Annotated in this window: 45 protein-coding genes (2 of these 45 cut by a window edge); 25 read left to right on the forward strand and 20 right to left on the reverse strand. The window is 72.9% G+C overall.

Translation table 11 applies throughout. The features are described from left to right. The 4 genes from Asera_RS16595 to Asera_RS16610 all read left to right on the forward strand — a co-directional run. Positions 1-151, forward strand: the 3' portion of a protein-coding gene (locus Asera_RS16595; protein ID WP_030448977.1) for a hypothetical protein. 68 nt of this gene lie to the left of the window's left edge; the window shows 151 of its 219 coding nt (coding positions 69-219); the start codon falls outside the window, past its left edge; its stop codon occupies positions 149-151. A gap of 72 nt (positions 152-223) precedes the next feature. Continuing rightward, entirely contained in the window at positions 224-1213 is a 990-nt protein-coding gene (locus Asera_RS16600; protein WP_030448978.1) for a threonine aldolase family protein, read from the forward strand. A gap of 135 nt (positions 1214-1348) precedes the next feature. Further along, on the forward strand, positions 1349-2272 hold the full coding sequence (locus tag Asera_RS16605; RefSeq protein WP_051802859.1) for an arylamine N-acetyltransferase family protein: 924 nt from the start codon (positions 1349-1351) through the stop codon (positions 2270-2272). Next, positions 2265-3122, forward strand: coding sequence for an oxidoreductase (locus Asera_RS16610; protein ID WP_030448980.1), 858 nt, complete (start codon positions 2265-2267; stop codon positions 3120-3122). The genes Asera_RS16605 and Asera_RS16610 overlap by 8 nt, the downstream gene beginning before the upstream one ends. A 78-nt stretch (positions 3123-3200) precedes the next feature. On the opposite strand, the gene Asera_RS16615 is transcribed toward Asera_RS16610, so the two are convergent. Next, a complete protein-coding gene (locus Asera_RS16615; RefSeq protein WP_030448981.1) occupies positions 3201-3848 on the reverse strand; it encodes an NAD(P)-dependent oxidoreductase in 648 nt (215 codons plus the stop codon). 89 nt (positions 3849-3937) lie between these two features. On the opposite strand from Asera_RS16615, the gene Asera_RS16620 reads away from it, so the two are divergent. Next, the gene (locus Asera_RS16620) at positions 3938-4336 is read left to right on the forward strand and encodes a winged helix-turn-helix transcriptional regulator (RefSeq protein ID WP_030448982.1); all 399 of its coding nucleotides are present in this window, start codon (positions 3938-3940) and stop codon (positions 4334-4336) included. 13 nt (positions 4337-4349) lie between these two features. Here the strand turns inward: Asera_RS16620 and Asera_RS16625 are convergent, their stop codons facing one another. The 3 genes from Asera_RS16625 to Asera_RS16635 form a co-directional block, all read right to left on the reverse strand. Continuing rightward, entirely contained in the window at positions 4350-5213 is an 864-nt protein-coding gene (locus Asera_RS16625) for a deoxyribonuclease IV (protein ID WP_051802861.1), read from the reverse strand. An 82-nt stretch (positions 5214-5295) separates the two neighbouring features. Next, the gene (pknB, locus tag Asera_RS16630) at positions 5296-7155 is read right to left on the reverse strand and encodes a Stk1 family PASTA domain-containing Ser/Thr kinase (protein ID WP_030448984.1); all 1860 of its coding nucleotides are present in this window, start codon (positions 7153-7155) and stop codon (positions 5296-5298) included. Between the two features lie 204 nt (positions 7156-7359). Further along, the gene (locus tag Asera_RS16635; protein ID WP_030448985.1) at positions 7360-8142 is read right to left on the reverse strand and encodes a class I SAM-dependent methyltransferase; all 783 of its coding nucleotides are present in this window, start codon (positions 8140-8142) and stop codon (positions 7360-7362) included. A 292-nt stretch (positions 8143-8434) separates the two neighbouring features. Between Asera_RS16635 and Asera_RS16640 the strand changes: the two genes are divergently transcribed. Next, positions 8435-8845, forward strand: a complete 411-nt coding sequence (locus Asera_RS16640) for a hypothetical protein (RefSeq protein ID WP_157035118.1) — start codon at positions 8435-8437, stop codon at positions 8843-8845. Positions 8846-9258: 413 nt separating this feature from the next. Then, a complete protein-coding gene (locus Asera_RS16645; protein ID WP_244843911.1) occupies positions 9259-9606 on the forward strand; it encodes an Rv2175c family DNA-binding protein in 348 nt (115 codons plus the stop codon). A 98-nt stretch (positions 9607-9704) separates the two neighbouring features. On the opposite strand, the gene mptB is transcribed toward Asera_RS16645, so the two are convergent. The 5 genes from mptB to Asera_RS16670 form a co-directional block, all read right to left on the reverse strand. Continuing rightward, positions 9705-11228, reverse strand: coding sequence for a polyprenol phosphomannose-dependent alpha 1,6 mannosyltransferase MptB (gene mptB / locus Asera_RS16650; protein ID WP_051802862.1), 1524 nt, complete (start codon positions 11226-11228; stop codon positions 9705-9707). An 829-nt stretch (positions 11229-12057) separates the two neighbouring features. Then, positions 12058-14613 (reverse strand): carbohydrate-binding protein, encoded by a 2556-nt coding sequence (locus Asera_RS16655; RefSeq protein ID WP_051802046.1) that lies wholly within the window; start codon positions 14611-14613, stop codon positions 12058-12060. Between the two features lie 286 nt (positions 14614-14899). After that, positions 14900-15943, reverse strand: coding sequence for a LacI family DNA-binding transcriptional regulator (locus Asera_RS16660; protein ID WP_030445539.1), 1044 nt, complete (start codon positions 15941-15943; stop codon positions 14900-14902). A 292-nt stretch (positions 15944-16235) separates the two neighbouring features. Continuing rightward, a complete protein-coding gene (locus tag Asera_RS16665) occupies positions 16236-16976 on the reverse strand; it encodes a tyrosine-protein phosphatase (RefSeq protein WP_030445540.1) in 741 nt (246 codons plus the stop codon). A gap of 147 nt (positions 16977-17123) precedes the next feature. Beyond that, a complete protein-coding gene (locus Asera_RS16670) occupies positions 17124-18344 on the reverse strand; it encodes a DUF349 domain-containing protein (RefSeq protein WP_030445541.1) in 1221 nt (406 codons plus the stop codon). Between the two features lie 255 nt (positions 18345-18599). Here Asera_RS16670 and Asera_RS33125 point away from each other — a divergent pair, with 255 nt between their 5' ends. The 4 genes from Asera_RS33125 (at position 18600) to Asera_RS16685 (ending at position 24946) form a co-directional block, all read left to right on the forward strand. Then, on the forward strand, positions 18600-19304 hold the full coding sequence (locus tag Asera_RS33125) for a class III extradiol ring-cleavage dioxygenase family protein (RefSeq protein WP_030445542.1): 705 nt from the start codon (positions 18600-18602) through the stop codon (positions 19302-19304). Next, positions 19193-20233: a tRNA (adenosine(37)-N6)-dimethylallyltransferase MiaA gene (gene miaA, locus Asera_RS16675; RefSeq protein ID WP_425305981.1), complete on the forward strand. Its 1041-nt coding sequence runs from the start codon at positions 19193-19195 to the stop codon at positions 20231-20233. The genes Asera_RS33125 and miaA overlap by 112 nt, the downstream gene beginning before the upstream one ends. 236 nt (positions 20234-20469) lie before the next feature. After that, positions 20470-23793 (forward strand): lectin, encoded by a 3324-nt coding sequence (locus tag Asera_RS16680; RefSeq protein WP_084131170.1) that lies wholly within the window; start codon positions 20470-20472, stop codon positions 23791-23793. Positions 23794-23965: 172 nt separating this feature from the next. Then, positions 23966-24946, forward strand: a complete 981-nt coding sequence (locus Asera_RS16685) for an asparaginase (RefSeq protein WP_157034741.1) — start codon at positions 23966-23968, stop codon at positions 24944-24946. Between the two features lie 98 nt (positions 24947-25044). On the opposite strand, the gene Asera_RS16690 is transcribed toward Asera_RS16685, so the two are convergent. Together Asera_RS16690 and Asera_RS16695 are read right to left on the reverse strand one after the other, a co-directional pair. Then, the gene (locus Asera_RS16690) at positions 25045-26274 is read right to left on the reverse strand and encodes a DUF6875 domain-containing protein (RefSeq protein ID WP_212804613.1); all 1230 of its coding nucleotides are present in this window, start codon (positions 26272-26274) and stop codon (positions 25045-25047) included. Beyond that, positions 26256-27632, reverse strand: coding sequence for a pyridoxal phosphate-dependent decarboxylase family protein (locus Asera_RS16695; RefSeq protein WP_051802050.1), 1377 nt, complete (start codon positions 27630-27632; stop codon positions 26256-26258). The genes Asera_RS16690 and Asera_RS16695 overlap by 19 nt, the downstream gene beginning before the upstream one ends. A 183-nt stretch (positions 27633-27815) precedes the next feature. Here Asera_RS16695 and dapF point away from each other — a divergent pair, with 183 nt between their 5' ends. After that, on the forward strand, positions 27816-28673 hold the full coding sequence (dapF, locus tag Asera_RS16700; protein ID WP_030445547.1) for a diaminopimelate epimerase: 858 nt from the start codon (positions 27816-27818) through the stop codon (positions 28671-28673). A gap of 138 nt (positions 28674-28811) precedes the next feature. Here the strand turns inward: dapF and Asera_RS16705 are convergent, their stop codons facing one another. Continuing rightward, the gene (locus Asera_RS16705) at positions 28812-29423 is read right to left on the reverse strand and encodes a TetR/AcrR family transcriptional regulator (RefSeq protein WP_030445548.1); all 612 of its coding nucleotides are present in this window, start codon (positions 29421-29423) and stop codon (positions 28812-28814) included. A gap of 99 nt (positions 29424-29522) precedes the next feature. Between Asera_RS16705 and Asera_RS16710 the strand changes: the two genes are divergently transcribed. After that, entirely contained in the window at positions 29523-30551 is a 1029-nt protein-coding gene (locus Asera_RS16710) for a glycoside hydrolase family 113 protein (RefSeq protein ID WP_030445549.1), read from the forward strand. A gap of 132 nt (positions 30552-30683) precedes the next feature. On the opposite strand, the gene Asera_RS16715 is transcribed toward Asera_RS16710, so the two are convergent. Continuing rightward, positions 30684-32123, reverse strand: coding sequence for an NAD-dependent malic enzyme (locus tag Asera_RS16715; protein WP_030445550.1), 1440 nt, complete (start codon positions 32121-32123; stop codon positions 30684-30686). A 306-nt stretch (positions 32124-32429) separates the two neighbouring features. Between Asera_RS16715 and hflX the strand changes: the two genes are divergently transcribed. Together hflX and Asera_RS16725 are read left to right on the forward strand one after the other, a co-directional pair. After that, positions 32430-34061, forward strand: a complete 1632-nt coding sequence (gene hflX / locus Asera_RS16720; protein ID WP_084131175.1) for a GTPase HflX — start codon at positions 32430-32432, stop codon at positions 34059-34061. 216 nt (positions 34062-34277) lie between these two features. Further along, positions 34278-36347 (forward strand): hypothetical protein, encoded by a 2070-nt coding sequence (locus tag Asera_RS16725; RefSeq protein WP_157034745.1) that lies wholly within the window; start codon positions 34278-34280, stop codon positions 36345-36347. 77 nt (positions 36348-36424) lie between these two features. Here Asera_RS16725 and lexA read toward each other — a convergent pair whose 3' ends face one another. Continuing rightward, positions 36425-37240, reverse strand: a complete 816-nt coding sequence (gene lexA / locus Asera_RS16730; RefSeq protein ID WP_030445553.1) for a transcriptional repressor LexA — start codon at positions 37238-37240, stop codon at positions 36425-36427. Between the two features lie 706 nt (positions 37241-37946). Here lexA and Asera_RS16735 point away from each other — a divergent pair. From Asera_RS16735 to Asera_RS16745, 3 genes are all read left to right on the forward strand, one after another. Beyond that, positions 37947-38222, forward strand: a complete 276-nt coding sequence (locus Asera_RS16735; RefSeq protein ID WP_051802053.1) for a LysM peptidoglycan-binding domain-containing protein — start codon at positions 37947-37949, stop codon at positions 38220-38222. Positions 38223-38509: 287 nt separating this feature from the next. Beyond that, complete coding sequence (gene nrdR, locus Asera_RS16740; RefSeq protein WP_051802136.1) at positions 38510-39082, forward strand: transcriptional regulator NrdR; 573 nt, start codon at positions 38510-38512, stop codon at positions 39080-39082. Between the two features lie 288 nt (positions 39083-39370). Continuing rightward, positions 39371-42238: a vitamin B12-dependent ribonucleotide reductase gene (locus Asera_RS16745; protein ID WP_030445556.1), complete on the forward strand. Its 2868-nt coding sequence runs from the start codon at positions 39371-39373 to the stop codon at positions 42236-42238. Between the two features lie 110 nt (positions 42239-42348). On the opposite strand, the gene Asera_RS16750 is transcribed toward Asera_RS16745, so the two are convergent. Next, on the reverse strand, positions 42349-42711 hold the full coding sequence (locus tag Asera_RS16750) for a YybH family protein (RefSeq protein WP_030445557.1): 363 nt from the start codon (positions 42709-42711) through the stop codon (positions 42349-42351). 45 nt (positions 42712-42756) lie between these two features. Then, entirely contained in the window at positions 42757-43113 is a 357-nt protein-coding gene (locus Asera_RS16755) for a MerR family transcriptional regulator (RefSeq protein ID WP_030445558.1), read from the reverse strand. Positions 43114-43188: 75 nt separating this feature from the next. Between Asera_RS16755 and Asera_RS16760 the strand changes: the two genes are divergently transcribed. The 3 genes from Asera_RS16760 (at position 43189) to pgi (ending at position 46568) form a co-directional block, all read left to right on the forward strand. Further along, the gene (locus Asera_RS16760; RefSeq protein WP_051802054.1) at positions 43189-43671 is read left to right on the forward strand and encodes an amidohydrolase family protein; all 483 of its coding nucleotides are present in this window, start codon (positions 43189-43191) and stop codon (positions 43669-43671) included. Between the two features lie 206 nt (positions 43672-43877). Beyond that, positions 43878-44810, forward strand: a complete 933-nt coding sequence (locus Asera_RS16765) for a GNAT family N-acetyltransferase (protein WP_030445560.1) — start codon at positions 43878-43880, stop codon at positions 44808-44810. 135 nt (positions 44811-44945) lie between these two features. Next, entirely contained in the window at positions 44946-46568 is a 1623-nt protein-coding gene (gene pgi / locus Asera_RS16770; RefSeq protein ID WP_030445561.1) for a glucose-6-phosphate isomerase, read from the forward strand. A 558-nt stretch (positions 46569-47126) separates the two neighbouring features. On the opposite strand, the gene Asera_RS16775 is transcribed toward pgi, so the two are convergent. Beyond that, a complete protein-coding gene (locus Asera_RS16775) occupies positions 47127-48920 on the reverse strand; it encodes a bifunctional metallophosphatase/5'-nucleotidase (RefSeq protein WP_030445562.1) in 1794 nt (597 codons plus the stop codon). 59 nt (positions 48921-48979) lie between these two features. Continuing rightward, complete coding sequence (locus tag Asera_RS16780) at positions 48980-49729, reverse strand: hypothetical protein (RefSeq protein ID WP_030445563.1); 750 nt, start codon at positions 49727-49729, stop codon at positions 48980-48982. Positions 49730-49905: 176 nt separating this feature from the next. Between Asera_RS16780 and Asera_RS16785 the strand changes: the two genes are divergently transcribed. The 3 genes from Asera_RS16785 to Asera_RS16795 are packed head-to-tail and all read left to right on the forward strand — an operon-like array spanning position 49906 to position 52935. Continuing rightward, complete coding sequence (locus tag Asera_RS16785) at positions 49906-50562, forward strand: response regulator transcription factor (RefSeq protein WP_030445564.1); 657 nt, start codon at positions 49906-49908, stop codon at positions 50560-50562. Positions 50563-50590: 28 nt separating this feature from the next. After that, positions 50591-51982 (forward strand): sensor histidine kinase, encoded by a 1392-nt coding sequence (locus Asera_RS16790; RefSeq protein ID WP_030445565.1) that lies wholly within the window; start codon positions 50591-50593, stop codon positions 51980-51982. Then, a complete protein-coding gene (locus Asera_RS16795) occupies positions 51979-52935 on the forward strand; it encodes a TAXI family TRAP transporter solute-binding subunit (protein ID WP_084131181.1) in 957 nt (318 codons plus the stop codon). Before Asera_RS16790 ends, Asera_RS16795 begins: the two co-directional genes overlap by 4 nt. Before the next feature lie 21 nt (positions 52936-52956). Here the strand turns inward: Asera_RS16795 and Asera_RS16800 are convergent, their stop codons facing one another. Both Asera_RS16800 and Asera_RS16805 read right to left on the reverse strand, forming a co-directional pair. After that, complete coding sequence (locus tag Asera_RS16800) at positions 52957-53562, reverse strand: phage tail tip lysozyme (RefSeq protein ID WP_051802056.1); 606 nt, start codon at positions 53560-53562, stop codon at positions 52957-52959. A gap of 299 nt (positions 53563-53861) precedes the next feature. After that, positions 53862-54491, reverse strand: coding sequence for a class I SAM-dependent methyltransferase (locus Asera_RS16805; RefSeq protein ID WP_030445568.1), 630 nt, complete (start codon positions 54489-54491; stop codon positions 53862-53864). A gap of 98 nt (positions 54492-54589) precedes the next feature. Between Asera_RS16805 and hrpA the strand changes: the two genes are divergently transcribed. After that, on the forward strand, positions 54590-57671 hold the 5' portion of the coding sequence (gene hrpA, locus Asera_RS16810; protein ID WP_244843913.1) for an ATP-dependent RNA helicase HrpA. The gene runs 1046 nt beyond the window's last position; only the first 3082 of its 4128 coding nucleotides appear in the window; its start codon is at positions 54590-54592; the stop codon falls past the right edge of the window.

Below are 57671 nucleotides of genomic sequence, written 5' to 3' on the forward strand. Positions count from 1 at the left end.
GCTGGCGATCTGGCACCTGGCGTTCCGGTTCCTCGGCGGCTTCCTGCAGCAGTACACACACGTGCCGTGGCTCGGGTCCGTCGTGATCATCGTCGCCGCGTTCGTCCTGGTTCGGCTGGCGATGCGCTGGTATCGCAACCGGCGCCGCTGACCGGTCCCACCAGGTTGTATCGGCATGGCCCGGACCTGTCGACGCACGGCCGGCAGTGGCAGGATCGCTGCTGTGATCGATCTGCGCAGTGACACGGTGACCCGGCCGACGCCGGGGATGCGGGAAGCGATGGCGAACGCCGAGGTCGGCGACGACGTGTACGGCGAGGATCCGACCGTGAACGCGCTGGAGCGCGAGGTCGCGGAGGCGTTCGGGCACGAGGCGGCGCTGTGGACGCCGACCGGTTCGATGGCCAACCAGATCGGCCTGCAGCTGCTCGTGTCGCCGGGCCAGGAACTGCTGTGCGACGTGCAGGCGCACGTCGCGCGGTACGAGATGGGCGCCGCTGCGGCGTTCGGTGGGATCACCACCCGCACCTGGCCGGAGCTGTCCGTGCCGGACATCGAGGCGCTCGTCTCCCCGCCCGGCGGGTACAGCGTGCCGACGGTGGCGCTGGCGGTGGAGAACACCCACAACATGCGCGGCGGTACGGTGCTGCCGCTCGCGCAGCTGCGGGCGATGCGCGACCTGGCCGACCGGTACGAGCTGGGGCTGCACTGCGACGGGGCGCGGATCTGGCACGCGCACGTGGCCGACGGGGTCGGGTTCGCCGAGTACGGCCGGCTGTTCGACACCCTGTCGGTGTGCCTGTCCAAGGGGCTCGGCGCGCCGGCCGGGTCGCTGCTGCTGTCCACGGCCGACAACATCGCCCGGGCCCGACTGATCCGCAAGCGGCTGGGTGGCGGCATGCGGCAGGTCGGCATCCTCGCCGCCGCCGGCCGGTACGCGCTGGCGCACCACGTCGACCGGCTGGCGGAGGACCACGCGAAGGCGGCCCGGTTGGCCGAGGCGCTTGCGCCGTACGTGCCGGGGGAGGTCCGGACCAACATCGTGGTGCTGCAGGTGCCGAACGGGCCGGAGCTGGCCGCCGCCGCGGAGAAGCAGGGCGTCCGGTTCGGCGCGATCGGCCCGACCGCGGCCCGGCTGGTGACCCACTACGACGTGACCGACGACGACATCACCCGCACCATCGAGGTGCTCACCGCCCTGCTGTCCGGCTGAGGCAGCACCGGTCGCGGGCCGCACCGCCCGGAGCCGAGGTCACGCCGCACCGTGACCGGCCGGCTACGGGGGTGCGCGGTACCGCGACCCGCAGCCGGACCGTTCCCTGCTGGCAGAGCCCCGGGAGGGCCCGACATGGACGCACGCCCCGGTACGAGCAGCGCCGACTTCGCCGGCTACCTGGCCCGGCTCGGGTTCGGCGGCACCGCGCTGCCGCCGACCTACGAGACCCTGGCCGCGCTGCATCGCGCGCACGTCGAACGCATCGCGTACGAGTGCATCGACCACCACGTGCCCCGGGCCACGCCGCTGGCGGCGAGCGAGTCGGTCGCCCGGCTCACCGCCGGCCGCGGCGGGTACTGCTTCCACCTCAACGGCGCCTTCTCCGAGCTGCTGCGCCACCTGGGGTTCGCGGTCACCCGGCACCGGGCGGCGGTCCGGCACGCCGCCGACGGGCCGGTCGAGCGCGACCACCATCTCGCCCTCACCGTCGTCGCCGACGGCATGCCCTACCTCGCCGACGTCGGGCTCGGCGACGGCATCCACGACCCGCTGCCGCTGCGCCCCGGCAGCTACACCCAGGGGCCGTACACCTACACGGTCGGCCGGACGGGCGCCGGCTGGCGGTTCACCCACGACCCGCGCGGCTCGTTCCGGATGTTCGAGTTCGACGACGCGCCGGCCCGGCTGCCCGACGACTTCGCCGCCGTCCACGAGTGGTTCGCCACCTCGCCGGAGTCCGGCTTCGTGCGTACCCTCACCGTCCAGCGGCGGGACGCGGCCGGCACCGACGTGCTGCGCGGCTGCGTGCTTCGCCGTACCGACGCGACCGGCGAGACCAGCCACGAGATCGACACCGCAGAGGAGTGGTACGCCACGATGACCGGCCTGTTCGGGCTGGATCTCGGCGACCTCGACGCGGCCACCCGCGAGCGGCTCTGGACGAAGACCCGTACCGCGCACCTGGCCTGGCGGGCGTCCCGCGAAGCCCCGGACGGCGTCCGGTCCTCCGGCACGGGACCGGCCGGGGCAGTCCGTAGGGTTGGTGACCATGAGTGACCAGCAGTGGATGATGGGCGGCGACCTCGCGGTCGGCCGCATCGGCTACGGGGCGATGAAGCTGACCGGGTGGCCGCGCGGGGACCGGCCCGACCGGGACACGGCGCTGGCGGTCCTGCGGCGAGCGGTCGAGCTGGGCGTCAACCACATCGACACGTCGAACTACTACACCCGGGACGGCGTCGCCGCCAACGAGCTGATCCGGACCGCGCTGCATCCGTACCCGGACGATCTGGTGATCGTGACGAAGGTCGGCGCGCTCGTGGAGGGGCCGGACATCGGGCTGCCGCCGGCCGAGCAGCGCGGCCTGACGCCGGACGGGCTGCGCCGCGGCGTCGAGGCCAACCTGCGCTCGCTCGGGGTCGACCGGCTGGACGTGGTGAACCTGCGGCTGGGTGACCGCGGGCACCCCGACATCCCGCTCGGCAAGCCGCTGGAGACGCTGCTCGCGCTGCGCGACGAGGGCCTGATCCGGCACCTCGGCGTCTCGAACGTGACCCCCGATCAGGTCGCCGAGGCCCGCGCGATCGCCCCCATCGCGTGCGTGCAGAACATGTACAACGTGGCGGTGCGGGACGACGACCCGCTCGTCGACGCCTGCGCCGAGGCCGGCATCGCCTACGTCCCGTTCTTCCCCGTCGGCGGCTTCCGCCCCGTCACCGCCGAACGCATGGACGCCCTCGCCGCCCGGCACGGCGCCACCATGCCGCAGGTGGCGCTGGCCTGGCTGCTGGCCCGGTCGCCCAACGTGCTGCCGATTCCCGGTACCGGTTCGCTCGCGCACCTCGCCGAGAACGTCGCGGCCGGTGAGCTGCGGCTGACCCAGGAGGACCTCGCCGAGCTGGCCTGACCGGACCCCGGACGACCACCGGTGCCGGACCGCGCCGCGGTGGCGCGCAACGGTTCCGGTGCGGTCGGTGGCCACCGGTCAGTGGGCGAGATTGACCTGGGCCCGGTGGTGGTCTCCCTTCTCGATCAGGTCGACGAACCCGAGGGCGTAGTCCGCGGCGGAGATCGCGCCGCCGTCCTCCGGCGCGACCGCGACGTCGTCGCCGAGCCGGTAGGTGCCGAGCCGCTCGCCGGGCGCGTGCGCGCCGAACCCGCGCGGTGGGCTGACGAAGACCCAGTCGAGTGTCGCGGGCGTGGCCGGCAGGTCCTCGATGACGAACGCCGCTCCGCCGCGGATCTCGTCGTGGAGCTCTGCGGGGATGTCGCTGAGGTCGGTGACGAAGCGGTCCGCCCCCGGAGCGGGGCGCAGCGAGGAGTAGCCACCGACGACGAACAGGGGTACGCCGGCGGCGTCGGCCAACCGTGCGATGGTGCGGTGCACCTCGCGCCAGGTGTCGGCCCGTGAGCCGCGTGGGGCGACCGCGGCCACGACGACGTCCGCGCCCTCGACGGGCGTCGAGAGCGTTGCCGGGTCGGTGACATCGCCGTGGACGTACGTCACGTTCGGGATCGGCGCGGTGGGGCGCGAGCGGCTCACGGCGATGACCTGGTGACCGCGAGCGGCGGCCTCCGCGACGATGGCCGAGCCGGCGTAACCGGTACCGCCGATGACGGTGATGCGAGACACGAGGTGCCCTCCCTGTCGGACGGGTGGCGTCGGACGACGCCCTGCCATTACCGTAGGAGTGCAGCTCTCCAATGGGAAGAAGGCACCTTGTGGTAACCACATCGGGCGGGTCGGTGTTCTACGGCAGCCCCTACCGCGCGGACTGCCCGACCCGCCGCATCCTCGATCGCATCGGCGACCGCTGGACGGTCCTGATCGTCGGCGCGCTCTGGGACGGCGACGTCCGGTTCTCGGAGCTGCGCCGGCGCGTCGAAGGCATCTCGCAGAAGATGCTGACCCAGACGCTGCGCGCGCTGGAACGGGACGGGCTCCTCGTGCGCCGCACCGTCCACCCCGAGGTTCCGGTCCGCGTCGAGTACGCGCTCACCGAGGCGGGCCGCACCCTGCGGGAGCCGCTGCGCGCGCTGGAGGAATGGTCGATAGTGCACCTGACCGACGTGTCGGCGTCGCAGGACGCCTACGACCGCGCGGACCGCCGGGACGGGTGACGCTCGGCGTCGACTACCGGCGTCGAGGCCGCGGCTGCTGGCCAGCCCGGCGCACGAGCGCCCGGAGGCGTTCCAGGTTGGCGGCGTCGGGGCCCTTGCCGGCGAGTCCCGGCACCTCCAGCAGCCCGGGCAGGTCGGCGAACGCCGGGTGGTTGACGAACTGCGCGAACCCGGCCGCGCCGATGTACCCGTCGCCGATGTTCTGGTGTCGGTCGACCCGCGAGCCCAGGTCGGTCTTGGAGTCGTTGAGGTGCAGCACCCGCAGTCGGGGCAGCCCGATCGCGGCGTCGAACTCGGCGGCGAGCGCGTCCAGCCCGGCCCGGGTACGGATCTCGTGGCCGGCGGCGAGCAGGTGCGCGGTGTCCAGACAGACGCCGACCCGGTCGTCGCCGAGCCGGTGCACGATCGCGCCCAGCTCGGTGATCGAGCCGATCGTGTCGCCCTGCCCGGCCGAGTTCTCCGGCAGCAGCAGGGTGTGCCGGCTGGCGGCGAGGCCGGCGGAAAGCCCGTCGCAGAGCCGGTCCAGCACGCTGGCGAAGCCGGTTTTCTTGTGCGAACCGAGATGCGTCACGACGCCGGTGACGCCCAACTCGTCGGCGACCCGCATGGTGTCGGCCAGCGCGGCGATCGACCGTTGCCGCAGCGTGTCGTCGGCGGTGCCGTAGTTCACCAGGTACATGCAGTGCACGAACGGCTCGACGCCGGTCTCGGCGCAGCCCTTGCGGAACCCCTCGATCGCCTCGTCGCTCGGCGGTACGAACCGCCAGCCGCGCGGGTTGCCCACGAAGATCTGCACGCACTCGGCGCCGATCTCCGCCGCCCGGTACGGCACCGTCGCGAGCGCGCCGCCGGTCGTGACGTGCGCCCCGAACCGCATCAGCGCCCTCGCTGCGACGTCTCGCCGGTCCACCCCGATTGCCGGCTGGCACCACGCAAGAACCTCGGAACGGCCGGGCGCATCAGATCACCCACAGGGTGATGGTGCTGCCCTTCGGCTCCTGGGAGCCGCCGCCCGGGGTCTGCTTGCGCACCGTCGCGCCGTCGGTGGGGATGCCCAGCCCGCGCACCTCGAACCCGGCGTCGGACAGCTTCTTCTTCGCCTCGCCGTACTTCATCCCGGTCACGTCCGGCACCTCGACCTTGGGCGGGCCGGAGCTGACCACGATGGTGACGGTGGCGCCGAGTTCGACGCCGGTACCGGCCTTCGGACGCTGGCTGATCACGTCACCCGCCTCGACGCTCTCGCTCTCCTTCTGCACCACCTTGACGTCCAGGTGCATGTCGGACAGCTCGCCCTCGGCGTCGTCGGCGCTCTGCCCGGTCAGGTCCGGTACGGTCGCCGGCGCGGCGCCCTTGCTGACGGTCAGCGTCACCGACGCCCCCGGCCGTACCACCGTGCCGGGCTCGGGCCGCACCGAGATCACGTCGCCGATGTCGACCGAGGACGAGTACGCCTGCTTGCGGTGCACGGTCAGGTGCCAGCCGCCGAGCTGGCGGGACGCGTCGCCGGCGTCGGTGCCGGCCAGCCGCGGGATCGTGTGCCGCTCCGGCCCCTTGGACAGCACCACGGTGATGGTGCCGCCGGCCAGCACCCGGCCGCCCGGCTGCGGGTCCTGGCTGAGCACCAGCCCGCGGCGGGTCGTCTCGGAGAACCGTGCCGGCGCCCAGCGCAGGTGGAAACCCTTCTGCTGGGCGCGGTGTTCGGCGGTCTGCTTGCCGACGGCGAGCAGTGACGGCGCCTGGGTGTACCGGCCGGCGCCGAGCCACCAGCCGCCGACCCCGGCGACCAGCCCGAGCACCACCACGACGCTCGCGGCGACCAGCGCGCCGCGCCGGATCCGCGGGCGGCGCGGCTGCCACGCCTCGACCGGCTGCGACTCGCGGTCCGGTCGGCGTGCGGTCGGCAGCAGCACGGTGTGGTGCGCGACGGTACGCACGCCGGCCTCGATGTCGCCGCGCGCGGCCCGCAGCCGGGACAGCAGCGCACCGGCATCGGCCGGCCGCTGTTCCGGGTCGCGCCGGGTGGCCCGGCCGACGATCTCGTCCAGCGCCGGCGGCAGGCCGGGCAGCACGCTCGACGGGGCCGGTACGTCCTGCTCGACGTGCTGGTAGGCGACCGCGGTCGGGTCGTCGCCGCGGAATGGGACCGACCCGGTGACCAGCTCGAACAGCACGATGCCGGCGGAGTACACATCGGAGCGGGTGTCCGCCTGGCCGGTGCGCACCAGCTCGGGCGGCACGTAGGCGACCGTGGCCATCAGCTGGCCGCTGGTGTCGTCGCTGGTCTGCTCCACCGCGCGGGCCAGGCCGAAGTCGGCGACCTTGACCACCGGCTCGTGCAGCGGGCCGTCGTTCGGCCCGTCCGGCTCGCCGATCAGGATGTTCTCCGGCTTGACGTCGCGGTGCACCAGCCCGGCCCGGTGCGCGGCGGCGAGCGCCGCGAGCATCGGCTCGGCCACCTCGATCGCCTCGGTCGGCGAGAGCCGGCCGCGGGCGGTGAGCACGTCGCGCAGGGTGCGTCCCGGCACGTACTCCATCACCAGGTACGGCAGGCCGTCGTGCTGGCCGGAGTCGAACACCGCGACCACGTTGGGGTGGGTGAGCCCGGCGACCGTCTTCGCCTCGCGGTCGAACCGGGACCGGAACGCGTCGTTGCCGGCGAACTTCGGGTGGATGATCTTGATGGCGACGATGCGTTCCAGGCGGGTGTCGATCGCCTGGTAAACGGTGGCCATGCCGCCGCGGGCGATCCGGCGTCGAATCCGGTACCGCCCGTCCAGCAGCACGCCCACCAGCGGGTCGGCCGTCGTCGCGTCCATCGCCCGCGAGTCTACGAGCGAGTTGCCGCGCGACCACCGGCGGACACGGCGGAGGTGACCGTTTCGTGCCCATCGCTGGCCGTGCGGCCGACCCGTGCGGTGGCCGGGCGTCCGGTCTGCCCCCGACCTGGTGACCCCGATGTGGCGACCCGCACAGCCCGCCGCCGGCCACCGAGCGAAGCCGTACGGCTACGGTACGGTCGGTCAGCGACAGACGAGGATGCCGACGTGGGTACCGAAGCGGTACGCGCCGGTCGCCGCGATCGTGCCGGCCACCAGCTCGTGCGCCGCCGCGAGCACCTCGTCGACCGGCAGCCCGCGGCCGGTGATGGACCGCTGTGAGTCCAGGAATGCCAGTACCGGCGCCGGTTCCGGTACCGACACCTCGCCGGCCAGGTCGATCCGGCGCACCTCGGTGAACACCGACTCGGCCAGCCGCTGCGCCCGGTCGAGGTCGCAGTGCTCGGTGACATCCGGGATCTCGTGGTCGGCGCCGGTCGCTCGCGCCGCCGCGGCCCGCCACAGCGCGGTGATCTCGGCCTTGTCGTCGGCCGCGTTCGTGGTGATCAGCACCGTGCCGTCGGCCGCCCGTACCCGGGCCAGTTCGGCCACCGCGGCGGCCGGATCGGGTACGTGGTAAAGCATGTGCGCGCAGATCACGCCGGCGGCGACGCCGTCGGCCAGCGGCAGCCGGGTCGCGTCGGCGACCGCCGCGGGCGCGCCGACCGTACCGGCCATCCCGGCGGACAGATCCAGCGCCAGCACGTCGAGCTCGGGCCGCTCGGCCCGCAGCCGGCCGGTGTACTTGCCGTTGCCGCAGCCCACGTCGACGACCAGGCCGCGCCGGGCCGGCAACTCCGCGAGTACCGCGGCGGCCAGGTCCAGCGGCGGCCGGCGGTACCGGTAGATCGAGGCGCGGGCGGCCAGGTTGCGACCGTCCGGGTACGACTCGGTGACGAGGATGCGCCGATCGGTCAGCTGCGTCATGGTCCCGACCCTACGGCCGCTCCGGATCGTTGTGGTACGGCCGCGAGTGCTGATGTTCCGCCCGGCCGTTCGACGCCGGGACCCGGCCGCCGGGGCCGACGCCGGAGACCTGGCCGCCGGGGCCGGCGCCGGGTCCCGGCGCGCGACGGCCGCGGCGCCCGGACGGTGCGCGATGGCCATGGCGGGTGGTGGCGGGCGATGGCCGCGGCGGGTGGTGACGCGCGACGGCCGCGGCACCCCATGGCGCCGCGGCCGTCGTGGTTGCCGCTACTGCTCCGTGGTACTCCACTGCGTGGTATTCGACGCGCTCGGCGCGACGGTCTCGGTCGTCGGCACGCTCGGCGAGGCGCTGCCCGCCTTCGACTCGCTGGGCGAGACGCTCTCGCTCACCGGGTCGCTCGCGCTCGGGGTCGGCGAGGGCGTCGGGGAGTTCTTCGTCGGAGTCGGCGACGGCTTGTGTGTCGTCGGACCGGGGCCCGGCGTGGGCCGGCGGGTCGGCGGCCTGTGCGACGGCGTCCTCGACGGTGTGGTGCGACCGGTGCCGGTCGGCGCCGGCGCGCCGGTGGTGCCGCTCGGCGACGCCGACGGCGACTTGGACCGGGCGCTGGGGGATTCGCTGGTCGGGGCCGGGCTCAGCGTGTCGGCGACGGAGCCCGGCGTGGCGCTGGACTCCGCTGCCGGCGGCCGGCTCGGTGGTGCGTGATGGTTGTCGGCGACTGCGAACGCGGTACCGACGCCGCCGGCCGCGACCAGCGCGGTCAGGCCGGTGACCGCCATGACGCGACGGGAACCGGACTCGCCGAACAGTACCTGGACGAAGTCGTATCGGACCGAACGCAGCGCGCCGGACGCCTCGCGGCGTGCTGCCTGCCAGAAGCTCACCTGTGTCCCTTCGTCAGCGCGGAACCCGCAGGGGTGGCGGTGGGGGTGGCCGCGCAACGTCTGCCGCGGCCGCGCTCGGCCGCGTCGATGGTCAGGATCCGGGGGGTGCTCCGGTGGGGCCAGCCGGCCGCGCCGGAATTGTACCGGTACGACGGATGCCTGACGCGCCCGGCAAGACGATAGCCGTCGGTGGGGTGCGCGGGAAATCCCGTCCGACCGTGGCAGTCTGTGCGGGTGACCGATACACCGAACGAACCGGCCTCCTGGCTGCCCCTGCCCGACGTCGCCGAGCGGCTCGACATGCCCGTGAACCGGGTGCGGCAGCTGATCCGGGAGGGCAGGCTGCTCGCGCTGCGGCGCGAGGGCGTGCTGAAGACGCCGGTCGACCTGATCGACTCGCCCATGGTGCTCAAACACCTCCCGGGGGTGCTCACCCTGCTGCACGACGCGGGGTACAACGACGAGGAGGCCTTCCGGTGGCTGTACACCCCGGATGATTCCCTCCCTGGTGCACCCGCGGAAGCGCTGCGTGACAATCGCGCGACCGAGGTGAAGCGCCGCGCCCAGGCCCTCGGTTTCTGACGCTGACCTGCCGCGTCGCCGCCGCGCGTCGGCCCGACCGTGGGCCGGCGTTGCGCGATCGCCTGCTCACTTCTTGCACATGGCGTGGGTGAAAATGTTCATACCGCCGTCACCCGCCGGCGCCGGCGCACCGCGAGCCAGGTCAGCCCGACCACGATCGCCACATCCAGCGGCGCGCCGAGCCACGCGGTGACCCGGGCCAGGTTGTACCCGTCGGGCAGCACCAGCACCGTCATCAGCACGGTGACCGCCACCATCCCGGCCACCACCCGCCGGTCGCGCACCGCCGCGGCGAGGATCACGACCGGCCACAGCAGGTACCACGGGTGCACCGTCGGCGAGGCCGCGAGCAGCGCCGCGAACGCCCAGCCGGTACGGGCCAGCGCGGTCCGGGTGTCCGCACCCCGCCGGATCGGCCACCACAGCGCGACGAGCACGATCGGCAGCAGGACGAACAGGGCGAGGTCCCGGCTGACGGTCAGCACGCCGCCGGCACCGGGCAGCCCGAGCACCCGCAGCGGGAACCCCAGCGCCATGCCGACGCCGGTGGACAGCGAGGTCCACTGCACGCTCGCCTCGGCGCCGAACGCCGCCGACGCCCAGCCGAACCCGAGCCCCGCCGCCGCGGTCGTCGCACCGAACGCCACGACCGCCCCGGCGACCACCGACACCGCCGCGCGCGCCAGCCGTACCCGCCCGGTCAGCGCCGGCAGCACCAGCAACACCGCGAACGGCACCGCAAGCAGCGCGGTCACCTTCACCGCGGCGGCCAACCCCAGCGCCACCCCCGCCAGCACCGCGCGTTTCGAGACCCGTGGCGCGCGGGATCCCGAACCACCCACGACGGGCCGGCGCTGCGCCGCCAGGGCCAGGCCGGTCACCAGCAGCCCGAGCATCAGCGCGTCGCTGTGCGCGCCGGACACCAGATGGATCGCGACCAGCGGGCTCGCCAACCCCAGCCAGCAGGCAGCACCCGGGTCGACCCCGGCGAGCCGGGCCAGTCGCGGTAGGTACACCGCAAGCAGCAGCACACCGAGCAGCGCGACGATCCGCAGTACCCCGAGGGCGATCGTCAGGTGGCCGCCGGAGACGACCGCGGCGAGCCGGGCGATCAGCAGCGCCAGCGGCCCGTACGGCGCGGGGCTGTCCCGCCAGGACGGTGACATCTCGGCCAGCCAGCGCGACGGCAGTGCCGCCGGCCCCGAGTGGTACGGGTCGAGCCCGTGCGCGTACAGCTCACCCTGCGCGGCGTAGGCGTACACGTCCCGGCTGGCCAGCGGCGGCGCCAGCAGCAGCGGCACCGCCCACGACAGCGTCGTGACCACCACCCAGCGCGCGCTCAACAGCCCGGCGCGGGCCGGCCGGCGCAGTATCAGCCAGCCGATCAGCAGTCCGGCCAGCCCGACGATCCAGCACGCCGTCCCGATCGCGTACCGCGGCTGCGCCAGCAGGTGCGCCGACGGCAACCGCCCGTACGGCACCCCGCCCTCGACCGCGCCGACCGTGTACCCGGCCACCGCGAGCAGCACCGCCCCGGCAAGCCCGATCACCCGTCCCCGGACCGCCTCGGTGCCCCACCACCCCGGCCGATCGGCGCGCGTCGCCGGCTCACCCTGCACCACCCGCCCATGCTCGCACGACCACCACCCGCCCACCGGGCTGCCGCCCGGCTCCCGCCCTCCTTGCCCGCGGCGCCGCTGGGTGCTGGCGGCGTAAAGCCCACCCCTGTCCGGCGCTGCGCTTCCGGCGTGCTGGGGTGAAGGCTCCCTCTGCCGCGGCGCGCTCGGCGTGTGGGTGTAAAGGCCACCTCTGTTCGCGCTTTGACCCCGCGTGGGGGAATGCGAGGAGAGGGCTTCGCCCCCTCCTCGCGCTCCTTCCCCGCCAAGGGGATTCCCCTTGGCCATCCCCTTGGCAGGCCCGGTGACGATGCCCATCGACGCCGAGTGCGTGTCGAAGAAGACCGGGGCCCGGCCCGGCATGTCCATCACGGCAACGCCCGCCTCGCAACGCGTCGCGTCGCTTCGTGTCCCGGCGGCCCACAGACGGGTGGGGGGTTTGGTTTGTCGTGGCGGGCTCGGCGGCGATGGGTAGGCCGCACCGACACCCCGTCGTTCCGAAACGGGCCAGGCGGGGTCAGGATCTCGTCTCTGGTTTTCCGGTGGGGGATTGTCAAGGGGCGACTGCCCCTTGACGGGGAGGGGTGTGGGGAGGGGCGAAGCCCGCTCCCCACGGTTCCCCCACGAGGGGTGAAAAGAGGAAACAGAGGTGGCCTTTACACCGCCAGCACGAGCGCGCCGGCGCGAACAGGGTTTACACCGCCAACAAAAGCGAGCGCAGCGGCGAGGAGGCGGGGCGACAGCGCCAGCACAAGCGAGCGGGGGAACGGGGGTGGGGGTTCACACCCCCACCCCCGAGCGCACGCCAGCCGAGCACCGGCGCTTCGGGTGTACCTCAGCGCAGAGAGGTACCCGCCTGGACTTCGTGCGTCAGGGTCACCGTCACGTGGCGGGTACCGGCGAGCAACGTCACCGTACCGGCGGCGTCGGCGTGTCCGGCGCTGACCGCGGCGACGTTGCCCGCGAACGCCGGCAACTGGAACAGCACCCGCGATGTCCCGGCACCGGTGACGGTGAGCGTCACCGTCCGGCCGTGCCCCCCGATGGTCACGGCGACCCGTCCGCCGTTCAGCGTCGGTACGTTCGACACCCGGATCGGCTTGCCCAGCCACGAGTTCGGTACCCCGCGGCCGACGAGCAGGTCACCGTCGACGCGCTGGGCGACGAGCGAGTCCAGCAGCGCCTTGTTGGCGGTGGAGATGCCCCAGGCGTGCGGCGCGGATCCGTTGCCGTGCGCGGGATGCGAGCCGACCCAGGGCTGCTCCGGGTTCGGCGCGGACGCCGACTCCCACCACGAGTACGGGCCGGACTGGGTGTGCGCGATCATCATCTGGTAGGCGCGGATCGACTCGTCCCGGTACGCGTCGCCGCGCAGCCCGGCCGCCCCGTACCCGGCGTTGTACGCCGAGGCGTAGAGCGCGCCGGGGTAGCCGCCGAAGTCGTGCGCCGGCAGGCTGTCGCCGATCCGGCCGAAGCCGTAGGCGTAGGTCGAGTCGATCGCGGTGAGCGCCGGGCCCTCCTGGCGGGCACCGAGCAGGTACCCGTCCCAGGCCCACCGGCCGAACAGGAACGGCGCGGCCCAGTTCGCGTCGGTGGCGACCGTGCACCGGTTGGCGGTGTTGGATTCGACCATCGAGCAGGGCAGGTAGTCCAGGTCGTTGTCGGCCATGGTCTTCGCCAGGGTGGCGTTGGTCGCGGCGAGCAGCGAGTCGTACTGCTGGTCGGCCCAGTCGACCTCGGCCTGCTCACCGAGCCGCTGCGCCAGGTACCGGTACGACGCCAGCCCCATCAGTGCCGAGTAGTCGTCGATCGTCCAGTACCCGTTGGAGTCGATGTCGTTGGTCATCTTCATGATGCCGCCAGGACCGGTACGGTCGGCCGCGATCTGGTGCGCGGTGTCGGCGATCGACGGTTGGCTCCGCCCGGCCGGCCCCTCGGTGTCGAAGTGCGCCCGCACCGTGTCGAGGTCACCGGTCTTGGCCAGGTAGACCGCCCACGGCCAGGAGTACTTCCAGACCCCGTCGACGTACTGCGGCTGGCCGCCGATCAGGTCGCGCAGGCGCAGCAGCAGGTCGGTCGCCTGGCTCGTGTCGCCGAGGCTGAACTGGGTGGCGAGGATGCCGATGCTGTCGTGGCTGTACTCCTCGTCGTACCCGTTCTCGCCGGTGTTGAGGCGCAGCCCGTCCTTGGCGATCAGCGTGTACACGTAGCCCGACCGGTACGCGTCGACCAGGGTGCGGTCCGGCAGCATGTCCAGGTGGGCCAGGCTCGCCAGCCGGCCGTCCCAGTACGACTTCATGTGGTCGAAGTGCCGGTCGTACCCGCCGGCGGCGGTGAGCTGCGCGGCCGACGGCCACGCCACGTCGGCGCCGAACCGGTCCGCGCCCACCACGTAGTCGTGCGTCACCGTGGCTCCGGGCCGTACCGTGTTCGCGTGGTGGTCCAGGGCGAGCAGCCCGTCGGTCGGCGCCGGGTCCACGGTCAGCGTCGAGCGCGTCGGGTTGTGCACCGCGACCCGGCTGTACACGGCGACGTAGTCGTGCCCGCCGATGGTCAACTTGTCGGCGAAGTCGGTGACGGTGACCTTCGCGCCGTCCGCGGTGTCGAACGCGGTCGCCAGCGCGGGCAGGTAACCGTCCACGTTGGACCAGGTCAGCCGGCTCGGTGCGGCGGCGACGCCGAACCCCTCGGCGGTGTTCTTGCCGTCCCGCAGGAAGAACGAGCCGTTCTGGCAGACCACCACGCCGTCGGTGTCGCCCTCCCAGCCGATCAGGCCGGCGTCGGTGTAGCTGCCGCCGCGCGCGGTGCACTGCTCCGGGGGCGTCGGCACCGGCGCGCCCGGCGCGGACAGTGCCAGGTAGTCCAGGTTGACCATGCAGGAGTCGGTCTCGCCGCAGCGCAGCGCGACGGTACCGGAGTTCGCCGGCAGCGACACGGTGGCCTGCGCGGTCGCCCAGCTGTCCCAGCTGGCGGTGGGCGGCAGGGTGAGGGTGCCCAGCCGGGTGTCGTCGGCGTAGACGCCGATCGTGCGGGCGGCGGAGCTGCCGTCGCCCGGGTCGGCGTTGGCGTACCGGACCGTCGCGACGTAGTCGCCGGCGTTCGCTCCGGTCACCGACCAGCGGGTGTCGGCACCGACGACCGGGTGCGCCTGGCTCCCGTACCCGTCGACGAACCCGCTGCCGGTGTAGCCGCTGTGGTTGGTGTTGGCGTGCGCGCCGCCGGACAGCTGCGCCGTCTCGGCCTGGCAGACGGTACCGACGGAGCACGCCGGCGCCGCGGCGGCCGGTGCGGTCCCGGCCGCGACGAGCGCGGCGGCGAGCAGGACGCCGGCGGTACCGGCGCCGAACAGGCGGAGCCGCCGGCGCCGGCGGCCGATTTCGGGGAAGGGCATTCGTCCTCCATGGCTTGACGACTTCGCCATACTTAAGGGCTTAAGCAGTCACCATGTCAACCCCGCCCTCCCGCAACCCGGACCACCACCCGCGTTGATCAAGGCATCCCCGCGTTGATCAAGGCATCCCCGCGTTGATCAAGGGATCCGCGCGCCGGTCAAGGGATCCCCGTTGATCAAGGGATCCGTCCGTTGATCAAGGGATCCGTACACATTGCGCCAGGACTCCGTGCACCGATCCCTTGATCAACTTCGCCGGGCCTTGATCAACTTCGCTGGCCCTTGATCAACGGGGTGGGGGCGGGGCGGTGGTGCCGCGGACGACAAGCTCGGCGGGGACCGGCGGCGGCGTGGCCGGGTCCTCGCCGGCCAGCACCTCGAGCAGCAGGTCGGCGCAGGAGCGGCCGAGCCGTACGTAGTCGACCCGCACCGTGGTCAGCGGCGGGGTCAGGTACGCGGCGAGCCGCACGTCGTCGAAGCCGACCACCGATACGTCGCGGGGTACCGCGAGGCCGGCGGCCCGGATCGCGCCGAGCCCGGCGATCGCCATCAGGTCCGAGGTGTACACGATCGCCGTCGGGCGGGGGTGGGCGGCGAGCACCGCCCGGGTGGCCCGGATGCCGCCGCGCTCGGTCGCCTCCTCGTACGCCACCGGGCCGGGCTCCTCGCCGGCCCCGGCCAGCGCCGCTCGCCAGGCCGAGTACCGGTCGGCGACGTGCCGCAGCCGCGGCGGGCCGCCGACGAACGCCACCCGCCGGTGCCCCAGCCCGACCAGGTGCCGTACCGCGTGCCGCACGCCGGCCGGATGATCGGAGTCGAGGGTGCGAAACCCGGTCGGGCCGGCGGCGAGCCGGTCCACCACGACCGCCGGCATGCCCACCTCGGCCAGGAACGCCAGCCGCGGGTCGTCGGTCCGGACGTCGCCGACGATCACCCCGTCCACCTGGTGCTGCTGCCACATCCGCCGGTACGCGAGCAGCTCCGCCTGCGGCTCGGCACCCACCGCCCGCAGCAGCAGCGCGAAGTCGCGCCGGGACAGCGCCTGCTCCAGCCCGGTGACGAAGGAGGCGAAGAAGCCGTTGCCGGTCAGCAGGTGGGTGGCCGCCACCACCAGCCCGACCGCCTGCGAGCTCTGCCGCATCAGTGCCCGCGCCGCGCCGCTCGGCTCCCAGCCGAGTTCTGCGGCGGCCTGCCGGATCCGCTCCCGGGTGCTCGCGCTGACCCCCGGCCGGTCGTTCATCGCATAGGACACCGCGCCGGTGGACACCCCGGCCAGCCGGGCCACGTCGGCGATGGTCGGCGCCCGCCGCTCGCCTGTCGCCCCTCCCACCCCGTCACCGTAGCCCGCGCCGCGCCGGCCCGCGGAGCCGCGCCGACGTTGCGGGTCGGCCGGCGCGGCCCCGGACGATCGGCGCGAGCCGGTCGGTCGTACCGGCGGCGTCGGGGTGGTCGGGTCGGTCGGTTCGGGGCGAGTGGCCGGGCGTGCAGCTGCTCGTGGTCGGCTGGGGCGAGCCCGGCGGCGTAGGGGTGTCCGGGTCGGTCGGTTCGGGGCGAGTGGCCGGGCGTGCAGCTGCTCGTGGTCGGCTGGGGCGAGCCCGGCGGCGTCGGGGTGGTCGGGTCGGTCAGTTCGGGGCGAGTAGCCGGGCGCGGAGCAGCTCGCGGTCGGCCGGGCCGAACCCGGCGGCGTCCACGTAGCCGGCGATCGAGCCGTACCGGGAGCGCAGCCCGGCGAGGAACGTCAGCATGGTCTCGGCCGGGGCCGGATCGCCCGACGACGGCAGGTACCGCGGGGAGTCCGGCGCGACGCTCGCCCGCCAAGCCAGGTAGCGCTGCTCGGAGAACCGGCTCGCCGCGTAGTCGCCGGCGATGGTGTCGTCGTCGACCCCGAGCAGCGAGAGCACCACCGCGGCCACCACGCCGGTGCGGTCCTTGCCGGCCATGCAGTGGAACACGGTGCCGCCGGCGGTGTCCTCGGCGATCAGTCGCAGCACCCGTGCCATGGCGCCGCCGACCGCCTCGTCGGCGATCTCCGCGTACCGCTGGGCGAGGTAGCCGGCGAGCTCGCCCGGCGCCACCTCGGCCGCCGTCCAGGCCAGCGTCTGCAGGCAGACGTTGTGGTAATCCAGCCCTGGCGACTCGGGGATCCGGCCGTAGTTGGCGACCTCGTCGGCGCGGCGCAGGTCGACCACCCGGCGCACGTCGAGCGCGGCGAACCGGCCGAGGTCGGCCTCGACCAGCCGGTGCAGCCCGTCGGAACGGTAGAGCACCCCGGTGCGCACCCGCCGGCCGTCGGCGGCCGGGTAGCCGCCGAGATCGCGGAAGTTGAACACGGTCGTGAACGGCACGTATCGATCCCGATCCATGCCGTATAACGTACCGTCCGGGTCGGACAGTCCCGTTCGACCCGGACGCTGACCTGCGACGACGTCGGCGACTGCTCGCCCGCCGAGCACCCGCCAGGCACCCGGCGGCGCGCGGATGCGGTGCGCGCGCTGGCGCGCCCGCCGCGATCAGCCGGTGTGCTCGGCCAGCTCCAGGAACCGGCGCTTGCCCTCCAGGGACTCCTCGGCCTGCTTGATCCGCCGGGCGTCGCCGGCCGCCTTCGCCCGCTCCAGCCGCTCCTCCGCCTCGGCGACCTGCTCGCGCATCTGCACCAGCAGCGGGTTCTGCTCGATCGGGGTACGGCGCCAGGCGGTGTCCATCGCGGCGCGCACCTTCTCGTCCACCGCGCGCAGCCGGCGCTCCAGCCCGGACACCGCGTCCCGCGGTACCCGGCCGATCTCGTGCCAGCGGCCCTGGATGTCGCGCAGCTTCTGCTGGGCGGCCTTCGGGTCGGCGTCCACGTCGAGCGCCTCGGCCTCGGCGAGCAGCGCGCGCTTGGCGGTCAGGTGCTCCTGCTGCTCGGCGTCGCGGGCGTTGAACACCTCGCTGCGCCGGGAGAAGAACGCGTCCTGGGCGCCGCGGAACCGCTCCCACAGCCGCTGCTCGGCCTCCTTGGAGGCGCGACCGGCGGCCTTCCAGTCGGCCATCAGCTGCTTGAGCCGGGCCGCGGTCGGGCCCCAGTCGTCCGAGCCGGAGAGCGACTCGGCCTCGGCGACGAGCTTCTCCTTGACCGTCTGCACCTCCTTGCGGCCGGCGTCGAGGCTCGCGAAGTGGGTACCGCGGCGGCGGGCGAACGCGTCCCGGGCCGCGGCGTACCGCTTCCACAGCTCGCCGTCGGTCTTGCGGTCGACGCCGTGGATCGTCTTCCACTCCTCGACGATCTCCTTGAGCCGGTCGCCGGCCACCTTCCACTGGGTGGACTCGGTGGCGAGCTGCTCGGCCTCGGCGACCAGCTGCTGCTTGCGCTCGACGGCGGCGGCCTTGGCCGCCTCGCGGGCGACCTTGGCTTCCTCGCTCTTCTTCTGCGCGATCACGGACAGCTCGTCCAGCCGGCCGGCGAGCATGTCCAGGTCGCCCACCACGTGCGCGGTGGACAGCTCGTTGCGCAGCCGCCGGATGGTCGCCACCGAGTGCGCCGCGTCGGCCTTGCCGGAGGACAGCCGGTTCGCCAGCAGCTCGACCTCGGTCACCAGATCGGCGAACCGGCGGGCGAACAGGGCGAGTCCCTCCTCGGGTGTGCCGGCCTGCCAGGAACCGACCGGCCGTTCGCCGGCGGCCGTCTTGACATAGACCGTGCCGTTCGCGTCGACCCGACCGAATGTCGTCCAGTCGCGCCCGTCACCGCTCATCGAATCCACCCTCAGATCCTTCCGGTCCCGGCACCGTGTCGTCCCGGGCCGCCTGCCGCATGTACCGGCTCAACAGTCTCGTGTGTCTCGGAGCATTGTCACAGGTGTGTCCAGCCCTGCGGGAACGGGTCGACGCCGAACCGTGACCCTGGCGAGTGTTACAGCCCGATCCGCCGTCCGGATGCTCCCGGACTCCGGGACGTCGCAGCGGCCTCCGCCGGGAGGGGCCGGCGGTGTCGCCGCTACCGTTGGTGCGTGATCGTTTCCGTCGCGGCCTGCCCGCAGCCGCCGCTGCTGCTGCCCGAGCTGGCGACCGGAGCCGCGGCCGACCTCGCCCCGGTACGGGCGGCCTGCGCCACCGCGGTCCGCGAGCTGGTGCGAGCGCCGGTCGAGCAGGTGCTCGTGGTGGGGGCCGGCGACCGGGCGGACAGCTGGGGCCCGAACGACCACGGCAGCTTCGCCGGGTACGGGCGCGACGTGCCGGTCGGGTTCGGCGGCGACGGCAGCGGCCGGACGTTCGGTGACCTGTCGCTGCTGGTGGCGGCCTGGCTGCTGGCCGACGTGGCGGTGCCACGGCTGGCGGTGACGGTGCCGGCGGGGGCCTCCACGGACGAGTGCCTGGCCACCGGCCGCCGGATCGCCGCCGACAGCGGCAACCGGCCGATCGGTCTGCTGGTGATGGGCGACGCGGCGGCCCGGCGGGCGTTGGCGGAGCCGGGCGCGGTGGACGCCGAGGCGGACGGGTTCGACGCGGCGGCCGAGCAGGCGCTCGCGGCCGGTGACCCGGATGCCTTGCGGGCGCTGGATCCGGCTCGCGCGTGGGCGCTGTCGGCGGTCGGCCGGGCGCCCTGGCAGGTGCTGGCCGGCGCGGTGGCCGGGCGGCGCTGGTCGGCCCGGATGCACTACGCGGGTACCCCGGCCGAGGTGACCTACCTGGTCGCGACCTGGCGGCCGCGGTGACCGACCCGTCCGCCACCTCCCCGGTGGTGGCGGTGGTGGGGCCGACCGCGGTGGGCAAGTCGGCGCTGGGCATCGCGCTGGCCCGGGAGCTGTCCGGCGAGGTGGTCAACGCCGACTCGATGCAGCTGTACGCGGGGATGGACATCGGTACCGCGAAGGTGACGGCGGCGGAGGCGGCCGGGGTGCCGCATCACCTGCTGGACGTCTGGCCGGTGACCGAACCGGCCAGCGTGGCGGCGTACCAGCGGCTGGCGCGGGCGGCGATCGACCGGTTGCGCTCCGCCGGGCGGACCGCGGTGCTGGTCGGCGGCTCCGGGCTGTACGTGCAGGCGGTGTTGGACGCGATGGAGTTCCCCGGTACCGATCCGGCGCTGCGGGCCGAGCTGGAGCAGGAGCTGGCTCAGCACGGCCCGGACCCGCTGTACCGGCGGCTGCGGGAGCGGGATCCGGAGGCGGCGGCGCGGATCCTGCCCGGCAACGGGCGGCGGATCGTGCGCGCGCTGGAGGTGATCGCGCTGACCGGCGGCCCGTTCGTGGCGGCGCTGCCGGCCGAGGCGACCCCGGTGTACGACGCGGTACGGATCGGGCTGGACCTGCCGACCGAGGTGCTGGACGAACGGGTCGAGCGCCGGGTGGACCGGATGTGGGCGGCCGGCCTGGTCGACGAGGTCCGCGCGCTCGCGGCACGGGGGCTGGCCGACGGGCGTACCGCCAGCCGGGCGCTCGGCTACCAGCAGGTGCTGCGGTACCTGGCGGGGGAGTGCACCGAGGCCGCGGCGCGCGACGAGACGGTCCGGGCGACTCGGCGGTTCGTGCGCCGGCAGCGATCCTGGTTCCGCCGGGACCGCCGGATCCACTGGCTGGCCGCGGACCGGCCGGACCTGACCGAGGCGGCGATCGAACTGGTGCGAGCCGCCGCATTCGGGTGACAAGCGCCGCAACGGGAGCGTGCCGGGCGTTCCCGTCAGAGACTCCAAGTCGGACAGATCTTGATACCAGGTACACCAGGGGCCTAGCATCCGGTTTCAGTCGGGTGACGCATTCCCGCCTGACAACGATGTCATCGGCACCACCCGGGCCGCACCCCAGCTCTGCCGCGCCCCGGGCCTGTTCCTCGGACCCCTCCGGTCGCGGGTCAGCTCGCGGCCACCGGAAAGGACGGGCAATGACACATCCACCCCGCCGTCGCGCGGCACGCGCCGCGACGACGATCGTCGCGGTACTCGCCGCGGCGGTACCGTTCGCCGGCCAGGCGTTCGCCGCACCGCGGCCGGCCACCGACCCGGCGTCGCTGGTCAACCCGCTGATCGGTACCTCCGGCGCGGTCGACACGTTCCCCGGCGCGGACGCGCCGTTCGGCATGCTGCAGTGGAGCCCGGACACCAGCCCGCACCGCACGCCGGGCGGTGGCTACGAGTACAACGACTCCACGCTGACCGGGTTCAGCCTCACGCACATCTCCGGGCCGGGCTGCGGCGCGCTCGGCGACGTACCGATCCTGCCGACCGTCGGCGGCATCGGCGCGAAGCCGGGCTCGGCCACCGACACGTACTCGCACCTCAACGAGAAGGCCGACGCCGGTTACTACACGGTGACCCAGGGCGCCGGGGTCACCACGTCGCTGACCGCCCGGACCCGGTCGGGCATCGGCACCTTCGACTTCCCCCGTACCAGCAAGGCGAACCTGCTGCTGAAGGTGGCGGGCTCGGCCAGCACGGTCGACGCCACCTCGGCGACGGTGGTCAGCGACCACGAGGTCACCGGGTCGGTCACCTCCGGCCACTTCTGCGGCCAGTCCACGGACCTGGAGAACGACTACACGCTGCACTTCGACATCCAGTTCGACCGCCCGTTCGCCGGCTACGGAACCTGGGACGCCGACGGCACCACGGCCGGGGACGCGACGCTGCGCCAGCACGCCACCAAGAAGGCGCCGGCCACGCCGGCGCCGCCGGCGGCGGCCGCCGCGACCGGCAAGGCGGCGAAGCCGTTCCACGGCAACGCCAAGCCGTCGGTCAGCTCGCTGCACGAGGCGCCGACCGTACACGCGAAGCAGCCGGCGGCGAAGACCACCGGCCCCGGCGGCGTGTACCTGACGTTCGACGCGTCCGCCGACCAGCGGGTCACCGCGAAGGTGGGCATCTCGTTCACCAGCGACGCCAACGCGAAGAAGAACCTGGCCAGCGAGATCCACGGCTGGAACTTCGACAAGGTGCGCGACCAGACGCACGCCGACTGGAACGCGCTGCTGAACCGGATCGCCGTCAGCGGCGGCTCGGCCGCCCAGCAGCAGCAGTTCTACACCGCGCTCTACCACGTGCTGCTGCACCCGAACGTGTTCTCCGACGTCGACGGCGAGTACCTCGGGATGGACGGCACGGTGCACACGGCGGCGCGCGGGCACGCGCAGTACGCCAACTACTCCGGCTGGGACATCTACCGCTCGCAGGTGCAGCTCGCCTCGATCGTGGCACCGCGGCAGACCAGCGACTCGATCCGGTCGATGCTCAACGACTACGACCAGTCCGGCATGCTGCCGAAGTGGTCGCTCGCGAACGGCGAGAGCTACGTGATGGTCGGTGACCCGGCCGACGCGATCATCGCCGACGCGTACGCGTTCGGGGCCCGCGACTTCGACCACCGGCACGCGCTGTCCGCGATGGTCGACGAGGCCACCAACCCCAGCAACATCCGGCCCGGCCAGGCGACCCTGGACCAGTACGGCTACCTGCCGTACGACCTGACGTACGGCTGCTGCAACTTCTACGGTCCGGTGTCCACCCAGCTGGAGTACGACAGCGCCGACTACGCGATCGCCGCGTACGCGAAGGCGCTGGGCGACGACGACACCTACACGACGTTCGCCACCCGGTCGCAGAACTGGCAGCACACCTTCAACGCCGGCTCCGGATACGTGCAGGCACGCCAGTCCAACGGCGAGTGGGTGCCGGGCTTCTCGCCGGGCACCGGTACCGGCATGGTCGAGGGCACGGCCGCGCAGTACACGCCGATGGTGCCGCACAACCTGAACGCGCTGATCCTGGCCAAGGGTGGCGCCGCCGGCTACGAGAAGTACCTGGACAGCCTGTTCACCTCGATCGACCACCCCGGCCCGACCAACGCCGACCTGTCCAACGAGCCCAGCATCGAGATCCCCTGGGAGTACGACTACGTCGGTGCACCGTGGAAGACCCAGCGGGTGGTCCGCGAGGCGCAGCGCACGCTGTACTTCGACGCGCCCGTCGGCCAGTTCGGCAACGACGACCTCGGCGCGATGAGCTCCTGGTACGTGTTCAGCGAGCTCGGCATGTACCCGGAGACGCCCGGTACCGACGTGCTCGCGCTCGGCAGCCCGGTGTTCCCGAAGGCCGTGGTGTCGCTGCCCAGTGGCAGGAAGCTGACCATCAGCGCACCGAACGCCTCGGTCGAGAACGCGTACGTGAACGGGCTGACGCTCGGCGGCAGGTCGGTCGACAAGCCGTGGCTGCGCTACGGCGACCTGGCGAACGGTGGCACCCTGAACTACGACCTGTCCGCCGTGGCGAACAAGGCCTGGGGTGCCGATCCGGCCGACGCGCCGCCGTCGGACGGCACCGGCCAGCAGGCCACGTTCACCGCGGTGAGCCCGTCCGACGGCACGGTGATCGAGCCCGGCGGTACCGGCCAGCTGCAGGTCAAGGTCACCAACGTGTCCGACCAGCCGATCTCCGTCTCGTGGACCGGCAAGGGCGACGACGGGGTCAGCATCGCGCCGACCTCCGGCAGCCTGGACGTCGCCGCGCGGTCCACGGCGAGCGCGCCGGTCACCGTGACCGCCGGGCAGACCGAGGGCCGGTACACGGTGTCGTTCGACCTGAAGACCGCCGACGGCACTGAGCTGGATCCGGCATCCGCGCACCTGGCGGTGGCCAAGAAGGGTGAGCTGTGGCCGTACTACACCAACGCCGGCATCTCCGACGACGGCAAGCCCAGCTCCGCCAGCCTGGACACCAGCGGCTACGCGTACTCCGCGCAGGCGCTCGCCGCCGACGGCCTGAAGGCCGGCGAGCCGGTCACGGTGAACGGGATCAGCTACACCTGGCCGGATGCCGGTTCCGGCGAGCTGGACAACATCGAGGCGGCCGGCCAGACCATCCCGCTGGTGGCGCCGTCCGGGGCGGCCAAGCTGGGCATCATCGGCTCGGCGACCAACGCCGGCGAGGACGGTGCGGTCGGCGACCTGGTCGTGCACTACACCGACGGCAGCACGCAGCAGCTGACGCTCGGGTTCAGCGACTGGACGCTCGGTGCCGGGGGTTTCGACCCGCTGCCCGGCGACACCACGGTCGCGTCGATGCCGTACCGCAACTCCACCTCCGGTGGGAAGGAGAACGTCGGCACGTACGTGTTCGCCACGTCCGGTGACCTGACCGCCGGCAAGACCGTCGCGAGCGTCACCCTGCCCAACCCGTCCGCGACGATGCACATCTTCTCGATCGGACTCGCCTGAGTCCCGCCCCGTGTTGATCATGGGATTGTGTAGTTGATCATGGGGTTGTGTGGAGGAGACATCGATTTCCTCTTACTCAACCCCATGATCAACTTCGCGGCGGCGGTCCGGAGCCGCGGCGCTCGGCCGGGTTGGGTAGCGTCGCCGCAGTCGAGCACTTCGGGGGGTTGCGGTGCGGATCGTGCTGTACACGGTGGGCGGCACCATCGCGATGGCCGGCAGCGGCGGTGCCGGGGTCGTGGCCCGCCTGGGTGGCGCCGAGCTGACCGCCGCGGTACCGGGGCTCGCCGGGGTCGACGCCGAGCTGGTGGTGCGCGACACCGAGCCGGTGCCCAGCGCCGACCTGACCTTCCGCCGGATCGCCGAGCTGGTCGCCGCCGCCGACGCCGCGGTACGCGACGGCGCCGCCGGCGTGGTCGTCACCCAGGGCACCGACACCCTCGAGGAGACCGCGTACCTGGCCGACCTGCTCTGGCAGCGGGACGAGCCGCTGGTGTTCACCGGCGCCATGCGCAACCCGACGATCGCCGGCCCGGACGGCCCGGCCAACCTGCTCGCCGCGGTACGCGTGGCCGCCGCCGAGGTCGCCCGCGGCCTCGGCGCGCTCGCGGTACTCGACGACGAGATCCACGCCGCGCGCTTCGTCCGCAAGGCACACGCCACCGCGACCGGCGCCTTCGTCTCGCCGGACACCGGCCCGCTCGGCCACGTGATCGAGGGCCGGGTACGCGTGCTCGCCCGGCCGGCCCGGCTGCCGGCGCTGGCCGTCGAGCCCGCCGCGTTCGACCGGGTGCGGGTGGCGCTGCACACCGCGACGCTGGACGACGACGGTGCGCTGCTGCCGCACCTCGCGGACCGCTACCAGGGACTGGTCGTCGCCGGGTACGGCGTGGGCCACGTGCCGGGTGCGCTGGCGCCGGTGTTCGGCGGCCTCGCCGAGACCATCCCGGTCGTGCTCACCTCGCGTACCGGCGGCGGATCGGTCCTCGCCCACACGTACGGCGCGATCGGATCGGAGACCGACCTGGCCCGGCGCGGGCTGATCGGCGGCGGGCTGCTCTCCCCGTACCGGGCCCGGGTGCTGCTGCGGTGCCTGCTCGCCGCCGGCGCCGAGCGTACCGGCGTCGAGGCGGCGTTCGCCGCCCACCGCTGAGCCACCACCAGAGGCCGGACCGCGCTGGCACGGGCCATCGCGCAGCAGCACCGGCAGCCGCGCCACGGAATCGGTCCGACAAACGGCCGGTCGCGGCGTCAGCCCGCCGGCGGGCTGTGCACCGCGCGGGCACTCAGCTGGTCGCGCACCCGAGCCGGGATCTGCGGCGCGAACCGGGCCAGGTAGGCGGTCAGATGCTGCTCGGAGCGGAGCATGAACGGCAGGTCGCCCGCCATCATCCGGCGGATCGCGATCAGCGGTACCGGCGAGCGCAGCGGCCGGAAGCTGCGCCGCCACAGTCCCGGTTCCGGGCAGCGCGGATGGAACTGGCCGACCATCAGCCCGGCCGAGACGAACCGCTGCTTGACCGAGCGCTGCAGCTCGTCGAGCGGGCCCGAGTCCGCGTGGTCGAAGTCGGGCAGCACGACGAGCACCGCGACCAGCTCCGCGTCCCGGTCCGGTACCGCGGCGGCCAGTTCCTGGAACCGTTCCCGGTAGCGGTCGAGCAGCCCGCCCACCTGGCCGGCGTCGGCCGCGCCGGGCACGACCGACAGCCGGAACAGGTCCCGGCGCAGCGACGGGCCCGCGTACGGGCAGACCGGGCCGCTGCGACCCAGCTCGGCGTGCCCGGTGGTCAGGAACCGCCGGCTCCAGGCCAGCACGGTACGCAGCCGCTCGTCGTCGGAGCGCCCGGCGTCGATGTCGGCCGCCGACCACAACGGTGGATCAGTCGAGGGCACGGGCATCCCGCCACATCGGCTGCAGCGCCGGGCTGTCGGGCATCCGGATCTCGTCGCCGAACTCGGTGAACCCGTGCCGGTGGGCCACCGCGAGCCCCGCCGGCGAGCTCGCTTCCAGGTAGCCGCCGACCCCGGCGGCGTCGCACTGCCGCAGCACGGAGGCGAACAGCGCCCCCGCCACACCGTGGCCCCGCGCCGCCGGGTCCAGCCCCCGAAGGTGAAGTAGTGGTGCGGCCGGTCCGGCCGTCGCTCGGCCTGAGCCTGGGCCACCGCCCCGAACCGGGCGGCGTCCTCGCCCACGGCCTCGATCAGCGCGCCGACCAGCTCCGGCGGCTCGGTGGCGTCCGCCGGCAGCGACAGCAACACCCCGGTACGGGCGGCGTTGGTGTAGGCACCGCCGCTGGCGACCGCGGCGGAGTACAGGATCCCGAAGAACCGGGGGAGGACCGCGTCGCGCCGGTCGGTGTCCGGGAACACCCACTCCGCTATCGGGTCGGTCCGGAACACCCGGGCCAGCAGGTCGACCAGCACCCCCTCGTCCGCGGCCAGGGCAGGTACGGCGGTGTCGGTCACGCTGGTGTCGGGCATCGGGTGCTCCTCTCGCCGGCCAGCCGCTCGATGCGCTCGTGCAGCCCGGCCAGCTCCGTCTCGGCTTCGGGTTTGATCAGGACGCTGCGCAGCACCCGGGCGTCCGGCCGGTCCCGGACCAGGTCCGGATGGCGTCGCCGGAACGCGTCCGCGTCGGCGCGCAGCACGCTCAGGTACACCGGGTCGTCCGGGTCGGTCATGCCCTCCCGCAGCATCCGCTCGGTCGCACTGTCCACTTCGGACAGTGTCGGCCGCGCCGCCAGGTAGGTCACGATGTCGAGGTCCGGCCGCTGGTAGAGCCGCAGCCGGGACGAGCCCTCGATCCGCTCCGCCCAGCCGGTCGCGGCGCGCCGGCTGGCCGCGAGGACCCGGCCCAGCCCGTCGCGGGTGGGCGGTAGTACCCGGAACGTCAGCCACAGGGCCGCCGCGGCGGCCCCGGCCCGGGAGCACTCCAGGCTGATCTCGCCCAGGTGCAGGTCGGCCGGGGTGAAGTAGGTGTAGCTCGAATCGTGCCGGAAGTGGCGGGCCACCGTGGGGTCGGTGAACAGCACGGCGCCGCACCCGTACGGCTGCAGGCCGTGCTTGTGCGGATCCACCACCACCGAGTCGCACCGCCGGATCGCCTGCCAGGGCTCGGCGGGGATGCCCTCGGCGCCGGCGAGCAGCGCGAAGAACCCGCCGTACGCGGCATCGACGTGCACCCGGGCCCGGTGCCGCCGGGCGATCTCGACCACCTCGTGGATCGGGTCGACCGCACCGGTGCCGGTGGTACCGGCGGTCACCACGACGGTGCCGATCCGCTCGTCGCGCAGGACCGCGCGCAACGCCGCCAGGTCCATCCGGCCGGCCGCGTCGACGGCGACCGGGTGGCCGGGCATCCGCAGGACCTCGCACATCCGCGCGTGGCTGAAGTGACTGTCCACGCTGTACGCCACGCCCAGGTCCGGGTGGCTCTGCCGTGCCACGTACAGCGCCTCCAGGTTGGCCATCGTGCCGCCGCCGGTCAGGTGACCCAGATGCGTGGTGAGGCCGAACATCCCGGCGAGTTGCGCGACGACCTCGACCTCCATGTCGCAGGTGGCCGGGCCGCCCTCACGGGCGTGGTTGTTCGGGTTGCGCAGCATCGCCGCCAGGTAGCCGACGACCGCGGCCGGGTGCGGCGGTTTGACCATCTGTCCGGCGTACCGGGGGTGGAAGAACGGGTAGTTGTCCGCCAACCGCGCGGCGAACTCCTCGAACGCCGCGGCGAACGCCGGGTCGCCGATCTCGGTGGCCGGATGCGGCGAGTACGACCCGAAGCGGGCGGACCATTCCTCGTTCGCGGCCACGGCTCGAGACAGCCAGTGCGCAAGCTCCACCCGTCCTCCCGAACGCTCCGCCGATCCGTGGCCACGCAAGTCTGGCAGCGCGCTGACCGGCTGGCACCGAAAGAAAACCCGAAGTCTTGTCCGTGGCGGTCCATCCGGAATGCGCCACCGGATCCCGGGACGCGGTCGTGGCCGGCGCCGGCGCGGCCACGGTGCCGTGTCAGAGTGGGTGGCATGAGTACGACGCTCGCCGGCGCGGCGTTCGCCAAGGGCCACGGCACCGAGAACGACTTCGTGATCCTTCCCGACCCGGACGGCGCGCTGCCGCTGACCGCGGAGCGGGTCGCCGCGCTGTGCGACCGGCGCGCCGGCATCGGCGCGGACGGCGTGCTGCGGGTGGTGCGCAGCGCCAAGCACCCGGATGCGGCCGCCCAGGCCGATGCGGCCGAGTGGTTCATGGACTACTGGAACGCCGACGGCTCCATCGCCGAGATGTGCGGCAACGGCATCCGGGTCTTCCTGCGCTACCTGACCGAGGCGGGGCTCGCCGCCGGCTCGGCCGGCACCGCTGGCGCCGAGATCACCATCGCCACCCGGTCCGGCCTGCGTACCGGCCGGATGGGGGAGACGATCGCGGTGCAGATGGGCACCCCGGCACTGCTCGGCACCACCGGCGCGCAGCTCGGTGGCGTCGGCTACCCGGGCGTCGCCGCCGATGCCGGCAACCCGCACCTGGTCTGCCCGGTACCGGCCGGGGAGCTCGCCGGGCTGGACCTGACCGCGCCGCCCGGGATCGATCCGGTGGTGTTCCCGCACGGCGCCAACGTCGAGTTCGTCACCGAGGTGCCCGAGCCGGTCCCGGGTGCCGACCGGCACGTCGCGATGCGCGTGTACGAGCGGGGTGCGGGCGAGACGCGCTCCTGCGGTTCCGGCGTGTGCGCGGTCGCCGCGGTCGTGCTGGGCGAGGCCGGCGAGACCGCCGGCACCGTCGCGGTCGACGTACTCGGTGGGCGCCTGACCGCCACCGTGGACGGCGACTCGCTGATCCTCGCCGGCCCCGCCGTCATCGTCGCCACCGGCACCCTCGCCTGACCGTACGGATTCCGTTCGCAGCCTGATGGTGCCGGGCTGCGGGCGGCCAGCGGCGCGTGCGACCGTTCGCCCGGCTGGCTTCGTGCCTCGGCGGGAACCGTTCGCTCACGGGGCCGGCGATCAACGGCGGGGCCGCGGTCAACGGCGTTCGTCGGCGGCGTCGAGGGCGGGGGCGAGCGGCGCGAGTGCGGTGCGCAGGTGGTCGGCGAGCGAGTCACGGACCACGACGAGGCCGCTGCCGGTGGGTCGTACCCAGCGGTCGAGCGCGATGCGGACCGCGGCGGCGACGCTCGCGGCCAGTACCCGGGCGGTGTCCGGGTCGCCGAGCCGCTCGGTGAGCACGTCGGACAGCGGTGCCTCGATCGCGGTCGCCGCGTCGAGGTACGCCTGCCGCAGTGCCGGCCGGGTGGTGATCATCAGCAGCGCGTCGCGGGTGTCCTCGCTCGGCTCGGTGTACTCGGTGGCGATCGCGTCGGCGATCGCCTCGGCCAGCGGTGCCGCCGGCCGACCGGCCACCGCCGCGGCGACCCGGGCCTCCCGGTCGGCGGTGACCGCGGCGACGATCGCCTGCTCCCGGCTGGCGAAGTAGTTGTTGTACGTGCGCGGCGCCACGCCGGCGGCCTCGGCGATGTCGTCGACCCGGACGTTCTCCGGCCCGTGTGCCATGGCCAGCCGCAGCGCGGCGACCCGCAGCGCCTCGCGGGTGGCCTGCTTCTTCTGCTCGCGCAGCCCGGCGCGCCTCGTCGTCACGGCAGCATCCTCGCACAGATCATACGTGCGCGCAAAATTGCGTGCACGCATGTTTTGTGATTGGGTTCGGGCCGGTCGACGAACAAGAAGGAGACGACCATGCGTACCAAGGGCATCTGCTACGACACCGGCTTCCTCGACCCTCACGACCAGACCACGTCCCGCGAGCCGTTCGACCCGGACCTGGTCCGGCGCGAGTTGACGATCATCCGTGACGACCTGCACTGCACCGCGGTCCAGGTGGTCGGCGGCGACCCCGACCGGCTCGACCTCGCCGCCCGCTGCGCCGCCGGACTCGGCCTCGCGGTCTGGTTCTCGCCGTACCCGCTGGAGCAGCCGCCCGACCGGATCCGGTCGCTGCTGCTGGACTGCGCCGATCGGGCCGAGCGGCTGCGCGCAACCGGTGCCGAGGTCGTGTTCGTCGCCGGGGTCGAGCTGACCATGATGAACCGCGGCTTCCTCGACGGCGACACCGTCGCGGAGCGCCTCGGGTACCTGTTCGCCGACCCGGCCGCCCGCCCGGCCCGCATCGCCCGGGTACAGGTGCGGCTCGGTGAGTTCCTCCGCGACCTGGTGCCGGCGATCCGGGCCGCGTTCCACGGCCCCGTCACGTACGCGGCGATCCAGTACGAGGGCGTCGACTGGGACCTGTTCGACATCGTCACGGTGGAACTGATCCGGTCCGCGGAGGTGGCCGACCGGTTCCGGGACGGCGTGCGTACCCTCGTCGCCCAGCCCAAACCGCTGGCGATCAGCGGGTTCGGCACCGCGACCTGGCGTGGCTCCGGCGACGTCGCGCCGCGCAGCATGGAGATCCTCGGCCGCGACCCGGCGACCGGCGAGCTGCGGCTCACCGAGGTGCTCGACCGCGACGAGGCGGGCCAGGCGCACTACCTGCGCGAGCTGCTGGAGCTGTTCGACACCGAGGGCGTCGACAGCACCTTCGTGCACCTGTTCGCGCTGTACAACCTGCCGCACCGGCCGGACGGGGACCCGCGCGACGACCTCGACCTGGCGAGCGGCGGGGTGGTCAAGGTCCTGGACGGGCGGCTCGGTGAGACCTATCCAGGGCTGCCCTGGGAGCCCAAGGCCGCCTTCGCCGCCATCGCCGACCGCTACTCCGCCTGACCGACCCCCGGCCGCTCCGCGGACCCGACCGGCCAGCCAGCTCCGGCCGCCGGCCGGACGGGCCCGGGCGGCCGGGCCGGCCCGGCGGGCGACGACGGCCCGGTACCGGGACTGCGGTACCGGGCCGGCTGATCAGCGGAGTGACAGCGGTGCCTTGTCGCTGTCCGGGTTCGGGTCCTCGGCGCCCTTCGCGACGGCGCGGACCGCCGCCGCGACCGCGGGCGAGACCTTCGGGTCGAACACGCTCGGCACGATCACGCTGGCGTTGAGGCTCTCCTCGCCGACCGAGTCGGCGATCGCCTTCGCCGCGGCCAGCGCCATGCCGTCGGTCCACTTCGGCGCCTGCGCGTCGAGCAGCCCGCGGAACACGCCGGGAAACGCCAGCAGGTTGTTGATCTGGTTCGGTTGGTCGGAGCGACCGGTGGCGACGACCTTCGCGTACTGCCGGGCCTCCCGCGGGTCGACCTCCGGGTCCGGGTTGGCCAGCGCGAACACGATGGCGTCGTCGTTCATCGTGGCGATGTCCTTGCCCTCCAACAGGTTCGGCGCGGACACCCCGATGAACACGTCGGCGCCGGCCAGCGCGCCGGCGAGCGAACCGGAGTAGTTCGAGGAGTTGGTGTGCTCGACCAGCCACTCCCAGCTGCCGCTCAGACCGGGCATGCCGCGGTGCAGCGCGCCCGGCCGGTCGCACGCGATGATGTCGCCGACGCCCTGCTTGAGCAGCAGCTTCATGATCGCGGTACCGGCGGCGCCGGAGCCGGACACGACCACCCGCACGTCGCTCATCTGCTTGCCCACGACGCGCAGCGCGTTGGTGAGCGCGGCGAGCACGCAGATCGCCGTACCGTGCTGGTCGTCGTGGAACACCGGGATGTCCAGCGCGTCGCGCAGCTTGGCCTCGATCTCGAAGCAGCGCGGCGCGGCGATGTCCTCCAGGTTGATCCCGCCGTACGCCGGGGCGAGCGCCTTGACGATCGACACGATCTCGTCGCTGTCCTGGGTGTCCAGTACGACCGGCCAGGCATCGACCCGGCCGAACCGCTTGAACAGCGCCGCCTTGCCCTCCATCACCGGCATCGCCGCGGCCGGCCCGATGTTGCCCAGGCCCAGCACCGCGGAGCCGTCCGAGACGACCGCGATCGTGTTGCGCTTGATGGTCAGCCGGCGGGCGTCCTCCGGGTTCTCCGCGATCGCCATGCACACCCGGGCCACGCCCGGCGTGTACGCCCGGGACAGCTCGTCCCGGTTGCGCAGGCTCACCTTCGAGGACACCTCGATCTTGCCGCCGAGGTGCAGCAGGAACGTCCGGTCGGACACCTTGCGTACCTGCACGCCGTCGAGCGACTCGAGGTGGTGCACCACGCTCTCCGCGTGCGCCGCGTCGGCGGTGTCGCAGGTGAGGTCGACCGTGACCGTCTGGTGGTCGGAGTCGACGACGTCGAGCGCCGTGACGATGGCGTCGGCGTCACCGACCGCGGTGGTCAGCCGGCCGATCGAGGTGGAGTCGGCGGGTACCGAGACCCGCACGGTGATCGAAAAGCCGGCGCTCGGCAGGCTACGGGTGGTCACGGATCGGTCCTCTCCGGGTCGCGGCCGCCCCGGGCGCACCCCCGGACGCGGTCACATCATGTCGTCGTTGACACGTACTGCGTACTGGTGTCCGGTGCCCGGCGCGGCCTCGCCCGGTCGCCCGTTCGTACCGAACTCCCTGATCCGGACAGTATCTCTGCGCGATCGCCCTGGGGACCCTGCGGGGCGGGCCACGAGGTTCCGCCCGCCGCCGGCCGCGGGCTACCGGCCGGTAAGGCGCGTGTCCCGCCGACCCGCCGCTAATGGGGGTGCGATCGACGGGTTTCGCGTGCCACGATCGAGGCAATGGCTGAAACACATACCTCTACCGCACTCGACGGGCAGCTCCGGGGCGGGGCACCCGACGACGAGCGGTACGCGACCGATCCCGCCCCGGCCGGCGTCGAGCCCGGTGAGCCGAAGCTCACCGCCGATGCCATCCTCGCCGAACCCGAGCTCGCCGAGCCGGCGCCGCTCGACGACTCGCCGCTGCCCGGCGGCTCGGCCCTGGCGGACGGCTCGGTGCTCGCCGAGGACGCCACGACCGGCGAGCTGGAACTCGCCGACCGGCACGCGCTGCGTCGCGTCGCCGGACTGTCCACCGAACTCACCGACGTCACCGAGGTCGAGTACCGGCGGTTGCGACTCGAACGGGTCGTGCTGGTCGGCGTCTGGACCGAGGGCACCCTGGCCTCGGCCGAGCAGTCGCTGGCCGAGCTGGCCGCGCTCGCCGAGACCGCCGGTTCGCAGGTGCTGGAGGGGCTGATCCAGCGCCGCGGCCGTCCGGACCCGGCCACCTACGTCGGCCGCGGCAAGGTCGACGAGCTGCGCGACGTGGTCGTGGAGAGCGGCGCCGACACCGTGGTCTGCGACGGCGAGCTGTCCCCGAGCCAGCTGCGCAACCTGGAGACCCGGGTCAAGGTCAAGGTCATCGACCGCACCGCGCTGATCCTGGACATCTTCGCCCAGCACGCGAAGAGCCGGGAGGGCAAGGCGCAGGTCGAGCTGGCCCAGCTGGAATACCTGATCCCGCGGCTGCGCGGCTGGGGCGAGAGCCTGTCCCGGCAGGCCGGCGGGCGGGCCGGTGGTGCCAGCGGCGGCGTCGGTACCCGTGGCCCCGGTGAGACGAAGCTGGAGACCGACCGCCGGCGCATCCGGCAGCGGGTGGCGAAGCTGCGCCGCGAGATCAAGGCGATGCGGGCGGCCCGGGACACCAAGCGGGCCGACCGGCGCCGGCACGACGTGCCCGGTGTGGCGATCGCCGGCTACACCAACGCCGGCAAGTCCAGCCTGCTCAACCGGATCACCGGCGCCGGTGTGCTGGTCGAGGACGCGCTGTTCGCCACCCTCGATCCGACCACCCGGCGGGCCCGCACCGGCGACGGGCGCATCTACACGCTGTCCGACACCGTCGGGTTCGTCCGGCACCTGCCGCACCAGCTGGTGGAGGCGTTCCGCTCCACCCTGGAGGAGGTGGCCGACGCCGACCTGGTGCTGCACGTGGTGGACGGTTCCGACCCCGACCCGGAGGCTCAGGTCGCCGCGGTCCGGGAGGTCCTGGCGGAGATCGACGCGGCGAGCCGGCCCGAGCTGCTCGCGGTGAACAAGATCGATGCCGCCGATCCGGAGACGCTGCTGCGGCTGCGCCGGATCTGGCCGGACGCGGTGTTCTGCTCCGCACACAGCGGCGCCGGCATCGACGAGCTGCGGGCGGCGCTCGAGGCCCGGCTGCCGCGGCCGCCGGTGCCGATGCTGGTGCGCGTCCCGTACGACCGGGGTGATCTGGTCAACCGGGCCCGGGAGCACGGTGAGGTGCTCGAGCTCGAGCACACCGCCGAGGGCACCGTGCTGCGGGTCCGGGTCGACCCGGTGCTGGCCAACGAGCTGGCTCCGTTCGCGCTTGCGGCGCCCGAGCCCGAGCCGGCGCCGACCGGCTGATCCGGTACCGCCGGGTTTACCCCCGGTTTACCGTTCGTCGACGCTGGCGGAAGATCCGCCGGCGTCGATGCGCGCCGTGACCAGCCCCGCTGGTGGAGTGTGACCTTCCTCCTAGCTACCCCTTGGTAACGACACTCGGTCAATTCCCGATAAACCGTCGGTTGGTCACGGCGGGCCACCTCCCCGAACGGCGGCCGGCTCTGCCACACTTGCGCCGTGAATCTGCGAGGGCCTGTGTCGACGTTCCGCTCGCCGGGGGCACTGCGACCGCTGCGCGTGCGCGGTCGCGGGGTGCTCGGGTCGGTGCTGGCGGGCCTGGCGCTCGCCGTGATGGCCGGTGCGCCGGTGGCGGCGGCACCGTCCGCGAAGCCGTCCGCCGCCGCAGGCCACCAGGTGTGCACCATCTCCGACCAGCGCATCGACGCGATCACCGGGCTGACCGCCACGGGCAAGGGCTACGCGGTGGTCAACAATGCCGGCCCCGGTGAACCGCTGGCCATCTACCAGCTCGACTCGCACTGCAACGTCACCGGTGATGTGGTGAGCGACTCGCAGGGGCGGGGCGCCTCCTCGCCGCAGGACATCGCGGCCACCAAGGACGGCACGCTGTGGGTCGCCGACACCGGCGACGCGGACAAGTCCCGCCAGACGATCGCCGTCTGGAAGCTCCCCGCCGGCAACGGCCCCACCCAGCTGTACCGGATGAGCTACCCGTCCGGCGCCGGCCCGGCCGACGCCCGGTCGTTGCTGATGCAGCCGGACGGCACCCCGATCGTGGTCACCTACGAGGCCGGCGTCGGCAAGGTGTACGAGCCGACCGCCAAGCTGTCCGCCAACGCCACCACCCCGATGAAGGCGATCGGCTCGATCAAGCTCGAGAGGACCGACACCCCGGGCGGCTCGGTCGGCCCCGGCGCGCAGCGGGTGTTCACCGGCGGCGCCGTGTCCCCGGACGGCACCCGGGCGGTCCTGCGTACCTTCACCGACGCGTACCAGTGGAAGGTCACCGGCGGCGACGTCGCGAAGAGCATCGTGTCGGGCAAGCCGGTGCGGACCCCGCTGCCGAACGAGCCGTCCGGCGAGGCGATCACCTACAGCGCGGACGGCGGCTCGTTCCTGACCGTCTCGGACAGCGGCAGCGCCGCACCGAAGATCCTCAGGTACACGCCGGCCGCCGCGCCGGCGCCGACGAAGTCCCCGGCCGCCGCCAAGGCCACCGATGAGGGCGGCGGTGGCCTGCTCTCCGGCAACATCAGTCTGAGCGACATCAAGGAACTGGTCATCGTCGTCGGCGTGCTCGGCCTGGCGCTGGTGATCGTCGGCATCGTCGGCATCCGGCGGGCCCGACGGCGCGGCGGGCCGGCCGACCCGGACGACGGGGATCGGGGCGACGACCGGCCGCATCCCTCCGGCTCCGGCCCGGACCGCCGGCGCGGAGCCCGCGACGACGACGTCGAGACCGCATACATCCCGCGCGTCGACGAACGCCGGGAGAGCCGGATGGGAAGCGAGGCGCCGGATCGGCGCACCCCGCCGCGCGCCCAGCAGCCGCCGTACGCCGACGAGCCGCCCGAGCCGTCCCGCGCCCGGCCGTACGTGCCGCCGGTGGAGGCCTCGATGCGGGGCCGCCGGCGAACCGGCCCCGACGACGAGCCGACCCTGCCGCCGACCTCCCGCCGCCGGCGCGACGCGGCGGACGAGCCGACGCTGCCGCCCCGGTCCCGCGGCGGTCGGCCCGACACCGAGCAGCCGCCGTCCCGCCAGCCCGGGGGTCGGCCGGACCAGGAGGCGTCCCGGTCCCGGCAGTACGGGCGGCGGCCGGAGGAGCCGCCCCGAGCCCGCCAGTACGGTGGTCGGCCGGACGAGGAGGCGTCGAAGTCCCGGCAGTACGGGCGGCGGCCGGACGACGAGCCGGCCCGCCGCCGGTACGAGGCGGGTGAGCCGGCGCCGGCCGCGCGCCGCCGGTACGACCCGGGCGACGAGCCGACGCTGCCGCCACGGTCACGCCCGCACGGTCGGCCGGGCGACGAACCGGCGCCGCCCCGGTCCCGGCACCGCCCCGAACCGGACGTGGACACGGCCGTGATCGACAAGGTCCGGGACGAGCCGCGCGGGCGTGGCCCGGCTGGCCCGCCACCCGCCGATCGCCGCTCGGGGCAGGACCACGGGCGCACCCGACCGCAGCCACCGGCCGATCGGGGACGCGGGACGCCGCCGTCGTCCGGCCGGTCGCGCCGACCGAGCGACGACGATCACGAGATCGACTGGCTCGACGACCTGCGCTGAGCGGGCACCCGGCGGGCCGGCCGCGCCACTGGCCTGCTGGCGGCGCGGCGAGCCGGACCCGCCGCGCCGCGCGTGCGTCACATCCGGCGCAGCACCGTCACCACGCGGCCGAGGATCGTGGCCTCGTCGCCGGGGATGGGCTCGTACGCAGGGTTGTGGGGGACGAGGGTGACGTGACCGTCGCGGCGTCGGTAGGTCTTGACGGTCGCCTCGCCGTCGATCATGGCGGCCACCACGTCACCGGACTCGGCCACCGGCTGCTGCCGCACGACGACCCAGTCGCCGTCGCAGATCGCCGCGTCGATCATCGAGTTGCCGCTGACCCGCAGCAGGAACAACGTGCCCTCGCCGACCAGCTCCTTGGGCAGCGGGAAGACATCCTCGATGGCCTGCTCGGCGAGGATCGGGCCGCCGGCGGCGATGCGACCGACCATCGGCACGTAGGTCGCCTCCGGCATCGAACTGAGCGGGCTGCCGTCCGCGGCCTCGCCGGACCGCGGCTGCTCGCGGGGCGGGCGCACGTCCAGCGCGCGCGGACGGTTCGGATCGCGGCGCAGGTAGCCGCGCCGCTGCAGGATGCCCATCTGGTACGCCACCGAGGACGGCGAGGTGAGCCCGACCGCCTCGCCGATCTCGCGGACGCTCGGCGGATAGCCGCGCCGTTCCACCGAGTCGCGGATGACGTCGAGGATGCGTCGCTGCCGGACGGTCAGATCGGCCTCCGGCTGGTCCGGGAAGGTCGCCACCACCGTGGGGGCGGCCGGCGGCTCGGCCGAGGCGCCGGATCGCCCGGACGTTGCGCTGCCGCCGCGGCGACCCTTGCCCGCCGCGCCGGGCTTGCCGGCCGCGCCGGACTTGCGGGTCGCGCCGGACTTGCGGGTCGCGTCGGTCAGGGCCGTGGGTGCCGAGGCACCCGACTCGCCGCTCGCTCCGCTGTCTCGCTGCCCACCGCGGCGGCTGCCCACCTTCGGCAGCGGAGTCACGCCGCCGCGCCCGCCGGTGCTCGACCGGCGGCCCCGGCCGGTGCTGGTCTGGTGGCTCTGGTCGGCGTCCACAACGGCATCCCTTCGGTCGGCCCCGCGGCGGCCGCGAGGCTGCGCCGACACGCCGGGGCGCAGCCCGGCGCGCGACCCGCGCGGTCGGCCGATCACGACCGGAACGGCAACGCCCGCGCATCCTTGTCACCGTTGACCGTATCGGCCAACCGGGCGCGACACCAAACATGTGTTCGATAGACACGCCGGCAAACTCTCGAAATCGGCCTCGTCCGCTGGTATGAATCGTACGTGCGTTCGATCGAACTTGTGTTCGATCATGCGGGCAGTCGTTCCTTCGGGTCGACCCGCCGCCGCGCGTTCGCCGCGGCGGGCCGCCCGCGGTGGTGCGCGACACATGGGGGCAATCGTGACGGCACGGCGCAACGTGATGCGAAAGCCGGTGGTGGGAAATCCGGCGGCAAGCTCGAGAACCCGGGCGACCGGCAACCGCGGCCGTCCACCGCTGCGGCTGATCCAGGGTGGGCGGGCGGTGCCCGGAGAGCGGCGGGCGGTGCCTGCAGAGCGGCGGGCGGTGCCCGCAGAACCGAGCGTTCACCGACCGGTGCGGTTGACCCGGCGCGGCCGGCTCGTGCGCACCGTGGCGGTGTTGGTGTTGGCGGCCGGGCTGGGGGCGGCGGCGGCCAGTTCGGGCGACGCCGAGCCGCCGGTTCGCCGGGTCGAGGTGCACCGGGGCGACACGCTCTGGTCGATCGCCGACCGGTACTCTGCCTCCCGCGATCCGGTGACCACGATCGAGCGAATCCGCCACCTCAACCACCTGTCCGGATACACCATCTATCCGGGACAGGAGCTGAGCGTCCCGGCCGGTGACCGATGAGGTCTTCGGGCGTCGCGGTGCCGTGTTGCGGCCCCGTCTGCCGGGTTCAGTCGAGGGGCGACAGTGACACGCCGAACTGTCGATCAGCTTGCGATAACTGGGCCGACGGAATAGCGTCAGACCCAACATCTAGTAGTTACAGCGCTGTAAGATGACCACTGGTTGGGGTTAGTGGCCTCACCGGTTCGCTCCGTACACAGGTCGTCGGGCCCTCGCCGGGCAGCTTCGTGCTGCCCGGAAACGCCCGGCGCCGCTTGGCTGTGCAGATCGTGGAGGAGGTGCTCGACATGCGTTGTCCGTACTGTCGGCACACCGAGTCCCGGGTGGTCGATTCCCGCGAGGCGGAGGACGGCCAGCTCATCCGGCGACGGCGCGCCTGCCAGGAGTGCGGCAAGCGGTTCACCACGGTCGAGGAGGCGGTCCTCGCCGTCGTCAAGCGCAGCGGCGTCACCGAGCCGTTCAGCCGGGCGAAGGTGATGTCCGGCGTGCGCAAGGCCTGCCAGGGGCGGCCGGTCGACGACGACGACCTGGCCCTGCTCGCCCAGCGGGTGGAGGACAGCGTCCGCGGCCGCGGCGCGGCCGAGGTGCCCAGCCACGACGTGGGGCTCGCCATCCTCGGTCCGCTGCGCGACCTCGACCTGGTGGCCTACCTGCGGTTCGCGAGCGTCTACCGCGCGTTCGACACGCTGGACGACTTCGAGAAGGAGATCTCCAGCCTGCGCGAGACGCGGGACGGCGGAGGCGGTGGCTCGGGCGAGCGGGAGGGCCCGGCGGATCCCGACGCGGCCCGGCGCAGAGCGCCGGCCGGCCGATCGGTGGACACCCCGGGCGGCGCGCAGGTGCGGGTCGGCGGCGACTGAACCGCACGGCGCCAGCAGACGACCCGCCCGGGTCACGACTCGCGCGGGTGGCACGGACCTCGGGGTACGACCCCGACAGCACAGCCAGAGCACAGACGACCGAGGCGAACGGACCGCGGCATCGACCGCGGTGACCGGGCGTGGTCGCTACCGGTGCCCGTCGGCGACGACGCGTGACGCCGGACAACGCACGACGCACAGCGGCCAGCAGTCCGCCCGGCCGGTACGACGGGGTGGGCGACACGACGCGGTGGCACCCGGTGTGGGGGCCACGCAGAGGGGGAAGAGATGACCGAGGCGGTGGGCACGTCGTCCGATTCAGCGGCCGGCAGGGGCCAGCGGGGGGCGAAGAAGAAGGACCAGCGGCCCGGTAAGGGTCTGCGCATCGAGCGGGTGTGGACGACGGAGGGTGTGCACCCGTACGAGGAGATCACCTGGGAGCGCCGGGACGTCGTGATGACGAACTGGCGGGACGGCTCGGTCAACTTCGAGCAGCGCGGCGTGGAGTTCCCCGACTTCTGGAGCATCAACGCCACCAACATCGTCACCTCGAAGTACTTCCGGGGCGCGGTCGGCACGCCGGAGCGCGAGTGGAGCCTCAAGCAACTGATCAACCGGGTGGTGAAGACCTACCGGGTCGCCGGTGAGCAGCACGGCTACTTCGCCTCGCCGGCCGACGCGGAGGTGTTCGAGCACGAGCTGACCTGGATGCTCGCCCACCAGTACTTCAGCTTCAACTCGCCGGTCTGGTTCAACGTCGGCACCAGCTCGCCGCAGCAGGTCAGCGCGTGCTTCATCCTGTCGGTCGACGACTCGATGGACTCGATCCTCAACTGGTACCGGGAAGAGGGGCTGATCTTCAAGGGCGGCTCCGGCGCCGGGCTGAACCTGTCCCGGATCCGGTCCTCCAAGGAGCTGCTGACCTCCGGCGGCACCGCGTCCGGACCGGTCAGCTTCATGCGCGGGGCGGACGCCAGCGCCGGCACCATCAAGTCCGGCGGGGCGACCCGGCGGGCGGCGAAGATGGTGGTGCTCGACGTGGACCACCCGGACGTGGAGGAGTTCGTCGAGACCAAGGCGCGCGAGGAGGACAAGATCCGCGCGCTGCGCGACGCCGGCTTCGACATGGACCTCGGTGGCAAGGACATCACCAGCGTCCAGTACCAGAACGCGAACAACTCGGTCCGGGTGACCGACGAGTTCATGCGCGCGGTCGAGGGCGACGAGGAGTTCGCGTTGCGGGCCCGCACCACCGGTGAGGTGGTCGAGACGATCAAGGCCAGGCAGCTGTTCGGCAAGATCGCGAAGGCCGCGTGGGAGTGCGCCGACCCGGGCCTGCAGTACGACGACACCATCAACGACTGGCACACCAACCCGGAGACCGGCCGGATCACCGCATCCAACCCGTGCTCGGAGTACCTGTCGCTGGACAACTCGTCGTGCAACCTCGCGTCGATGAACCTGATGAAGTTCCTGCGCGACGACAACACGTTCGACGTGGCGAAGTTCGTCAAGTCGGTCGAGCTGGTGTTCACCGCGATGGACATCTCGATCTGCTTCGCCGACTTCCCGACCGAGGCGATCGGTGACACCACCCGGGCGTACCGGCAGCTCGGCATCGGCTACGCCAACCTGGGCGCGCTGCTGATGGCGACCGCGCACGCGTACGACTCGGACGGTGGCCGGGCCGTGGCGGCGGCGATCACCTCGCTGATGACCGGCGTGTCGTACCGGCGCTCCGCGGAGCTCGCCGGCGTCGTCGGCCCGTACGACGGGTACGCCCGCAACGCGTCCGCGCACACCCGGGTGATGCGCAAGCACGCCGCCGCGAACGACACCGCGCACACCGTGGGCGCCGAGGACCGGCGGATCTTCGAGGCGGCCGGCGCCGAGTGGCGCAAGGGCCTCGAGATCGGCGAGAAGAGCGGCTGGCGCAACGCGCAGGCGTCGCTGCTGGCGCCGACCGGCACGATCGGCCTGGCGATGGACTGCGACACCACCGGGGTCGAGCCGGATCTCGCGCTGGTCAAGTTCAAGAAGCTGGTCGGTGGCGGCTCGATGCAAATCGTCAACCAGACCGTGCCGCGCGCGCTGCGCCGCCTGGGCTACCAGGAGGAGCAGATCGAGGCGATCGTGGAGTACATCGCCGAGCACGGCCACGTGGTGGACGCGCCGGGGCTGCGGCCGGAACACTACGAGGTGTTCGACTGCGCGATGGGCGAGCGGTCCATCCGGCCGATGGGGCACGTGCGGATGATGGCGGCACTGCAGCCGTTCCTGTCCGGCGCGATCTCCAAGACGGTCAACCTGCCGGAGTCGGCGACCGTCGCCGACATCGAGGACGTGTACCTGCAGGGCTGGAAGCTCGGCCTGAAGGCGCTCGCGATCTACCGGGACAACTGCAAGGTCGGTCAGCCGCTGTCGGCGAAGAAGAAGGCGCCGGAGCAGGCGACCGAGCAGGTCAAGGAGGTCGTCGAGTACCGGCCGGTGCGCAAGCGGATGCCGAAGTCGCGGCCCAGCCGCACCACGTCGTTCTCGGTGGCGGGGGCGAAGGGCTACCTGACCGCGTCCAGCTACCCGGACGACGGGATCGGCGAGGTGTTCCTCAAGCTGGGCAAGCAGGGGTCGACCCTCGCCGGCGTGATGGACGCGTTCTCGGTGGCGATCTCGGTGGCCCTGCAATACGGGGTGCCGCTGGAGACCTACGTCGAGAAGTTCGTCAACATGCGGTTCGAGCCGGCCGGCATGACTGACGACCCGGACGTGCGGATTGCCGCGTCGGTGCTGGACTACGTGTTCCGCCGGCTGGCGCTGGACTTCCTGCCGTTCGAGCGCCGGGCCGAGATGGGCATCCTGACCAACCCGGAGCGCGCCGCCGAGGTGCGCGGCGAGGACCCGGCGTCGGTGCACACCGACGAGCCGGTGGACTTCGCGGCGATGGCCTCCTCGGCACCGGTCGCGCGGCGCCGGGCCGAGCCGGCGCCGGAGCCCGCGGTGGCCCCGTCGACCCAGGCCGGTTCGTCCACCGAGCTGCTGGAGGCGGTGCAGGGCAAGGCGGCTGACGCGCCGCTCTGCTTCACCTGCGGGACGAAGATGCGCCCGGCCGGTAGCTGCTACGTCTGCGAGGGCTGCGGCTCCACCTCCGGCTGCAGCTGACCCCCGGGAGGACCCCCGAACGGCGGGGTGCCGGCGAACGTGCCGGCACCCCGCCGTCGTCCGTGCCGCCGGAGGGCGGGTGGCCACGGCCGGTCGCGCCGGAACCGTGATCAGTGGCTGAGGTGCTCGTGCTGGACCTGCCAGCCGTCCGCGGAGCGGATCAGCACGGCGGTACCGCGGCCGGCGCCACTGGCGCTCCGGCCGTCGACGGTGCCGGACCAACGGAAACGGTAGCGGCACGCCACGTGGTCGGCGTCGCGGTACAGCCAGGCCACCTCGCTCAGCGAGTACGTCTCGTCGGTGATCGTGCGAAAGGTGCGCGCGATCGCGGCCAGCACGTCGTCGCGCCCGTGGTGCGAGCCATCGGTGAACCAGTAGCTCGCGTCCGCCGCGATCAGCGGCGCCAGCCGCGCGATGTCGTGGCTGTTGGTGGCCCGCTCGTACCGACGGAGGAACTCTGCCGGATCGTCCATGCCGGGAGATCTACCAGCCGGGTGTGACACCCGGCCGCGCGCCGGTCAGCCTGCGGCGCGTTCCGCCACGGTGATGGAGTCCAGCAGCGCCTGCCGTGCCGTGGCCAGCTCGGCGGCTCGCTGGTCCAGCGTGGCGAGCCGGTTGCGGAGCAGGTCCAGCACCCCCGGGCAGGGGTGCACCGTGCCGTCGCCGGTGGCGCACGGCAGGACCGTGCGGATGGTTCGCGTCGGGAGGCCGGCGGCGAGCAGGGCTCGGATTCGGCGAACCGTGTCGACCGCGGAGTCGTCGTACTCCCGGTAGCCGTTGTGGCGGCGGGCCGCGGTGAGCAGGCCGACGCGCTCGTAGTGGCGGAGTTGCCGCTCGGCGGCGCCGGTGCGGGCGGCCAGCTTTCCGATCAGCATCGTGACATCGCTCCCGGGTCTTGACCTTCGCACAGTGTCAGGGATCGACAGTAGCTCCGACGGCGCCCGGCACCAGTGGCGCCACGAAATGGAGGTGAGCTGTCGCCGCCGCCGGGACGGTTCGAGCTGTTGGAGCCGGTGCTGCGGGCGGCCACCGACCACGCCGGGCTGCCGGTGGTGGTGCACGGCTTCGCTCCGACGACCGACGGCGACCTGAGAACGCTTGCCGCGCTGTCCTCGCGGTACCGGTCGGTGCCGGTGGTGGTCAGCCAGCTCGGTGGGTTGAACTGGCTGACCGCGATCGACCTGGTGCGCGAGCACCCCTCGATGTACCTGGACCTGTCGACCGCCTGCGTGGTGTTCGCGCTGCGGCTGGCGGTGCGGGAGGTCCCGGAGCGGACGATGTTCGGCTCCGACGCGCCGTACGGTGATCCGGTGCTCTCCCGGGCCGCGGTCGAACGGGTGACCGGACCGGGAGAGCTTCGTGATCGGGTCCTCGGCGGTACCGTCTCGGCCCTGCTGGCAGGCGGCCCCGCTGCTCGCCGCGGGCGGCACTGACCGTCGCCGCCGTGCCCGGTCCGCGGGCAAACGTGATTGCCACCGCCGGGACGGTCGCGTACGGTCTGCGCGGGTTCGCCGGCGACCGGTCGGCGATCATGACAGGAGGGAGGCACCGGTGATGACCAGCGGAATCTCGGCGCTTCCGGGTCAGGCCGCACGGTCCTGACGCGTACGGTGGCGCCACCAGTGTGGAGGCACCATTCATGATGTTTCGTAGCGTGGCCGAGTCGGAACTCGGCCGGATCAGGTCGCTGATCGCGCCGGACCCGGTGTCCCGGCTCGACGGCGCGAGGTTCGACGACGAGCTCACCGCCGGCCGCTACCGGCCGGATCGGATCTGGCTCGCCGAGGAGCACGGTGTGCCGGCCGCGCTCGGCGTCTGGTGGTCGCGGCCGGGGGAGTCGCCGCTGGCCCTGGACCACCTGTGGGTGTCCGATCGGGTCGACGATCCGGCCGGGGTCGGAGCCGGGGTCCTCGCCGCCGCGCACCGGGCGTTCGACGCGAAGCCCGACTTTCACCTGCGGCTGGCGGTCGGCTGGCGGGCGCAGCCGGCGGCCGTGGCCGCGGTGTCGTTGCGGCAGGACGCCGCCGCGAGGGCGGGCATGACCGAGGATCTCGAACGGCTCCAGTACGCCTGGACGCCCGCGTCCGGTGCGCCGGCGGCCGGGGAGCGGCTGGTGTTCCGGCCGGAGCCGGACGACGAGGCGTTCCTCGACGTCTTCCGCCGGGTGTCGGTCGGCTCGCTGGACACGACCAGCTCCCGGAACGTGGCCGCGTGGGGTGCCGACGCGGCGGCCCGGGACGAGCTGGCCGTGTACGGCAGCGTGCCGGAGACGCGCGGCTGGTGGCGGCTGGCGTACACGAAGGACGGCACGCTGGTCGGGTTCGGCATTCCGTGGCGCAACCCGTACGGGCGCAACGTCGGCTACCTGGGTGTGTTGCCGGAGCATCGCGGCAACGGCTACATCGACGAGGTGCTGGCGGACATCACCCGGTTCCACGCGGCGGCCGGGGCGGAGCGGGTCACCGCGACCACCGACCTGGTGAACGTGCCGATGCAGCGCGCGTTCGATCGGGCCGGGTACCGCAACACCGAGGTGCGACTCATCCTGTCGGCGCCGGTGGCGGCGGCCTGACCCCGGTGCGTCCGGGCCGCGGCCCCCGGTGAGGCATGATCGAAACGATGCGACACCGGGGCCGCGGCCGTGCGGGGTGGGCCAGCGGCCGTGGACGGTGTCGGGGGAGCGATCGATGAGATCTTGGAGCGATCGATGAGCACGGATGTCACCAGCACCGACGAGTGGCGTGCCCTCGCGGCGCATGCCGAGCAGGCGCGGGCGCTGCGGCTGCGGGCCGAGTTCGAGCGGGACCCGAAGCGGCCGGAGCGGCTGTCCGCGCAGGCCGGCGACCTGTTCGTCGACTACAGCAAGAACCTGGTCACGGACGAGACGATCGAGCTGCTGACGGCGTTGGCGCGGCGGGTCGGGCTGGCCGACCGGATCGCCGCGATGTTCGCCGGCGAGCACATCAACACCTCCGAGGACCGGGCGGTGCTGCACACCGCGCTGCGGCTGCCGCGCTCGGCGGAGCTGGTGGTGGACGGCCAGGACGTGGTGGCCGACGTGCACGCGGTGTTGGACCGGATGGGCGATTTCGCCGAGCGGGTCCGGTCCGGTGACTGGCGCGGGCACACCGGCGAGAAGATCCGTACCGTGGTGAACATCGGCATCGGCGGCTCCGACCTGGGCCCGGTGATGGCGTACGAGGCGCTCGCGCCGTGGCGGGACGCCGGCATCGCCTGCCGGTTCATCTCCAACATCGACCCGACCGACCTGTCGCAGACGCTGGCCGACCTGGACCCGGCCTCGACGCTGTTCGTGGTCGCGTCGAAGACGTTCTCCACGCTGGAGACGCTGACCAACGCGCGGCAGGCGCGGGCCTGGCTGCTGTCCGGGCTGGGCGACGACCCGGCGGCGGTGGCGAAGCACTTCGTCGCGGTGAGCACGAACGCGAAGCTGGTGGGCGAGTTCGGCATCGACACCGACAACATGTTCGGCTTCTGGGACTGGGTCGGCGGGCGCTACTCGTTCGACTCGGCGGTGGGGCTGTCGCTGATGCTCGCGATCGGGCGGGATGCGTTCGGCGAGATGCTGGCCGGGTTCCACGTCGTCGACGAGCACTTCCGCACCACGCCGATCGAGCAGAACGTGCCGGCGCTGCTGGGGCTGCTCAACGTCTGGTACAACAACTTCCTCGGCGCGCAGACGCACGCGGTGCTGCCGTACTCCCAGCTGCTGCACCGGTTCCCGGCGTACCTGCAGCAGTTGACGATGGAGTCCAACGGCAAGTCGGTGACCCGCGACGGTGAGCCGGTCACCTACCAGACCGGTGAGGTGTTCTGGGGTGAGCCGGGCACGAACGGGCAGCACGCGTTCTACCAGCTGATCCACCAGGGCACGAAGCTCATCCCGGCCGACTTCATCGGGTTCAGCGAGCCCAACTACGAGCTCGACGAGATGCACGACGCGTTCATGGCGAACTTCTTCGCGCAGACCGCGGCGCTGGCGTTCGGCCGTACCGCGGCGGAGGTCGAGGCCACCGGGGTCGGCGCGGACGTGGTGCCGCACAAGGTGATGCCGGGTAACCACCCGACGACCTCGATCCTGGCGCCGAAGCTGACGCCGGCGACCCTGGGCCAGCTGGTCGCGCTGTACGAGCACGTCACGTTCACCGAGGGCACCATCTGGGGGATCGACTCGTTCGACCAGTGGGGGGTGGAGCTGGGCAAGGAGATGGCCAAGCAGCTGGCGCCGCTGCTGGCCGGTGAGCCCGGCGACACCGACCCGTCGACGGCGGCGCTGATCGCCCGCTACCGCACCCAGCGCGGCCGGTAGGCGATCCGGAACACCGCGGCGATCCGCGGGGTGGGTGCGAAAAGGCGCCCGGCTGGCTGCCGGGCGCCCAACCACTCCGACCGATGGCCCTCGACCGGCGTGTGGGTAGACGTGCGGAGCGCGACTCCGCCCGTCTGGCTCGACGTTACGTCGCGGTTGCCGGTGTTGCCGTGGGTTTCCGCAACATCCGCGGGACGCTGTCCGGCGGGCTGACCGGCTCGGTCGAGTGATGGAGCCGGCAGGTGGGTACGTCAGGGTATGGATCGGGACGAATGCGTCGGGCGCCCGGCGGGTGGCCGGGCGCCCGGTGCGCTGCGGTGCCGGAGCGGCCTACCACCACCAGCAGTGGCTGATGATGACGGCCAGACCATCGGTGAAGATCGCCAGCATGATCGTCTCCTTGAGAGAGGTGTACCGCGGTAAGTCACCGTCGGTACCCATGAACCTACTCTAAGTGAAGATCGATGTCGGTCATTTCATGATTTGCCGGTGCAGGTATCCGACAGCGGCAACGGCCGCCGGGCGGTACGGCACTCGGCCGCGCCGCCCGGCCGAGGCTCAGCCGGTGATCTGAACCGGCTGACCGTTCGCGACGAGCTTCCAGTCGTCCGCCGAGAACTGCGCCGGGTCGATGGTGCCCGCCTGCTGCACCCAGTCGATCAGCGACTCGCGGATCGCGACCTGCTGGTCGTACACGACCGGTGCGGTGGTGACGCCCGGGAAGTTCCCGCCACCGGACTGCCGGTAGTTGTTGATCGCCAGCACGAACTGCTGGTCGTCGGTGATCGGCTTCCCGTCGTACGACAGGTTCTCGATCCGGCTGCCGGGCGCCTTCGCGATGTCGATGTCGTAGGTGACGCCGGACAGCACGTCGTACAGGTAGTCCGGGGTGCCGTTGGGCGAGTCGGTGGTCGGCGCGTTCGTCACGTCGTCCGCCGGGTACGGCCCGGTGCCGGACACCTGCTTGAAGTACTCCGCCGACTTCTCCAGGTACGCCTTGACCTGGGCGCCGGTCAGCCTGATGCCGAGCAGCGTGTTGTCGAACTCGTAGATGCCGGCGATGTCGCGTACCGTCACGTCGCCGGCGGTGATCCCGCCGTCCCGGTTGAACGGCGCGGCCGCCGACAGCACCGGCAGGTTCGCATCGTCACCGGTGAGCGCCCGACGTACCGTCTCGGTCTGCACCTGGTTGATGAAATCCAGTGCGGCACAGTCGGACCAGCGGCACGGGCCGGCGGGCATGTCCGCAGTGGACTGTCCGATCACCGAGTTGACGTAGGACACCGTGGTGGTGTGCTGCGTCCTCGTCGCCGCGACCACCTTCGGATCCGGCGCCGCGCTGGCCGGGTTCAGCAGCGAGGAACTGGCGTCCGCCACCTGGTAGTGGCCGCGTACCAGCTGGAGCTTGAGGTCGAAGCGGGACACCCGCTCGCCCCACAGACCGGGCTGCGAGATGACCACCGTGCGGCCGGTCTGCTTGTTGGTGACGTCCACCTCGGGGTTGTTCAGGTGGGTGTGGCCGGACAGGATCGCGTCGATCCCCGGCACCTGCTCGGCGACCTGGCGCATGTCGTTCTCCGGCCAGGGCAGCGCGTCACCGTAGGACGAGCTGGTCTCGATGCCGGAGTGCGCCAGCACGACGACCACGTCGGCGCCGGCGGCCCGCACCCGCGGCACCCAGTGCTTGGCGGACTCCAGTACGCCGGTGAAGTCGAGGCGGTCGGCGACCCGCGGCTTGTCCCAGATCGCCGAGCCGGGCGTGGTCAGGCCGAGGAAGCCGACGTGCACCGGCTTGCCGCCGCGCGCGGGCTTCACCGTGCGGATGACGTACGGCTCGAACGCCGGCGCGCCGGTGCGGTGGTCGGTGACGTTCGCGGCGAGCAGCGGGAAGTTCAACTGCTTGCGGTACGCGCCGAGATAGTCGACGCCGTAGTTGAACTCGTGGTTGCCGACCGCGCCGGCGACGTAACCCATCTGGTTCATCGCCGCGGCCATCGGGTGCGTGGCGCCGGTCTTCGTGATCGGCTCGACCGTGGCGTAGTACGAGTCGAGCGGGGTGCCCTGGATGACGTCGCCGTCGTCGACCAGCAGCGTGTTGGGGTTCTCCCGGCGTACCTGGTCGACCACGGTGGACACCTGCGCCAGCCCGACCGAGTTGCCGGCCGCGTCGGAGTACGGCTTGTCCTTGTAGTAGTCCCAGTCGAGCGCGTGGCCGTGCACGTCGCTGGTGCCGAGCACGGTCAGCGTGACGTCTTTCGGCGCGGCCGCCGCCGGCGCGGCCGCGGCGCTCAGCACGGCTCCGGTCAGGCAACATGCCGTGGCGAGCGCCGCGACCGTTCGTCGATGTCCCATCCTTCAAGTCCTCCCGCGATGTGGGCAACAGGGCAGACTATCGCCCTCGCGGGAGCAGGTCAGCGGACGGGCATCGGCCGGCGGGGACCCGCCGCCGCGACGGCCCGCGCCGGCCTGGTGGTACCGGCGGGTCGGCTGCCGACGGGTCGACGAGTCGCCGGCAGCCGTGGCACCAGCCGGTCCAGCAGCCGGTACACGCCGTCGGTGGCGGACACGCTGAGCACGCCGAGGGTGCCGGTGGCGCGGGCCTGCGTCGGCACCCCGAGTACCTGGGCGGAGCGCACCGCGAGCGCCAGCAGCTCGGTGTCGCGGATCCGCAGCCGCAGGTCGGCGGTGTTGCGGACGGGCGCGGTGGTGAGCAGCAGGGCGCGCCAGATCGCCGCCGCGATGGCCGGTCCGGTACGCACCTCGGTGGCGATGCCGCCGACCGGGGCGGCGGCGACGGCGGCCCGCGCGGCGTGCCAGCCGGTGGCGAGCGCCGCGAGTACCGCGTCCTGCTCGGACGGGGCCACCCGGACGAAGTGCATCTCGTGCCGGTGCCGGATGCCCAGCGTGCGGCTCTCGATCTCGACCGCGACACCGGTCGCGGCGTGCAGCGTACCGGCGAAACGGGCGGCCGCGGCCACCGTGTCGAACGAGGTGAGGGTGTCGGCCTCGGTCAGCAGGCCGACACTGCTGGCGCTGCGGCGGGTGGCCGGCACCGGTACGGTCACCGCACGGTGCAGCACGGCCGCCTCGGCGCCGGCGGTACGGTGGTCGATCGGTCCGAGCTGCAGTCGTCGCCGCAACGCCGTCAGATCCGGAAGCATGGTGTCCTCCCTCTCCTGGCCGCGTGGTGGGTCACCCGGTCTCTCGCGGGCATCGCGCACTGCCGGTGTGCGTGACGATAGGTCGGTCTGGACTGCTCGGCGGCGCTCGGCGAGGATCGTTGAGCAAACATTGAGGAGCCGGCGAGCACGGTGATTGTGCGTAGGCGGAGGGTGATGTGGAGATTCTCGTCGTGGAGGACGACGCGCGCCTCGCCGATGCGTTGTGCGTGGCGCTGCACCGTCGCGGCTACGGCGTGACCCACGTCGGTACCGGTGAACAGGCGCTCGCCGCACCGGACTGCGACCTGGTCCTGCTCGACCTCGGGCTGCCCGACATGGACGGTCTGACGGTGTGCAAGCAGTTGCAGGAGCGGTCCGACGTGGCGGTCATCGTGCTCACCGCGCGCGGCGAGGAACGTGACCGGGTGCTCGGGCTGCGCACGGGTGCGGACGACTACCTGGTGAAGCCGTTCAGCATGGCCGAGCTGACCGCGCGGATCGAGGCGGTGCTGCGCCGGCACCGGCCCCGGCCCGCCGGACCGGTCACCGTCGGTACGCTGCGGATCGACACCGAGGCACGCCAGGTGCACATCGGTGCGGAGCCGGTTGCCTTGCGTCCCAAGGAGTACGAGCTGCTCGTCGTGCTGGCGAGGCAGGCCGGCGCGGTGGTGCCGCGGCAGCGGCTGATCATGGAGGTCTGGCGCTCCACCTGGCCGGGCGCCGCCCGTACCCTCGAGGTGCACGTCGGGTCGCTGCGCGGCAAGATCGCCGCGGCCGGCCGGATCGAGGCGGTCCACGGCGTCGGCTACCGCTACGACGTGCGGGAGGCATAGTGCGTCGCTCCGACGCCGAGGGGGCAGTGTGCGTCGCCGGCTGCTGATCACCTACCTGTCGTTGCTGGGTGTTGCGGTGGTGGCGTTCCTGCTGCCGCTGTCGGTGACGATCGCGTCCCGGGAGAACCAGGGCATGTTCATCGACCGGGTCGACGACACCACCCGGTTCGCCACCGTCGCCGGCACCTGGCTGCGCGGCGGCCGGCTGTCCACCCTGCAGAGCGAGATCGCCGAGTACGACCGGCTGTACGGGATCGGCGTGGCGGTGGTGCTGCCCGACGGCGTGGTCCGCATCGCGTCCCGGGCCGGCATCGACCCCGACGCGCCGCTGCTGCGCGACGAGATACGTGCGGCGCTGTCCGGCTCGCGGGCCCAGCCGGCCGGCGTGATCTGGCCGTGGCAGGACCGGCCGATGGTGGTCGCCGAGCCGATCGGCAACTCCGGCGCGATCGACGGCGCGGTGGTGACGGTGTCGCCGACCGACGGGCTGCGCACCTCGATCGGCCAGCAGTGGGCCGTACTGGCGGCGATCGGGCTGATGCTGCTCGCGGTCGGTGCGGCGCTGGCGATCCCGATCGGGCGCTGGTTCGCCCGCCCGCTCAACGAGCTGGACGAGGTCACGCACGCGATCAGCCGCGGCGAGCTGACCGAACGGGTACACGACGACGTCGGGCCGCCGGAACTGCGCCGGCTAGCCAGCTCGTTCAACATCATGGCGGCGCGGCTGTCCGCGCTGATCGACCGGCAACGCGGCTTCATCTCGTACGCCAGCCACCAGCTGCGCACCCCGCTCGCCTCGGTGCGGTTGCGGGTGGAGAACCTCGCCGACGCGGCACCGCCGGCCGACGCGGCCGAGTACCGGCTGGTGGTCGACGAGGTGGACCGGCTGTCCGCGATCTTCGAGGCGGTGCTGACGTTCGCCCGGGCGGACACCGAATCCGCCGAGCTGACCGACATCGACGCCGGCGCCATCGCGGACGACCGGGTGGTGGCGTGGCAGGCGATGGCGGACGCGGCCGGGGTGCGGCTGACCCGGGCTGGCGTCGACACCGCCGCCGCCCGGGCCGCCGCGCAGACCCTCGATCAGGTGCTGGATGTGCTGGTACACAACGCGATCAAGAACGGTGGCCCCGGCGCGGCGGTGCAGGTGGTGGTCGACCGGGACGCCGGCGGGGTGCGCATCGCGGTCTGCGACGACGGGCCGGGGATGACCGAGGAGCAGATGGCGCAGGCGATGCGGCCGTTCTGGCGGCACCCCGACCGCGGCCAGGCCGGCGCCGGGCTCGGCCTCGCCATCGCGAACGCCCTGGTCACCGCCTCCGGCGGAACGCTGCGGCTGCGCCGCTCCGCCGCCGGCGGACTGGACGCCGGGGTCTGGCTGGCCGGCGCCCCGGCCCGCGTCACGGAGCCGGCCGAATGAGGCGCCGCAGCGTGCTCACGGCCCTCGCCGGCGCCGCCCTGACCGGCGCCGCGCCGCTGCTCGCCGGCTGTACCGAGGACCCCGGACCGCGACCGCGACTGTCCCTGGCGACCGGCGAGAACGGCGGCGTCTACCAGCCGCTCGGCCGGGCGCTCGGGACGACGCTCGACTCCCGCTGGCGGGTCGAGGCGGCCCCGACCGCCGGCTCGGTGGAGAACCTCGAACGGCTGCGCACCGGCCGCGCGCAGGTCGCGTTCACCAGCGTCGACGTCGCCGCACAGGATCTGGACGGGCTCGGCTCGTTCGGCTCCAAGTACCAGCTGCGGGCGCTCGGCGAGCTCTACGCCGATCACGTACACCTGCTGATCGCCACCAACCGCGGCGCGTACGGGGTGGACGGGCTCGCCGGCCGGCCGGTCTCCACCGGAGCCGCCGGCTCCGGTACCGAGGTGGTCGCGACCCGGTTGTTCGCCGCGGCCGGGATCACCCTGCGCGGGTTCGAACAGCACAAGCTGGGGCTGCGCGACTCGATCGCGGCGCTGCGGGCCGGCATCATCGACGCGTTCTTCTTCTCCAGCGGCCTGCCCTGCACGGCGATCGCCGAGCTGGTCGCCTCCGGTGACCTGGAGGTCGGCCTGATCGATCTGAGCAGCTACGTGCCGACCCTGCAGAGCCAGTACGGCGAGGTGTACAGCACCGGCTGGATCCCGAACTCGATCTACACCCTCACCTCGGTGAGCACCGTGGCGATCGCCAACGTGCTCGCGGTGCCGGCGGCGATGAGCGAGTCCGCGGCGTACCAGCTGACCCGGCTGCTGTTCGTCGCCAAGCCCCGGCTGTCCGCCGCGCACCCGGAGGGCCGGCAGCTCGACCCGCGCTCCGCCCTCGGCACCTACCCCGTCCCGCTGCATCCTGGTGCCGAACGGTTCTACCGCGAGCAGAAGGCCCCGTAGGTAGGTGCCGCGCCGCCGTGCTCAGCCGGCGTAGGCGTTGTACGCGGCGTAGGCGAAGTTGATCCGGTTGGTGCTGTTGCACGCGCCGCAGATCTCGTACTTGTTCTGGAAGGCGAGGACGGCGTCGTCGATGGTGCCCGCCGCCTGGAGGTCGCCGAGCCCGTAGCCGGGGAAGCTCGTCAGCTCGAACCAGATGAAGTTCAGCTGCAACGTCAGGTCGTAGACGTTGCCGCCGGCGGCGAACTCGGCCACGTTGTCGCCCGGGTCGGTGTCCCACCGGCCGCCGGCACTCCACTGCGCGATGCCCCGGCCCGGGCCCCCGCCGTACTCCCAGATGGTCGGGTCCATGCCGGACTCCTGGTCGAGGTTGCCGATGATGCCGGCCGACTGCTGCGCCGTCAGGCCCTTGGCGACGAAGTAGTTGAACGCGGCCTGCTCGTTCTGGGTGATCACCGACGGGGCGATCGGTGAGTTGTTGGGGCTCATCCCGCCGTGGCTGCCGGCTTTTACCGTGGCCGCGCCGGTCTGGGGCGACGCCTGTGCGGGCGCGGTGGTACCGGCCAGCGTCAGGGCGCCGGCGAGAGTCGCGGTGAGGATGGCGACACGTGCCTTGCCGGATCTGAACACGACACACTCTCCGTTCTTCGCCGGTGCGGTTGCTGGGACCGGCGCTGGTAGGGGATCCCCGCGAACGAACCGGGGCCACGGAGGTAGGTTACGCCCGTAATAAAGATAAAAAAGACCTTATTGACCAAAATATGACTAGGTTGAGTGGGCAACGGTATGCTCCGAGCGGGCGGCTAGGCGGACCGTGGCTCGCCGTGCAGAGCGGTGGCTGGTTGCACAGACCGTGGCTGGCCGTTCCGGCGGTGGTTGGCCGTGCCGGCGGTGGCTGGCTGTGCGGTGGTCGGCTGGGCAGACGCCCGCTAGCGCCGGGCGAACAGGATCGCGCCCGGCCGGTCGGTGTCCAGGTTGAACTCCCACCGCGCCGCGACCGTGAACCCGGCGTCGCCGAGCCAGCCCGCAACCTGCTCCGCGCGGCGCCGGTGGACCGGCGCGTCCCCGCTGCGGCCGGGCGGTACCGGGCGGTCCGGGTCGCCGACGTGGAAGCCGACCTGCACCGGCCCGCCGGGACGCACCACCCGGTGGAACTGGCCCAGCACGGCGGGCACCGTGTCGTCCGGGACGTGAATGAGCGACCACCAGGCGAGCAGCCCGCCCACCGAGCCCGCCGGCAGCCGCAGGTCGGTCATCGAACCCACCTCGAACCGCAGCCCCGGGTGGTTCGACCGGGCCACCTCGATCATCCCCGGCGCCAGGTCGATGCCGAACGCGTCGACGCCGAGCCCGTGCAGGTGCGCGGTGACGTGCCCGGGACCGCACCCGACGTCGGCGACCGGCCCGCCGCCGGCCGCGCGCACCTGGCCGGCGAACACGTCCAGCGCCGCGTTCAGGTACGGCAGCCGGCCACCCAGGATGTCGCGCACCACCTCGGCATAACCGGCCGCCTCCGCGTCGTACGACGCCCGCGTCCGCGCCAGCCAGTCCGCACCCATCCCCGCACGCTAACCGACCACCCCGACAACCGGGCCGGGCCGCGAGGCGGGGCCGGACGGCCGCCCGCGGGAAACCGGGAGGCGGGTCGGGTGGGGGCATGCCTATCCTGGTGCGCGAGATGGATACGCCGCCCGCCACCGACCGCACCGTGCCCGCGGGTGGAGACTCCCCGCTTTCCGCCCCGCCGTCCGATTCCACCGCCGCACCGCACGGCTCGGCCGCCGCAGGGTCGCCGGGCGAGGGTTCGGTGCCTCGCGGCTCGTCCGGCCGGGGACGCGGCCAGCGACGCCGTGGACCGCGGCGCCCCGGCGGGGCCGCCACCCCGGTACGGCCGGCCGAGCGCGAGCTGCGGGAGCGGGTGGCGGCGCTGAGCGTGCTCGACCGGTACCGGCTGGGGCGGCGGCTGGACCAGGTGCGCGGCACGGCCGACGCGGCGCAGCTGGACCGGGTGGCCGAGCAGGTCACGGCCGGCGAGCAGCGGATCGCGAACCGGCGCGCCGCGGTACCGGCGGTGACGTACCCGCCGGAGCTGCCGGTCAGCGAGCATCGGGAACAGATCGCCGCGGCGATCCGGGACCACCAGGTCGTCATCGTCGCTGGCGAGACGGGGTCGGGCAAGACCACCCAGATCCCGAAGATCTGCCTGGAGCTGGGGCGCGGCATCCACGGCACGATCGGCCACACCCAGCCGCGCCGCATCGCCGCCCGTACCGTCGCGGAGCGCATCGCCGAGGAGCTGGCGACGCCGCTCGGCGGCGCGGTCGGCTACCAGGTCCGGTTCACCGACCAGGTGGGGCCGAACACGCTGGTCAAGCTGATGACCGACGGCATCCTGCTGGCCGAGATCCAGCGCGACCGGATGCTCCGGCGCTACGACACGATCATCATCGACGAGGCGCACGAGCGCAGCCTCAACATCGACTTCCTGCTCGGGTACCTGAAGCGGCTGCTGCCGCGCCGGCCCGACCTGAAGGTGATCATCACCTCGGCCACGATCGAGACCGAACGGTTCGCCCGCCACTTCGGTACCGCGGACGAGCCGGCGCCGGTGATCGAGGTGTCCGGCCGCACCTACCCGGTGGAGGTGCGGTACCGGCCGATCACCGCCGACGACCCGGACCGCGACCAGGTGAGCGCGATCGGCGCGGCCGTCGACGAGCTGCGCGCCGAGGGTGGCGGCGACATCCTGGTGTTCCTGTCCGGCGAGCGGGAGATCCGGGACGCCGCGGATGCGCTGGCGAAGCGCGAACAGCAGCGGGGCAGCCGACCCGGCAGCGAGACGCTGGAGATCCTGCCGCTGTACGCGCGGCTGTCGAGCGCCGAGCAGCATCGGGTGTTCCAGCCGCACCGCGGTCGCCGGGTGGTACTCGCGACCAACGTCGCGGAGACGTCGCTGACGGTGCCGGGCATCCGGTACGTGATCGACACCGGGACGGCGCGCATCTCCCGCTACAGCCACCGGTTGAAGGTGCAGCGCCTGCCGATCGAGCCGGTCTCGCAGGCGTCGGCGAACCAGCGGATGGGACGGTGCGGCCGTACCTCCGACGGGATCTGCATCCGCCTCTACGACTCCGACGACTTCCTCTCCCGGCCCGAGTACACCGATCCGGAGATCCTGCGTACCAACTTGGCGTCCGTGCTGTTGCAGATGGCGGCGGCGCGGTTGGGCGACATCGCCGACTTCCCGTTCATCGACCCGCCGGACTCGCGGCAGGTACGCGCCGGTGTGCAGCTGCTGGAGGAGTTGAGTGCGCTCGACGCCGCCGGTGAGCTGACGAAGCTCGGCCGCCGGATCGCCGAGTTGCCCATCGATCCGCGGCTGGCCCGGATGATCCTGGAGGCGGATGCGAACGACTGCGTGCGCGAGATCCTGGTCATCACCGCGGCACTGTCCATTCAGGACCCGCGGGAGCGGCCGGCGGACGCGCAGCAGCAGGCGTCGCAGGCGCATGCCCGGTTCGTCGACAAGGAATCCGACTTCCTCGCGTACCTTCGCTTGTGGAAATACCTGCGGGACAAGCAGAAGGAGCTGTCCGGCAACCAGTTCCGCAAGCTGTGCCGGTCGGAATACCTCAACTACCTCCGGGTACGGGAGTGGCAGGATCTGCATTCCCAGCTGCGCCAGGTGATCCGCGGGATGGGCATCAACCGCAACACGCTCGATGCGCCGGCCGACCGGGTGCACACAGCGCTGCTGTCCGGCCTGCTGTCGCACATCGGCCTGAAGGACACCGAGCGCAAGAAGCAGCAGAAGGCGCGCGGCTCGGTGGAGTACCTGGGCGCGCGCGGCGCCAAGTTCGCCATCTTCCCCGGATCGGCGCTCGCCCGCAAGCAACCGCAGTTCGTGATGGCGGCCGAACTGGTCGAGACGTCCCGGCTGTGGGCCCGGGTCGTCGCCGGCATCGACCCGTCCACAGTGGAGGCGCTGGCCGCGCACCTGGTCAAGCGCACCTACTCCGAGCCGCACTGGGAGAAGCGCCAGGCCGCGGTCGTCGGGTACGAGAAGGTCACGCTCTACGGGGTGCCGATCGTGCCGCGGCGCAAGGTGAACTACGGCCGGATCGATCCGGAGATCGCCCGCGACCTGTTCATCCGGCACGCGCTGGTCGACGGCGACTGGGAGACCCACCACCAGTTCTTCAGCGACAACCAGCGGCTGCGCTCCGATGTGGAGGATCTGGAGAACCGGTCCCGGCGCCGCGACATCGTCGTCGACGACGACACCCTGTACGAGTTCTACGACGCCCGGATTCCGGCCGAGGTGGTCAGCGGCCGGCACTTCGACGCGTGGTGGAAGAAGACCCGGCGCGAGCAGCCGGAGCTGCTGACGTTCACCCCGGACATGCTCGTCACCGACGCGGCCGGCGCGGTCAGCCCCGAGCAGTACCCGGACGAGTGGCACTCCGACGGGCTGCGACTGCCGCTGTCGTACGCGTTCGAGCCCGGTACCGCCGACGACGGGGTCACCGTGCACGTGCCGCTCGCGGTACTCGGGCAGGTGCGCGGCGAGCAGCTCGACTGGCAGGTGCCGGGGCTGCGCGAGGAGCTCGTCACCGCGCTGCTCAAGGGATTGCCGAAGCAGCTGCGCCGCAACCTGGTGCCGGTGCCGGACACCGCCCGGGCGCTGCTGGCCCGCATCTCGCCGGCCGACGGCCCGCTGCTGACCGCGATCGAACGCG

This window comes from Actinocatenispora sera (assembly GCF_018324685.1).
GTDB lineage: Bacteria > Actinomycetota > Actinomycetes > Mycobacteriales > Micromonosporaceae > Actinocatenispora > Actinocatenispora sera.

Excerpts from the sequence above, each read along its gene's own strand:
- nrdR (WP_051802136.1), top strand. The coding sequence starts at position 38,510 with ATGCGTTGTCCGTACTGTCGGCACACCGAGTCCCGGGTGGTCGATTCC.
- Asera_RS16765 (WP_030445560.1), top strand. The coding sequence starts at position 43,878 with ATGATGTTTCGTAGCGTGGCCGAGTCGGAACTCGGCCGGATCAGGTCG.
- Asera_RS16670 (WP_030445541.1), bottom strand. The coding sequence starts at position 18,344 with ATGAGCGGTGACGGGCGCGACTGGACGACATTCGGTCGGGTCGACGCG.
- pknB (WP_030448984.1), bottom strand. The coding sequence starts at position 7,155 with ATGGACGCGACGACGGCCGACCCGCTGGTGGGCGTGCTGCTGGACGGG.
- Asera_RS16710 (WP_030445549.1), top strand. The coding sequence starts at position 29,523 with ATGCGTACCAAGGGCATCTGCTACGACACCGGCTTCCTCGACCCTCAC.
- Asera_RS16750 (WP_030445557.1), bottom strand. The coding sequence starts at position 42,711 with ATGGACGATCCGGCAGAGTTCCTCCGTCGGTACGAGCGGGCCACCAAC.
- Asera_RS16655 (WP_051802046.1), bottom strand. The coding sequence starts at position 14,613 with ATGCCCTTCCCCGAAATCGGCCGCCGGCGCCGGCGGCTCCGCCTGTTC.
- hflX (WP_084131175.1), top strand. The coding sequence starts at position 32,430 with ATGGCTGAAACACATACCTCTACCGCACTCGACGGGCAGCTCCGGGGC.
- Asera_RS16635 (WP_030448985.1), bottom strand. The coding sequence starts at position 8,142 with ATGACGCAGCTGACCGATCGGCGCATCCTCGTCACCGAGTCGTACCCG.
- dapF (WP_030445547.1), top strand. The coding sequence starts at position 27,816 with ATGAGTACGACGCTCGCCGGCGCGGCGTTCGCCAAGGGCCACGGCACC.
- Asera_RS16805 (WP_030445568.1), bottom strand. The coding sequence starts at position 54,491 with ATGGGTGCGGACTGGCTGGCGCGGACGCGGGCGTCGTACGACGCGGAG.
- Asera_RS16755 (WP_030445558.1), bottom strand. The coding sequence starts at position 43,113 with ATGCTGATCGGAAAGCTGGCCGCCCGCACCGGCGCCGCCGAGCGGCAA.
- Asera_RS16795 (WP_084131181.1), top strand. The coding sequence starts at position 51,979 with ATGAGGCGCCGCAGCGTGCTCACGGCCCTCGCCGGCGCCGCCCTGACC.
- Asera_RS16680 (WP_084131170.1), top strand. The coding sequence starts at position 20,470 with ATGACACATCCACCCCGCCGTCGCGCGGCACGCGCCGCGACGACGATC.
- pgi (WP_030445561.1), top strand. The coding sequence starts at position 44,946 with ATGAGCACGGATGTCACCAGCACCGACGAGTGGCGTGCCCTCGCGGCG.
- Asera_RS16625 (WP_051802861.1), bottom strand. The coding sequence starts at position 5,213 with ATGCGGTTCGGGGCGCACGTCACGACCGGCGGCGCGCTCGCGACGGTG.
- Asera_RS16690 (WP_212804613.1), bottom strand. The coding sequence starts at position 26,274 with ATGCCCGACACCAGCGTGACCGACACCGCCGTACCTGCCCTGGCCGCG.
- Asera_RS16605 (WP_051802859.1), top strand. The coding sequence starts at position 1,349 with ATGGACGCACGCCCCGGTACGAGCAGCGCCGACTTCGCCGGCTACCTG.
- Asera_RS16775 (WP_030445562.1), bottom strand. The coding sequence starts at position 48,920 with ATGGGACATCGACGAACGGTCGCGGCGCTCGCCACGGCATGTTGCCTG.
- Asera_RS16610 (WP_030448980.1), top strand. The coding sequence starts at position 2,265 with ATGAGTGACCAGCAGTGGATGATGGGCGGCGACCTCGCGGTCGGCCGC.
- Asera_RS16745 (WP_030445556.1), top strand. The coding sequence starts at position 39,371 with ATGACCGAGGCGGTGGGCACGTCGTCCGATTCAGCGGCCGGCAGGGGC.
- Asera_RS16665 (WP_030445540.1), bottom strand. The coding sequence starts at position 16,976 with ATGGATCGGGATCGATACGTGCCGTTCACGACCGTGTTCAACTTCCGC.
- Asera_RS16780 (WP_030445563.1), bottom strand. The coding sequence starts at position 49,729 with ATGCTTCCGGATCTGACGGCGTTGCGGCGACGACTGCAGCTCGGACCG.